This is a genomic window from Gottfriedia luciferensis, from assembly GCF_001712755.1.
GTDB classification, from domain to species: domain Bacteria; phylum Bacillota; class Bacilli; order Bacillales; family Bacillaceae_G; genus Gottfriedia; species Gottfriedia luciferensis_B.
This window is the reverse complement of the sequence record NZ_MDKC01000037.1, coordinates 173,015-230,685: the sequence shown is the minus strand read 5'-3', so window position 1 is coordinate 230,685 and position 57,671 is coordinate 173,015. Positions and strand designations below refer to the sequence as shown.

The following is a 57,671-nucleotide window of genomic DNA, read 5'->3' as shown; positions in this document are numbered from 1 at the left end:
ACTTTGTTGTATACTTGAGCGACTTTTCTGCTCTAAGTCAGCTATTTCTTGGTAACTGTATCCCTTTTCTCTTAATTCCACTCGCTTCTTCATTAAATCAGTTAACTTAGCCCAATTTGGATTATTCACATAATTCATGGTAAAAATCCCTCTTATTTTTTATTTTAGTACCGCTTATACATACCATACACCAATACAACCTTATTTACAATTTTGTATTAAAAAGAGCCGAAAGTTTAATCTTTCGGCCCTCTAATTTAGTTCTTCACATTCATTAAATATCTTTTACAACACTTGCACAACGTAAGCAAAGTGTTGGATGTGCTTCATCTTTACCAACTTCTTCTGTAACAACCCAGCATCGTTCACAAGTTTCCCCTGTTGCAGGTGTTACTTCGATACTTAATGTATCAAATTTTTGCGCTGTTTCAGGAGCTTGCTCATCGCTACTAGCAATTTCTACTTGAGAAACAATTAATAATTGTTTGAAGTCTTCATTAATCGAATTTAGTAGTTCTGCTACTTCTGCATTAGGATAGATTTTCACTGCTGCAGTTAGAGATTTACCGATTACTTTTTCATTACGTGCAACTTCAAGTGCTTTTAATACGTCATCACGTAAATCCATGAATTTTTCCCACTTAGCCTCTAAGCTTTGAGTATCGCCGAAATCTTTAACATCTGGCATTTCAGTTAAGAAAATACTATCAACAGTAGTTCCTGCCATATGTGACCAAACTTCTTCAGCTGTATGAGGTAAAATTGGAGCTACTAAACGAGTTAGAGCTTGTAATGACTCATGTAATACTGTTTGAATTGCTAAACGATCTTTATTCGTTTTTGGCTCGATATATAAAATATCTTTTGATAAATCAAAATAGAAAGAACTTAATTCAGTTGTACAGAAGTTTTGAATTGTGTGGTAAACATTTGCAAATTCATATTTCTCGTACGATTCACGAACTGTTTTAACCACATTGTTTAATTTAACTAGCATGTATTGATCTAATTCGCGTAGCTCTTCATATTTTAAAGCATCTTGTTCTGCGTTAAATCCGTCTAGGTTTCCTAGTAAGAAACGGAACGTATTACGGATTTTACGGTATACTTCAGCAACTTGTTTCATTAATGCGTCAGAGATACGAACATCTGATTGATAATCTACAGAAGCTACCCATAGACGTAAAATATCCGAACCATATTGATTCATAATTTTTGATGGTAGAACGATGTTTCCGATTGATTTACTCATCTTGCGACCTTCACCATCTAAAACGAAGCCATGGCTTACTACAGCTTTATAAGGAGCTTGACCAGTTACAGCAACGCTTGTACTTAATGAAGAGTTAAACCAACCACGGTATTGGTCAGAACCTTCTAAGTAAATATCAGCAGGGAAAGATAATTCCTCACGAGTGTTTAATACTGCTTGGTGTGATGAACCACTATCAAACCAAACATCCATGATATCTTTCTCTTTAGTGAAGTTACCATTTGGTGAACCAGGATGTGTAAATCCTTCAGGTAATAATTCTTTTGCTTCTTTTTCAAACCAAATATTTGAACCATGCTCTTTAAATAAGTTCGAAACATGTTCAATTGTTTCTTCTGTAATAATTGCTTCTCCGTCTTCAGCATAAAATACTGGAATTGGAACTCCCCAAACTCGTTGACGTGAGATACACCAATCTCCACGATCACGAACCATGTTAAATAGTCGAGTTTCCCCCCAAGCTGGGAACCACTTAGTATCTTGAACAGCTTGCATTAATTGCTCACGAATTGCTTCAATTGATGCAAACCATTGTGCAGTTGCTCGGAAGATAATTGGTTTTTTCGTTCTCCAGTCATGTGGATAAGAGTGTGTAATAAATTGTAATTTTAATAAAGCACCTTTTTCTTCTAATGCTTTTGTAATTTCTTTATTAGCTTCATCATAGAATAAACCTTCAAAACCAGGAGCTTCTTTTGTTAGAACACCTTTTTCATCTACTGGACAAAGCACTTCTAATCCATATTGTTGACCTACACGGAAGTCATCTTCACCATGACCTGGTGCAGTATGAACACAACCTGTTCCAGCGTCAGTCGTTACATGATCACCTAAAATAACAACTGACTGGCGATCATACAATGGATGCTTACAAATGATTCCTTCAAGTTCAGAACCATTAAAAGTCTTATCAACTACTGCACCTTCCCAACCTAGTTCATTTGCGACAGATTCTCTTAGCTCACTAGCAACTACGAACTTGTCACTATTTACAGATACTACATCATAGCTTAAGTCAGGATGTAAACATACAGCTAAGTTAGCCGGGATCGTCCATGGAGTTGTCGTCCAAATAATGAATTTCTCTCCACCGTTTAGAACGTCTTTCCCATTTTCAACTGCAAATGCAACATAGATTGATGCTGAACGCTTATCTTGGTACTCGATTTCCGCTTCAGCAAGCGCAGATTCACTAGATGGAGACCAATAGACTGGTTTAAGACCTTTATAGATTAATCCCTTAGTAGCCATTTTACCGAATACTTTAATTTGTTCAGCTTCATATTCTTTTTCAAGTGTGATATATGGTCGGTCCCAATCACCTAAAATTCCTAAACGTTTAAATTGTTCTTTTTGACGCTCTACTTGCTCGTAAGCATATTCTTCACATAGTTTACGGAATTCTGCTACTGACATTTCTTTACGATTTACTTTTTTATTTGCTAATGCTTGTTCAATCGGTAAACCGTGAGTATCCCAACCTGGAACGTAAGGAGAACGGTATCCATTCATATTATAAAAACGAACAATGAAATCCTTTAAAACTTTATTAAGTGCATGTCCCATATGAAGGTCACCATTTGCATAAGGTGGTCCATCATGTAATATAAATGACGGTTTTCCTTCGTTATGTTTTTGAACAGTTGCATAAATATCTTTTTTGTTCCACTCTTCTTGAATTTGTGGCTCACGTTGAGGTAAATTTCCTCTCATAGGAAATTCAGTTTTTGGCATAAGTAACGTATCTTTGTACTCCATTTGCTTTCCTCCATTTTAAACTTGATTGATCTAAAGTTAGCCTTTTAGGCAAGTCCAACTGCTCTATGGCAGCTTACTTTACATTTTTTAAATTCCACATTAACGCATTGTATCCATCTTACAAGCCTTTTATTAGTGGAGTTGTCTATTATGTATAATAAATCGTGTAAGACGCAAAAAACCTTCCTCATCCCAAAAAAGGGACGAGAAAGGTTCCCGTGGTACCACCCTAATTGACAATAAATTTCATAAATTTACTGTCCACTTAGCATTCTTAACGTGAATGAAACGTCTTTTCCTACTCATTTCAGAAAAGCACTCTAGGGTGATTTTCCTTCTATTTTCTATATCAAGCTTACACTATCCTTGACTCGCTACCTAGTTTTATAGAAGTACTCTTCCCTGTCACCGATTTACTATTAATATCTAATAAATTATATTTAAAACTTTACAAATCGTCAAGACTTATGGACTAGTTTGCGATTTCTTCTGTTTCTTTATCATCTAAAATATGATCCCAATCTTCATGCCCTAGCATTTCTAATTGAGTTTCGATTGCCATTCTTAAACGTGTTCGGAAAACTTTGGATTGTTTCTTAAGCTCTTCAAATTCCATTGTAACTTTTCTAGATTTAATTAAAGCTTCATTGATAATGCGATCAGCATTTTTCTCCGCTTCTTTAATAATCAATTTAGCTTCTTTTTGGGCACTACCTTTTACATCTTCAGCAGCTTCTTGCGCAATCAAAATTGACTTATTTAAAGTTTCTTCTATAGTAGAAAAATGCTTTAATCTTTCTTTCATATCAAGAATTTGCTCTTCTAATTGTTTCTTCTCACGAATAACTAATTCATAATCTTTAATGACTTGATCTAAAAACTCGTTAACGTCATCTTCGTCATAGCCACGAAAACTTTTACCAAATTCTTTATTATGAATATCAAGTGGTGTTAAAGGCAATTAAGCCACCTCCATGTATGTATGTTCTTTATTTATAGGTTATAATAAATTTTCGACAGTTTCTACGTTTTTCCTTCTACAATTTCTGACTATTTTTTAACACCGTAGTTTATCCGCCATTTTTCTTTTTTTGATAAGCCATCAATTGACATTAACATTCCTCTACCAAAACCTTTGACAGAGAATAAATCTCCTTCTTCACATAAAAATGAAGTAGAATCAATAACTCGCTGATTTATCTTAACGTGTTCAGTTTTAATTAAGCTTTGGGCTTTTTGTCTCGATATATTATAGAATTCACTTAATAAGACATCTAATCTTAGTGATGATACAGTCCCATTATTAGTTTGCCAAACATCATCTGATTCAATCAATTCTTTAAATGAAATTCTCTTTAATTTAATTGGCGATTTTCCTACAGAAATTAAGTTACTTTCTACAAAACTTGCTATTTCATCAGCAACAATTAGTTGGATCATATCATTTTTAATTAAAATATCACCAAATTTTGCTCTTGTGATTCCTAATGACATTAATGTTCCCAATACTTGTCGATGAGATAAGGTGTGAAATTTAGTTGCATAAACTAAATCAAATGCAACCAAAGAATAATCCTCTTCAACTGGTGTATAGAAACTCGGGTAAATAATTGCACGCTTTCGTTCACAATCCCCGCGACCACCAAAAAAAGCGACAAAACACTCCCCTTGATTACCGATAATTGATTGCATAATCATTTGTTCTCTTAAATCAAGAAAATCTGTCAACTTAATAGAATAGCGTTCAATTGCTTGTTCCTTCCAGCTGAGAACCTTGTCTACGAAAACATGCTCTTCTTTTCGAAAATGATCATAAATACTCATTAATGCAATCCTCTTTTTCATCAATCTTCAATATTAATTAAAAAAGAGAACCTGTTAGATTCTCTCTTTAAAAGAAACGAGAAATATTTAAAATACCAATTCCAGCAAATTCTAATGCAAATAATGCAATAATAGGTGAAAAATCAAACATACCAATTGACGGAACAATTCGACGGAACGGCTCTAAATATGGTTCTGATATCCTACCAATTAAGCGACCGAAGCCTGATTGCCTTATTTGAGGGAACCAAGATAAAATGATATGAATTACGATGACGATTCTATAGTATGAGATTAATTTGTATAAAATATAAAAAAGTAAATCCATTTAATTACCACCTTTTAATGGAATTGTCTTCCTCAAATAACATATCTGTAATCGTTCCAGAAATATCAATATTATCAGGTGTACAAATAAACGTATTTGTACCAATTTTTTTTATATCTCCACTTATTGCATAAACTGTACCACTTAAGAAGTCAACAAAGCGCTTAGCTTGATCGATTTGCATTTGTTGTAAATTGATCACAACTGCTTTTTTTGCTTTTAAATGGTCTGCAACATCCTGTGCTTCTGCATATTCACGCGGCTGCGCTAATACAACTTTTGACGACAAAGAAGCTCCTCCTGGTATACTTACTAATTTTTGCTTTGATGCATTTCTCTCTTGGTTAATTTCTTCATTTACATGTTTAGAAAATTGTTGTTGTTGATGCTGTTGTTGATATTGTTTTTGTTGCTGATGTTGTTGCTGATGTTGTTGCTCTTCGTATTCATAATCATCTTCATACTCATCTTCCATTGCAAAAAAGTTTCTAACTTTCCCAATAATACTCATCTTCTCTACCTTCCCTTTCCTACTAAATCAGTACCTATTCTTATGAATGTAGCACCTTCTTCTATTGCTATCTCAAAATCATTAGACATACCCATTGATAATTCAGAACATGGAATATTTGCAATCTGTAGCTCTTTTACTTTTTCTTGTAATTCCTTTAATCCTTTGAAGCTATTTCGAATGATCGTTACATCCTCCGTGAAGGGTGCCATAGTCATTAACCCAACAACTTGTACTTTATCAAATTCTGAAAGTTGTCTAGCAAATTCGATTACATCATTTGGATCTATGCCATGCTTTGAGTCTTCTCCAGATACATTGACCTGTAGGAAACATTTTAATGGTTCTGCTGCTCGTTTTTGTATCTCTTCTGCTAAGGATAGTCGATCTAAAGAATGTAAGTAATCTATTCTATGTATGACATCTTTTACTTTTCTAGTTTGAAGTGAACCAATAAAATGCCAGATAACATCACTTTTAATGTGATCTTGTTTTTCCTTTAGTCCTTCAAAACGGTTTTCACCTAATTGAAGTATACCTTCAGCTAAAACTTCTTTAGCCACTTCAGTGGATACTTGTTTCGTAACAGCTATTAGAGTGACATCATCATCTCGATTTGCTCTTACTTTGGCTCCATTAATTTGTTCACTAATACGTTCATAATTTTGTTTGACAGTCATGATGCTAATTCCTCCAACCAATATAACTCATCATTCTTCCTGTTTTCCCACCATCCCTACGGTGAGAAAAAAATAGGCTCGGGTTACAACTTGTACAATAATTTGTCATTATTATATTTTCTTCACTAATACCCGATCTAATGAGTAATTGTTTGTTTGCTTCTTTTAAATTCAATTTGAATTTCCCATTTTGTAAAGTGGTTAAAATATTATTAGGAATCTTGTGTTCAAAAGCATCATCTACCTTATTCATCACAAAATCATCCACTTCATAACAACAATCACCAATTGCTGGCCCGATTGCAACTTGGATATTTTTAAGTTGTACGTTTTCTTCTTTCACCAATTTTTCGATTAAACGTCCGCCAATGTTTTGAACAGTACCTTTCCAACCTGCATGAGCTAAACCAATAAATTTACTTGTTGGTTCAAGGAAATACAACGGAACACAATCTGCATAACAAGAAGTTAATAATATATTTTCCTCATTCGTATAAAAACCATCTGTTGTCTCGATGCTAGTTTCGTAATCAGTAACACCTTTGCCACAATCTTTTTTTGTTACTTTCACCACATTATTCCCATGAACTTGTTCTGAACAAACCCATTTCGTCTTTGAAAACTCTAATTTACTCGCAAGGAGTTCTCTATTTTCTACTACAATATCCTTCGAGTCATTTACATGTAATCCAAGATTAAAAGAAGTGAAACAACCTTGGCTAACTCCATCATTTTTTGTTGTAAATCCTGCAACTAAATGTTTGTATGAGTCTTCCCAAGGTTGAATCATAAAAGTACTTTCAGTCGATTGAATGAAGCTCTCTTTCATATTTATAAGACCTCACAGAAACTAATTTAGTAAATATATGTAAACCAGTTATGGTTTCCTATATTTTACCATAGATTTCACATTTTTGATTATTTTTGACAAAACACACTTATTTTTTTCACTTTCGAAAATAAAATTAGCTGCAAGGAATCGCATTCGACGTGGTATCAATTTTAGGAATAAAGTAAAATTGCAACTACGCCCCAATCTACTAGAAACTCATCAGTCAACAAGTTTTTTATGTGTATTTAACTGGACTAGCTTGGTTTTCATCTAAATCCACAGATGAACGATATTTTACCAATATAACATCTTCACCTATTTTCACAATATCATTCCAATAAATTGTCATTTCCTCTTCTTTACTAAAAAAATTTAATCCCTTCCCTGGCTTTGTTAAAATAATCGAAGTGATTTTACCATTTGATTGATCAATATCTAAATCAACAATATTGCCTAATTTCTTTCCATCGGCAACATTTACAACATCTTTAACTTGAAAATCTGAAATTCTGGCCATTTTACTTCACCATCCTTTTTATAAAATATATGAAGTAAGGGCCAAACATCATGATAAAATTCAAATAAAAATGTGTTAGACAAGGTTGTTCGATGCTCATCCATTGTCTAACACATTAATATCGTATTTTCATTCTTCCAGTTTAACTAACTTTTTAGTAGTTATTGGATTATTTAGTTATATAGTTGTTTGTCTTTTAAATTTCATTCATTATAATATGTAATTCATTATACAGGTATTGAAGTCAGGCTCTATATACGATTTCTAGCTCCTCGAGGTCATAAGCCAATTTCCGGTAAAGGTTAAAAAGCAAACCTTTACCAGAAATCGTCTTATGCTTGTCGGAGCTGGACAGTCGCCTCCGCTTTTCGTTAGCCCTGTATATTTTTATTCATTTGTTTTATTGCTGATTTTTCTAGCCTGGATACTTGCGCTTGGGAGATTCCGATTTCTTCGGCAACTTCCATTTGTGTTTTTCCTTGGAAGAATCTTTTGCTAATGATCATTTTTTCTCGATCGTTTAGTCGTTTCATTCCTTCGCGTAGTGCTAGTTCTTCAACCCATTGCTCGTCCTTATTTTTATCATCGCTTAGCTGATCCATTACAAAGATTGGATCTCCGCCATCGTTATATATCGGTTCAAATAACGAAACTGGGTCTTGAATTGCATCTAATGCAAAAACGATTTCTTCATGTGTTACGCCTAGTACTTCTGCGATTTGAACAGGAGTTGGTTCCTTTGAATTCTCTGCTAATAATCGCTCTCTAACTTGTAATGCTTTATAAGCGATGTCTCTTAATGATCTAGACACTCTTATCGGGTTATTATCCCTTAAATATCTTCTTATTTCACCAATAATCATAGGTACAGCATACGTCGAAAATTTTACATTTTGGCTTAAATCAAAATTATCAATAGACTTCATAAGGCCTATGCAGCCGACTTGAAATAAGTCATCCACAAATTCTCCGCGATTATTGAAACGCTGAATAACACTTAGAACAAGTCGTAAATTACCGTTTACGATTGTTTCTCTTGCGCTTCGATCACCGCTTTGCATTGCATGAAATAACTTACGCATCTCATCATTCTTTAAAACTGGAAGCTTTGATGTATCTACACCGCATATTTCTACTTTGTTTCGTGTCATGATGTTCCCTCCTACTTGGAGTTGCTGTACTATAGGTAAGTATCTCCTTCGGTGGAAAATTTATGCACAAAATAAAGTATACAAAAATAATAAATTCAGTAGTAAAAAAGCCTGGAAAATTGGAGGAAATCTAGGATTTTCTAGGCCAAATAAATAAAATTTAGGATCTAAGATTAATAAAAATATTTTTTAAAATCATTTGGATCCCCTTCAGACATAGAAAAAACCGATTAGTATTTGAAAAACTCAAATCTAATCGGTTCTTATAGTTTAAACCATTTTATTAAACTCTTTTCGAAGTCTTTTAATAATACGTTTTTCTAATCGGGATATATATGATTGCGATATTCCAAGCATATCAGCTACATCTTTTTGGGTTTTTTCTTCGGTTCCATCTAGTCCAAATCGTAGTTCCATTATTTGTTTTTCACGATCATTCAGTTGATCTAATGCCTTTGTTAATAATGATTTATCGACATTGGCTTCTAAATCCTTCGTTATGATATCGTCTTCTGTACCTAATACATCGGAAAGTAATAATTCATTGCCATCCCAATCAATATTTAATGGTTCATCGAATGATACTTCAGAACGATTTTTATTATTTCTACGTAAATGCATCAGAATTTCATTTTCGATACATCTCGATGCATAAGTAGCCAATTTAATTTTCTTTTCAGGATTAAAGGTATTAACAGCTTTTATCAATCCGATTGTACCAATGCTAATAAGATCTTCAATATTAATGCCGGTATTTTCAAACTTTCTAGCAATATAAACTACTAATCGTAGATTTCTCTCAATTAATAGTGATCTAGCACCTAAATCTCCATTCGGTAGTTTCTGTAAAAGCTTTTCTTCTTCTTCCCTTGTCAAAGGAGGTGGTAATGCTTCACTTCCCCCAATGTAGTATACTTCGTCGGCTTTCAATCCAAGCTTAACTAATAGCTTATACAAACCTAACTTAAGTTTTAAGAACAATCGATTCATTTTCTACCTCCTATGCAATTTCATTAATTGTTCCCTGCATCATTTTTGGATGAAGGATACATTCATATAAATTGTCTGAAGACAAAGTAACATGACTCAATCCAACTAAAACCGAACTCGATGAATACCATTTCCCATTAATTTTCAATTTAACAACAGTAGGTTTTATTGCGACGAGGAATTGATTACTTTGACCAATACTTTTATAAGGTATATAAGTTCCTTGAAAAAAACTTAAGACATCGAGTGCTTCTGTATTATGTAATGTATTTTCAGAATCTCTAACTAACTTTACTAGTTCTATTGGTAATCCATAATCACTAGTGGAACAATCTAAAATAATAACTGGTTTCCTTGAAAGCGGTTCATGTAGAGAGTTACCACTATCCATTAACCCTCTAATTTTAATCGAAGTGTTCCGCCATACAATTTCCATTTCATACATTTCATTCAATTTCCATTTCGTAAACGAGATCTGATTGATCGATTTTCTAGCGTAAAATATGACGATTGGTAGCATTCCAATTACAAAATACCAGCTTACAGGATCCCCATAAAAGGATGATTTGGTTAAATTTGATTCATTTGTAGCAAATAAATAATGTAAGCCTAATAATGCGCCACCTAAAATGAATGTGGAAAAATAGAAGATACTTAATAGCTGTAAAAAAGTGATAATCCGTTGACGTCCAAATGCAAAAAATACGATGAAAAACGATAATAATATTTTCATAAAGGGTGAGCCAACAACATATGCATAAGGAGTAAACGTCATTAAAACAACGATAGAACCTAACAATGCCCCTAACAATGACCGCAAAATAGATACATTTCTTTTTAGAATTAAGCCCGTCAACTGAATGATCAAGAAGTCCATTAATAAGTTTAATAACCAAACAAGATCACCATATATCACCAATTTTGTTCGCCATCCTCTATAGAATATTCATTTATATGTAAGTATAGGATGAGCACGGTAAGAAGTCTGTCAAAAAAAGGAAGCTTTATTGAAGAGTTTTTCGACAATACATTTTCGAAACATGGAATGGACAGGTCAATATTTTATAGAAATCTTTCACTTTATTTCTATTAAATTTGCCCAATAAGGAGTGAGGATTTGGACAGTTGGATATTTCATTCACCCATTTTTGAGTTTGACGGAACTAAACCATCTATAAGACAGCACTCTGCCTGGAAAGGTCACGCTAAATTTGCTTACGATTTAGTTCAATTCGTTAAACCAAAAAAAATTGTAGAATTAGGTACCCACTTTGGCTTTTCTTTTTTCTGTTTTTGTCAAAGTGTGAAAGATCATAATCTGTCATGTGAATGTTTTGCGGTTGATACTTGGCAAGGTGATCCGCATAGTGGATTGTATAGTAATGAAGTGTTTGATACAGTGCATGAAGTTGTTCAAAAACATTACCAGAAAGAGGCTAAAATGTTACGTAAGTCTTTTGACGAAGCAATTCAGAATTTTGAGGATAATACGATCGACATCCTTCATATTGACGGTTTTCATACTTTTGAAGCTGTGCTACATGATTACAATACTTGGCTACCAAAAGTATCTATAGAAGGAATTGTTTTAATCCATGATACAGAAGTACGAATACAAGATTTTGGGGTTTATAAATTTTGGGAAGGCATTAAACAACAACTCCCATCTTTTGAATTTATACACTCACATGGTTTAGGTGTTTTATTCCCTAAAGGCTGTAACGAAAAGTTCAAGAGTGTCTTTAGTGATCTAACAAATTTACAAAATCACTACTCGAACGAATGAAAAAAACCAAGATAAGAGATTCATCTTATCTTGGTTTTTTTACATTTATTAGCGTCTTTTACGATTACGTAAAAATGCCGGAATATCTAAGTCATCAAGACTAGTTACATTTTTAGTCGTTTCTACAACCGGAGCTTCTTCGCGAATTGGTTCGCGTTTAATAGTTGGTTGTGGAGTTTGAGTAGGTGTTGAAATTGTTTGTCTCGCCATTGGTTTAGGTGTAGGCGGTGCTGTAATGACACCTTCAAATCCAGTCGCAATAACCGTTACAATAATTTCATCCTTTAAGTTTTCATTGATTACAGAACCGAAAATCATATTTACTTCAGCATCACATGCAGTCGATACGATATCCGCTGCTTCTTGCACTTCATATAAGCTTAAGTTAGTTCCACCTGTGATATTCATAAGTACACCTTGTGCACCATTAATTGAAGTTTCTAATAATGGACTAGAAATAGCTTTTTTAGCTGCTTCTGCCGCACGGTTTTCTCCGCCAGCAACACCGATACCCATTAATGCAGAACCTTTATTAGACATAATTGTCTTAACATCTGCAAAGTCAAGGTTAATTAATCCCGGAACAGCGATTAAGTCAGAAATACCTTGAACCCCTTGACGAAGTACATTATCTGCTTCGCGGAATGCTTCTAGCATTGGGGTATTACGATCAACGATTTCTAATAATCGGTCATTAGGAATAACAATTAAAGTATCAACGCTTTCCTTCATTGCAGCGATTCCAGTTGCCGCTTGAGTTGAACGCTTTCTACCTTCAAATGTAAATGGACGAGTAACTACACCTACAGTTAATGCACCTAATTCTTTTGCTACTTGTGCAATTACTGGAGCTGCACCTGTTCCTGTACCTCCACCCATTCCAGCAGTTACGAATACCATGTCTGCGCCTTTAAGAGCTTCTTGTAATTGTTCTCTACTTTCTTCTGCTGCTTTTTTACCTACCTCTGGATTAGCTCCTGCCCCTAAACCGCGAGTAAGTTTGCCACCAATTTGCATTTTCACTTCAGCTTTTGATAGATTAAGAGCTTGTGCATCAGTATTCACAGCTATAAAATCTACCCCTTGTACTCCATGTTCAATCATTCGGTTAACGGCGTTATTTCCTCCGCCACCTACACCAATTACTTTTATCTTCGCTAAAGCATCTACATTTGTATCAAAATCTAACATGATTGATCCCCCTACTTTTCAAATTCATCACAAATTTAATCCCATAAATATTTAAAAATGCTTTTAACTTTACTCATGACGCGCTCTTCATCCTGCTGTTTTGGTTTTGTATTTGAATTTGAAACAGCTACAGGTTTTCGTTCATTTGATTCGAATGCAATATTAGAGCTAAGTTTTTTTCCACGCATTTTTGATTTATAAAAAGCATACTTGATTAGACCTACTCCAGTAATGTATTGAGGTTCTCTTACACCTATATAATCTGGTGTTGCAACCCTTACATTATTTTTAAATACCTTTTGAGCTAAATCGATTACACCAGTCATTGTTACTGTACCACCAGTTAAAACAAATCCACCTGGTAAATTGCTTCCCCTCATTCTAACAAGCTCATTTTGAACCATAATGAAGATTTCTTCTAATCTAGCTTCAATAATATCGGAAATTTCTTGCTGACTGAATTGTTGATGTTGTTCACTACCCATTATTGGTACACTCAATACTTCTTCAGATAATGCAGTATCGTAAAAAGCATGTCCAAATTTCACTTTAATTTTTTCTGCATCTTCTGTTGAAGTTTTCAGTCCAATTGATATGTCTTTTGTAATATGGTCTCCTCCAACAGGTAGGACAGAAGTTGCCATTAATACACCTTCTCTAAAAAGAGAAATTGTAGTAGAGCCTCCACCGATATCAACAAGTGCTACTCCTAAGTTTTTCTCATCCTGCTTTAGTCCTATCGTACTTGCAGCCATAGGTTGTAGACATATATCCGTTACTTCTAACCCCGCTCTCTCAACACAACGAAGTATATTATGTACTAGAGTTCTTGAACCAGTGATTAATGTACCTTCCATTTCCAAGCGTACACCAATCATTCCTCTTGGGTCTTTTACCTCAGAAAGGCCATCAACAATGTATTCATGTGGAACAACATCGATAATTTCTCTTTCCGGTGGTATCGAAATTACTTGAGCCTGATCCATTACTCTTAAAACATCTTCATTGTCAATTTCTTTATTTTCTTTAGAAACTGCTACTACGCCGTTAGTACTAATCAATTGCACTTGATTCGCACTAACCCCTACAATTACTTTGTCAATATGAATGCCAACCATTCTTTCTGCTTGATCAATTGCTTTTTTGATTGATTTGACTGTTTCATCTATATCAACTATTGACCCACGTTTTAAGCCTGAAGATTTAACATTACCAACACCGATAATGTTAAGTGTGTCGTTAACTAGTTCTCCTATGATTACTTTAATTGTTGAAGTTCCAACGTCAAGACTCACATAGATCTCATTGCTGTTCATGATGGCACCTCCTTTTTCTCTATCTATTATAATCGAGCATCAGTTCATTCTTAAATATCATATATGACATCTATTCAACATTTACGGGGTTTTTCCTCTTTTTTAAGTTTGATTTTTCATAATCTTTTTATTTTTTTTCATTATTTCTATTTAACTACTAGTCTACACTAACATGTAAAGTTAAAAAAGACTTGAAAGTACCGTTAACTAATGTTAAATCGACTATTTAGTATCAGTACTATAAGGAGAAAAATACGCACCAACTTCTAAATGGATAACCCCTTTTTGATCTTTAGGTATTGACTTTAAAATTAATGGGTAATTTGACATTTTATTCGAGAATTTTCGAATCGTTGTCCTTACTTCATACCCTTCATTCGTAAAAACTGTAATTAACAAAGGATCATCCTTACTTGGAGTATAATCAATTTCAGAAATTGAATGAAATATACTTTGTGGCATTTTTTCCAATTCCGCAGCCATTTCCTGCAACTCGTCTCCTTGTTTCCAACCAACTAAATCAGGTGCTGTAGTATTTCCTAGTGAATTTTTCTCTTTAATAAGGACTCCGCTTTCTAACAAAAGATACTTTTTCCCGCTGAATAAACCTTGTCCAACAGGCTGAAATTCTTTAACATCGATTTCTACTTTATTAGGAAATCTTTTATGTACGATTGCAGATTGAATTGTGTTTTGACTTTCAAGTTGTTCTACTACCCTTTTTGACCTAATTGTCAAAAAGCTATCATCAACGCTAACATCGGCTAATTTTTGAATTTCTTTATCAGAGTACAGTTGGTTTCCATTAATTACTAAGTGAATTTTTGAACCAATTGATGTTTGGAAATACAATACACATAAAAGCAAAGAAAAAAACACAAGAATTGTGACCAGTAATCGCATATTTGCTTTTTTACGTTTTTTATTACGTAAAACAGGTACACGGTCTTCTAAACTAATAATCTTATTTTCCTGCATAAATATGCCTCCATTATCAATGTTCAACTAAAAATACCTTTTTAATTTACTTTTGCTTAAGAAGTAATTTAAGAATAATAAAAAATAGAACAGCAAATGAATGCCATTCTATCTTGGTCATCATATGCTATGTAAATTATAGCATATAATATGGTTAGTTTAGAAGAAACTTACATTTTTTTCCCAACAATTTCAACTTCTGTTTCAAGTTGTACATTAAATTTTTCTAATATAGTTTTCTTAATAAATGCTATTAAGTCTAATACATCTTTTGAAGTGGCATTTCCAGCATTTACAATAAAGTTACCATGCATTTCAGAAACCTTCGCACCACCAATTTGATATCCTTTTAAATCAGCACGTTCAATTAAATTACCAGCATACTGTGGTAATGGATTACGGAAAATACTTCCAGCACATGGATAGTTCCATGGTTGTGTTTCTCTTCGATAATCTTTGTTTTTTTGCATTAAAGCAGTTGAAGCTTCTTTTGATCCCTCTTGGAGCTGAAGTTCTGCTTCTAGTACAAATCCTTTACGTTTATGTTGTAAAACTGAAGTTCGATAAGAAAAGTCTAATTCTTCATTTGATAGCCATTCCATTGTTCCATCAGGAAATAGAATATGTGCTCTGGAAGTAATATTTGAAAAATCGGATTGATGAGCCCCTGCATTCATATATACACCACCGCCAACACTACCAGGAATTCCACTTGCAAACTCTAGACCAGATAATCCTTTTCTACTTAGTTGAGTAGCTAAACGAATAACTGAATAGCCTGCACCTACAACTACTTTTGTACCTTCTACTTCAATATGGTCTAAGCAATCACTAATTTTAATTACGACACCTTCAATACCTTGATCAGATACAAGTAAATTTGATCCTCTACCAATTACTGTCACATTTACACCATATTCATTTGCAAGGTTAATAATCTCTTTAATTTCATTCACAGTTTTAGGAATGACCAAATACTCAGCTGGTCCTCCAATTTTCATTGTCGTATGATTTGCTAAAGGCTCATTTATTAGAAGACTCGAGTCATTTAATAGTTCCTTTAATTTTGATTCAAACATTCGATATTTTCCCCCTTTAGCTTATAGTATCCTCTATTATATCTTTATTTTATTTCAAACTCGTTCGTGCAAGTTCATTTACGTATTTTTTCTAATACATTTACTAGTTTTTTTGCAGCATCTGGTACACCCATTTTTAATGATGCATTTTTCATCTCTTCAAGTTTAATAGGATTTAGTAATACTTTTTCAATTTCAGTTACTAAATATTCACTATTGAAGTTTTTTTCCAATATAACAATTGCCGCACCATTTTTCTCGAGTGATCTAGCATTAACTTCTTGGTGATTATTTGTTACATATGGGCTTGGTATAAGAATACTAGGTTTTCCTAATGCAGTTAATTCTGCTAATGTAGTTGCCCCTGCTCTTGATACGACTAAATCCACCTCTCTTAAGATTTCAGGCATATTATGTAAAAATGGCTTAACCACTACATTTTCTGGGTTACCTACTTTATTTATTTCCTCAATGACAGAATCGTAATGTACTTCGCCAGTTACATAAATCATTTGGTAATCTTTTTCACCTAATTGATTAACACTTTTTAAAAATGCTTGATGAATTGGTCTTGCTCCCCTCGAACCACCAACAATTAGTACTGTGCGTTTACCTGATTTTAATCCTAATGATTCTAATATTGATGGATTTGATTCGCCAAGTACTTCAGAAGCCCTTGGGTTTCCAGTAAACACTACTTTCTCTTTATTAAAATAGTCAGCAACCTCTTCAAAACAAATTGCAACTTTTGTGACATAACGATTTAAGAACTTATTTGTTAGTCCAGGTATACTATTTTGTTCATGTATAACTGTCGGAATCCCTAGTTTTGCCGCTGCGTAAACAACAGGGCCACAAACATATCCACCTGTACCAATGACTACATCTGGCTTAAATTCACGAATTATTTTCTTACTATCTGATACACCCTTTAAGAATCGATAGACTGTTTTAAAATTCTCTAATGATATACTTCTCTTGAACCCTGTAATAACAATAGATTTAAAAGGTATGTTTGCTTTAGATACAATCCCTTTTTCTAATCCATTTTCTGTACCAACATATAAACATTCTACATTGGAATCTTGTTTTTTTAACTCTTTAATTAGCGCAAGTGCTGGATAAATATGACCACCAGTACCCCCACCACTAACTAAAATTTTCATAAAGATCCTCCTAAATTACAATACATAAATAACTTTAAACAGTTTAAGTAGTTATTATACCAATTTTATCACTATCATTCTAATTGTTTTTTCTATAAAAATAAAGAAAACGCACCAATTGGAAAGTAAATCGGTAAGGACCCATTGCGTTACTACATAAAAAGGACCGACTCATTTTTGAAAGATTCAAGTACAACATGTACTTGCTTCAATCCTGAGTCGGTCCTTTTATGTACGCGCATGTCTACTAATATTTAATAATACACCTACGGCTAAAAGCATTAATGTTAGAGATGAACCACCATAGCTTAAGAATGGTAATGTAATCCCTGTAACAGGCATTAAACCTATTACAACGCCTATATTAATCATTACTTGTATTGCAATCATTGAGACAATTCCTACTGCTAAAAAAGTACCAAATAAATCAGGAGCACTTAAAGCAATTCGGATTCCTCTCCAAAGTAATAAAGAGAATAATAAGATGACGAATGTTCCGCCAATAAATCCTAATTCTTCTGTGAGAATCGCAAAGATGAAATCAGTTTGTGGTTCAGGCAAATACATAAACTTTTGTCTACTTTGTCCCAATCCTAAACCAAATAATCCACCAGGTCCAATTGCATATAGTGATTGAATAATTTGGAATCCAGTTCCTAATGGATCAGACCATGGATCTAGAAATGATGTAATCCTTTTTATTCGATATGGAGCAGATGCTATTAGGGCAACAAATCCTGCAACCCCAACAATACCCAATCCCATAAAATGAGAAATTCTTGCTCCAGCTACGAATATGATGATTACACAAGTACCTACCATTACTGTACCTGTTCCTAAATCTGGTTGAAGCATAATTAATCCAAATGCCAAAAACACAAGACCTAATGTTGGTACAAGACCCTTTTTAAAAGACGTAATATTTTTCTGATTATCTGCTAAGTATTTTGATAGAAATACCATCATTCCAAGTTTCATAAACTCAGAGGGCTGGATCGAGAATGCACCGATACCAATCCAACTTCGTGCACCACCTCGTACTAGACCAACTCCTGGTACAAGTACAAGTACCAACAAGATAAAACAAGCGATTAATATTTTTTTTGCATGTGTTTTGAAAAGCCAGTAGTCAATATTTGAAACTACAAACATTCCAACTACTCCAACCCCAGCAAATAATAATTGCCGTTTAGCAAAAAAGAACGAATCATGAAACTTATAAGATGCCCATATTGCACTAGCACTGTAAACCATAATCATACCTACTGTTAATAATGATAGCGTAACGAGAACAAGAATCATGTCAGGACTATTTTTCTTTGTTGGCACTTAAATACACCTCAACTTTTGAATTAAACAAGCCTTACATTAACTTATGCACTGCTTGTATAAATTTATTACCACGTTCTTCAAAAGTCTTAAATTGATCCCAGCTTGCACAAGCAGGTGACAATAAAATAATATCTCCAACTTCTGAATGAGCGAATGCTTCATTTACAGCATCTTCAACATTATCTACCGATTTTACTGCTTTCATTCCTGCTTTTTCTGCTGATTCAATTAATTTTTCTGCTGTTTGACCATAAGTGACCATTTTTTTCACATTTTTGAAATAAGGAATTAAATCGTCAAAACCATTTCCTCGATCTAAACCACCAGCTATTAAAATGACTGGTTTTTGAAAAGAAGAAATTGCTTTTTGTGTTGCTAAAATATTAGTAGCTTTTGAATCATTATAAAACTTTCTCTTATTTATTTCTGTAACAAACTGTAGTCGGTGCTCTACACCAGTGAAAGTTGTTAATACCTTTTCAATCGCGTCATTTTCAACACCTAGAAGTTTAGAAATTGCTACTGCTGCTAATATATTTTCTAAATTATGTTTACCTGGTAAGACAATTTTTTCAACTTCAATCACTTTTTTCTCTTTAAAAAATACAAAGCCATTTTGAACATATGCACCATCTTGCATAATTTTAGTTGTAGAGAATGGAATAATTTTCGCTCTAATTTGAGAAGCCATTGCCATTACATTCTCATCATCAAAATTAACGACAGCAAAATCATTTTCTGTTTGATTTTTAAATATATTGGCTTTTGCCTTAATATACTCATCTTTAGTACCATGATAGTCTAAATGAGCTTCGAAAATATTTGTGATTAATGAAATTTTTGGTCGGAAACTTTCGATTCCCATCAATTGAAATGAAGAAAGTTCAGTTACAATAATATTATCTTCTTTTGCATTTTCAGCAACTTCACATGCAACAGTACCGATATTTCCTGCAACAAGTGGGTTTTTATTGCCTTCTTGTAACATATTTAATGCTAAAGTTGTCGTTGTCGTTTTCCCATTTGAGCCTGTAATTCCGATAAATGGTGCTTCACTTATTAAATATGCAAGCTCTATTTCCGTATAAATCGGAATATTACGCTTTACAGCTTCTATTAATAATGGATTCGTATAGGGAATCCCAGGATTTTTGACAATACAAAATGGTTGATCATCTATTAATGATAGTGGATGCTCACCACAAATTACGTTAAAGCCTTCACTTTTTAGCTTTTGTGCGATTTCATTTTGTTCAAAAGGTGTTCGGTCATTAACAGTTACAGTCGCACCTAATTTTTTTAATAATCTACTAGCTGCATAACCGCTCTTTGCCATTCCTAATACTAATACATTTTTATTTTGAAAGTTCGATATGTTATTCAATTACATCCACACCTCAATATAGATTCCTAATAATGCAAAAAGTAATCCTACAAACCAAAATGTTACTACTACACGCCATTCTGACCATCCAGATAATTCATAATGATGGTGCAGAGGACTCATTTTAAATACCCTTTTACCTGTTGCTTTAAAAGATGCAACTTGAATCATTACTGAAAGAGTTTCAATAACAAAAATACCACCAATAATGACAAGTAAAATTTCTAAGTGTGTAACGATTGCAATTGCAGCCAGCGCCCCACCTAATGCTAATGAGCCTGTATCTCCCATAAAGACCTTTGCAGGGTGTGCATTAAATACTAAGAAACCTAATACAGCTCCTACAACTGCTATTGAAAATATTGCCACATCAAGTTGGTGTTGGTTATAAGCAAGTACTGCATATGCACCAAATGCGATTGCTGCTGTACCTGACACAAGTCCATCTAATCCATCTGTTAAATTTACAGCGTTTGAAGTACCAACTAGCATAAAGATAATTAATAATACATAGATAAAGCCTAAATCAAATGAATAATGTGTCCCTGGTATCGAAATAGATGTAGAGATACCCATAGCACGGATTGCGAAAAAGACTATGATTGACACAATAACTTGGCAAATGAATTTTTGTTTAGATGTTAGTCCTAGGTTTCTCTTTTTAACAACCTTAATATAGTCATCTAAAAATCCAATTACTCCAAAACAAATTGTGACAAATAATAATACATATGTACGTGTTGATAAAACATCAAAATACATAGAAATTAAAAGTGCAGATAAACTTAAAGCAATTAATATGATAATCCCACCCATAGTTGGGGTTCCTGATTTCTTTTTATGAGATTGTGGACCTTCGTCTCGAATACTCTGTCCAAATTTAAGTTTTCTTAAGTACGGTATAAAAATAGGCGATAAAATGACTGCAATGATAAATGCTGAAATCATAGCAACTAAAATTGACGGTTCTAGCATTATACGCCCTCCTTTCTAAGTTCTCTTCTTTGTTGTTGTTTACTTCATAGTTTAATTCTTTTATAAAGAATTATGAAATCAATTTTTCACATTACAAAGAAGAGGATACTATCCTCTTCTTTGCAAAATAGCTTCTTTAGCTTCTTCAACATCATCAAAATGTGAAACATTTGTTCCTACAATCTGATATGTCTCATGACCTTTACCTGCAATAACAATAATATCATGTTTTTTTGCATTTTGAATCGCAAATGTTATAGCTTTTTTACGATCTTCTATTACCGTAATATTATTATGCACTAATCCGCGTTTCATGTCTTCTAAAATTAAAGTTGGGTCTTCTGTTCTTGGGTTATCAGATGTAAAGATTGCATTTGTTGAAAGATCCGCTGCAATCTTACCCATTAGTGGTCGTTTTGTTCGGTCACGATCTCCACCACAGCCAACAACAGTAAAAATATCATTTTTTGCAAATTGCTTAACAGTATTTAATACATTTTCTAGACTATCTGGTGTATGTGCATAGTCTACAATAACCGTAAAATCTTGCCCAGCATTAACGGCTTGGAAACGTCCCGGTACTCCTTCGATCGTTGCGACTGCGTCTAGGATTGTCTCCATTTCTATATTTAATGCGATTCCTGCTCCAATTGCCGCTAATACATTATATACATTAAATGTTCCAATAAGATTCATTTCTACAACATATTGTTTATTTAAAAAGTGTAATGTGAATCTAGTACCAGCATTCGTTAATTCAATTGCATCAGCAAACAAGTCAGCATCTTTACTTAAACCATAAGTTATTAGATTTGCTTGTGTAAACTTCATATATTCTTCAGAAGCAGAATCATCAATGTTTAGGATTGCAAATTTAGGTTTTTGAGTAGAGAAGCTATTACCTAATTGAGAGAATAATAAACCTTTAGCTTTTTTATATTCTTCCATCGTTCCATGATAGTCTAAGTGATCTTGGGAAAGATTTGTAAAAACAGCTATATCATATTCACAGCCATGAACACGCCCTAAATGTAATGCGTGTGAAGAAACTTCCATCACTGCAGTATCCACATTTGCGTCAACCATTTTTGCAAACATTGATTGTAATGTTAAGCTATCAGGAGTTGTATTTTTTGTTTCAAAAATCTCTTCTCCTATTTTCATACCAATTGTGCCGATGACACCTGTTTTTTTCTTATTGTGTTTAACAATCTCTTCAATAATATATGAAGTAGTGGTCTTACCATTCGTACCAGTAATACCAACTAGATTTAGTTTTTGTGTTGGGTTTTCATAAAAGGTATTACCAACAACAGCCATCGAACGATTAGTGTCTTTCACATAAGCTACTGGTACATTCGATTCAATTGGTTTTTGTGCAAGTATCGCTACTGCACCTTTTTCAATCGCTTGATCTACGTACTTGTGGCCATCTACTGTATACCCTTCTATACAGATGAATAAATAACCTGGTTTAACATTTCTTGAATCCATTTCAACCCCAGTGATTTCCGGATTTTCAGATGGAAGATTCACTAAAGGCTTTAATCTTGATAGTAAAGTATGAAGTTTCATAGTAATTCCTTTCGTATTCACTAAATCATTTTTTATCTTTAGTTTTAGATTTAGTTTCTTCTTTCGTTCCTAAATAAATTCTTATTTTAGAACCTTCTTTTAGTTTAACACCTGCTTTTGGTGCTTGGTCAACGACAATATTTCCACTGCCACTATATTCAATAGTAAAAGTATCTAGCAAAGGTTGCAAATCTTTTTTCTCCAAACCTATTAAATTTGGCACTTCATATGTTGGTGTATCACCGTATACGAATTTTTTGGGGATTTGATTTTTTCTAGGTGGTACGCCTAAAACTTGCATACTATCACGAATAATATTCCCTACGATCGGAGCAGCTACAACTCCCCCAAATTGAACAGTCCCTTTTGGATTATCAACTGCAATATAAACCACTATTTGTGGATCGTCAGCCGGTGCAAAGCCTACGAATGAAACGATAAAACTACTATCATCGTATCGTCCATCTTTTACTTTTTGCGCTGTTCCAGTTTTACCGCCAACTCGATACCCTTCCACAAAAGCACCTTTACCAGTACCTTGTGCAACAACACTCTCTAGAGCTAATCGTACCTTTTTAGATGTATCAGGAGAAATAACTCGTCTTTTTGAAATTGGCGTTTTTCGACTAACTACTTCGTTTGTAACCGGATCTACAAACTCTTTAGCTATATAAGGTTGGTAAAGAATTCCTCCATTAATAGCAGCTGATACTGCTGCAACTTGCTGAATTGGTGTAACTGATACACCTTGACCAAAAGCAGTTGTTGCTGCTTCAACTGGACCGACTCGATCCATGCTGAATAAAATCCCAGATGCTTCACCTTGTAAATCAATTCCTGTTTTTTTGCCGAAACCAAAATTACGAATATAGTTAAATAAACGATCTTCTCCTAAGCGATTACCTAATTCTACAAAGCCTGGGTTACATGAATTTTGAACTACCTCTAAGAAAGTCTGAGAGCCATGTCCACCTCTTTTATGACAACGCAAACGAGCTCCAGCTACTTCAGCAGCCCCATCATCATAAAAATGATCTTTATTCAAATCTACTAAGCCTTCATTTAATGCGGCTGCTAGTGTAATAATCTTAAACGTTGAACCTGGCTCATAATTTGACCAAACAGGTAAATTTCGATTATATACTTCAGGCGGAACATTTTTAAAATTAGTAGGATCAAAGCTTGGACGACTGCTCATTGCTAGTATTTCTCCCGTATTTGGATTCATCGCAATTCCAATCATTGAATCAGGATTATATTGAGCAGTTGCATTATTCATTTCTCGTTCAAGAATTGTTTGTATTCGCGAATCTACAGTTAATTTTAAATTTAAACCATTAATTGGCGGAATATAGTCGTCTGCAATATTAGGCATTCTTTGACCTTTAGCATCAGAATAAAATTGAACACTACCTTTTTCACCACTTAATTGCTTATCGTAATATAGTTCTAATCCGTTTAAGCCCTGATTATCGATTCCTGCAAAACCTAAAACATGAGAAAGATAGTTACCAAATGGATAATATCTTTTCGAATCCTCTGCAATGTATACTCCAGCTATGTTCAGATCTCGGATTTGTTTAGCTTTCTCATTTGTAATTTTTATACCTTCTGTTCGAATGTGCTCCATACTAGATCTTTTCGTTAATATTCTATAAAGTTTTACTTCGGAGATTTTTAAAATTGGGGCAAGTTTTTCAGTCGCCTCCTTAGGATCTTTTATTTGCCTAGGAACGACTAATACAGATGGAGCACTTTTATTAGTAGCAAGAGCAACACCATTACGATCTAAAATTTCACCGCGCTTTGGTTCAAAAGGAATATCTCGACTCCACGAATTTTTCGCTCGTTCAGTTAAAAGATCACCCATAGCAAATTGTACATAACCAAGCCTTGTTGCAATAATAGAAAAAATCAATAAACCACCAATGAATACAAAAAATAATCGTTTTCGAACTGTTACATTAGATACTCGCATCGAAACGAACACTCCTCTACATTATGTTCGTTTCAATATATGCTTGTACCAAATACAATAGACCTTCTAGCTTTTTATTGTCCTAGAATGGTCTATTGTCATTTTTATTTAATTAAACATATTTCCTGTCATATTACTCTTGTACATCTACTTTTACATCTTTTTCTTCGTCTGTCGCTCCATTTGGTTTATTTAATTCAATCGTTAAATAGTCGTGATCCCGTAGCTCTGAATCTTCTTTAATACTCTGACTTGTAACAAATCCAGATCCCTTTGATGAGATATTTAGCTTAAATAATTTACCTAAACGGTTAACATCCGATTTTGACCATCCAATAATAGATGGCATTGTATTTGTTCCATTTGTCTTAAGATAAATAGTAGTACCTCTGACAACTTGGGTTTTTGACTTAATTGATTGACCAGTAACTTCTAAACCATTTCCTAATAATACAGGTTTCAATCCTTCAGATGTAGCTAAAGATTTAGCTTCATCTAAATTTAAACCTTTCAAATTCGGAATTTCTATACTTTCTTTATCAATTAATTTGTCTACTTTGGCATTTTTAACAGGCTCAACCTTCATATACTCTAAAGCGCCCTTTGTAACTGTTCTAAATATTTCAGAAACACCATCTGAACCGATTTCAGTTGCTTCAAGTTTTGGACGAAGCATCGCTACATAAACGACTAATTTTGGATTATCTGCAGGTGCCATACCGATAAATGAAAACAGGTTTTGACCGCGTCCTTTAAGATATTTCCCGTGTTCGTCAACAACTTGGGCAGTACCAGTTTTACCAGCAACAGTATAACCTTCAATCGCATAGTTATGCCCAGTACCATGCGGCGCAGTAATAACCGTTTCTAATAACGCTCTCTCTCTTTTTGCTGTTTCTTCTGAAATTGGACTACCAACAACCTGAGATTTATAGTCTTTAATAACTTTATTCGTATCATGATCGACAATTTTATCGACAATATAAGGCTTCATCATTTTTCCATTGTTAGCAATAGCACTTGCAGCTTGGATAATTTGAATTCCTGTTACTGTAGATCCTTGTCCAAAAGCAGTTGTTGTTTTTTCAAGTGGATAATTAAATACTAATTTACCACTTGATTCCCCTGGAAGATTAATATTCGTTTTTTGTGTAAATCCAAAGTTTTTATAGTATTGTAAAAAGCGATCTGCACCTAATTTTTCATTAAGAAGAATCGAAATACCTACGTTTGAAGACCTTTGAATCCCTTCGTCAAAAGTAATTGAACCCCATCCATTTCGATTTACGTCATGGACAGTTCCTCCACCTGGTACTTTATATCGACCTGATTGGAAATATTCATTTCCATTATAAACGCCTTCATTCATTGCAGCACCTAAAGTGAATATTTTCATTGTAGAACCTGCTTCAATTGCATATGAAATCGGGTCATTCGTATAGTTTGTAATGTCATGAAGATTCGGATTGAAGCTAGGACGGTTACTCATTGCAACAATTTTACCGGTTTTTGGATCAGAAACGATTGCCATAATCTTTTCTGGCTCATATTTTTTTTCAACGCTAGTCATTGCGTCTTCTAGTAAACTCTGAATCTTTGTATCTATTGTTAAATACACATCATCACCATTATGTGGAGGAGTAACCTTCTCATTTTCATATGGTAGAATATTTCCTTTTCGATCACGTAAAAAGCTTCTTTTTCCATCTTTTTCAGTTAATTCATTATTCAATGATTTTTCTAATCCCATTTCTCCAATTAGGTCTCCATTATCATTTACATTCGTATATCCTAACGTATGAGAAGCAAATACACCATTTGGATAATATCGCTGCTGAGATGGGGTAAAAACAATACCAGGTAGCTTTAATTTCTCAATTTGTTCTTTTGTGCTTTGAGAAATATTTCTTCCACCTGGTCCTAATTCAACTTGATATTTTGGTTTACCTAATTTCGCTAAAAGATCCGATTCATCAATACCTAAAATTGGTGCTAATTCACTTGCAGTTTTTTCTTTGTCCACGACATGTCTTTTCACTTTAGAGTTTTTTGATGCACTTGGATCTAGAACGGCCGATACAGTGTAAGCTGTCACTTCTTCCGCTAGTGGAACACCATTTGAGTCATATATTGTTCCTCTTTTAGCAGGAATTTTTTGGGATGTATTGTAATTCTCATCCGCATAAACTTTTAAATTTTTACCTTCTACTGTGCTTGATAATTGAATATAAGAAAGTCTAGCAACAAGGGAGAAAAAAAGGATTAAAGTACCAATAAAAAACCAACGAATACCATAATTTGTGTATTTATTCTTTTTCTTACTCATATCTCAATCTCCTACTTGCTAGTGTCGGTAAACTTTACATTGTTACTATCAATATTTAAACCTAACTCTTTTGCTTTTTGCCATATGCGCTCATATGTGCTTAATTCATCAATCTTCATTTTAAGCTCAGAATTATGTTGTTTTCCATTCGCTATTTCATTTTTCACATGTTGAATTTTTAAATTTGTATCATATATTGCCGCTTGAGTTTTAATGATTTTTGTACCCATAAAGAAGCATGCAAAAATAAATACTAAATAAAGTATTTTCTCAAAAGGTGTAATTTTTGATACTTTCTTTTGTTTTTTCTTGTTAGAAGGTCTTTGTTGTAAATCAGTAACTTGTTTTTGTTGTAGCTTTCTAGCCAAATTACTCATTATTTTCCCTCCTTATAATTTTTCTGCAACCCTTAACTTTGCAGATCTTGCTCGCTTATTAAATTCGACTTCTTCATCTGTTGGTAAAAGTGGCTTTCTTGTCACTAATTTTAACTTCGGCTTAAACTCATCTGGAATAATTGGTAAACCTGGTGGTAACGGCGGAAGTGAACTAGCTTCTTTAAAAATCGTTTTACAAATACGATCCTCTAATGAATGGAATGTTATGACACTTATTCTGCCTTTTGGTTTTATTAGGGTAATTGCATCCTTTAAAGCTTCTTCAAATACTCCTAATTCATCATTTACTGCTATACGAATTGCTTGAAAAATCCTTTTAGCAGGATGTCCACCTGTTCTTCTTGCAGGTGCAGGTATTGCATCTTTAATGATTTCAACTAACTCAAAAGTTGTTTCAATCGGCTTCTTAGCTCTTAATTCTTCGATCCTTCTTGCAACTTGTTTAGAGAATTTCTCTTCTCCGTATCGGAAAAATATTTTCACAAGCTGCTCATAAGGCCAGTCGTTTACAACTTCATATGCTGATAATGTTTGTTCTTGATTCATACGCATATCTAGTGGTGCGTCTTGATGAAAACTAAATCCACGTTCAGCAACATCTAGTTGTGGCGAAGAAACACCTAAGTCAAATAAGATTCCATCTACTTCATAAATACCTAAATTATGGAGTTCTTCTTTTATATGTTTAAAATTACTTTTTACAATTGTTAATTGATTTTCATATTTATTCAATCGCTCTTTTGCATGTCTAATTGCTGTTTCATCTTGGTCAAAAGCGATTAATCTACCCTTTGATGAAAGCTGAGATAGTAAGTATTCACTATGACCTCCACCGCCAAGAGTACAATCTACATAAATGCCGTCTTCCTTAATATCTAAAGAATCCACAGTTTCTTTTAATAAAACCGTAATATGTTCAAACATGATGCTTTCACTACTTTCAATTTGTTAATTTTTTACAAGTCAAAACCGATTAAGTTTTCTGCTAACTCACCAAATGACTCTTCTGATTCATTCATATATGTATTCCAAGTTGATAAATCCCAAATCTCAATACGATTTGTAACACCAACTACTACACATTCTTTTTCTAATTTTGCATAACTGCGTAAATTAGGTGTTATATTAATTCTCCCCATCTTATCCATCTCACATTCCATTGCTCCTGAGAAGAAAAAACGGGTAAATGCTCTCGCATCTTTTTTAGTTAGTGGTAGTGTGCGCAGTTTATCTTCAATTACACTCCATTCGGCCAATGAATAACCAAATAAGCATTGATCCAAACCTCTTGTAACAATGAAGTTTTCACCAAGCTTGTCTCGAAATTTAGAAGGTATAATAAGACGTCCTTTTACATCGATATTATGTTGATATTCACCGATAAACATCCTATTCCCCCACTTTCTAACACAAACTTACCACATTCCCCCACTTCTTACCACCTTTTCTAAAAAATTCTTTAAAAAACGAAAAAATCCTGCTAGCAGTGCAGCAGGATTTCATTTTTATTATAAAATTCAGCTTATTTCAATGTTTGTTTCCTATAAAAAACAACTATTCATATTAATAAAAGCGATATTTTTGATTAAAGGCTTAAATTTTTACGATTTGATGAGCGTAATCCCATGATAGTTCTAAATCACAAAGTTCATGAACAAAATCAAAACCATATTTATTAATATAGTAGAGAATATTTAGTGTTCTCTCTTGAGGTCTCCCATTTGGAGAAATTGAACAGATGATTCGATTCCACTTTTCAATTTGCTCTTCATTTTGCTTTAAAATTGATTCTTCTATTTTTCGTTCTAAAAGAAGAATTTGTTCTTCAATCTTTAAAAAATTCTTTATAGAAAAATCCTTTAAGTTAGGTGTTACTTTTTTCGTTACATCTTGAAGAGGTTTATGCAATTCTTCTAAAGATTTTTTAGCATGACTAAACACTTCTTTATAGTCTAGTTTCACTTGATCTTTAATCCATTCGGCTTTCTTCTCTTCTAATGATGTTTTCAGCACCTCATTAGTATCTAATGAAAAATCTTCTAATGCTGATACGATATTTCGTTCAAAAATAGTAAACATATGTCTTAAAAACACAGGTGGCATTTGAAGGTTAAATAGACCAAAAATGTCCTTTAACTCAGCCCAATAAGCAATTTCACCAGGACCACCAACAAATGCTAATGTAGGAAATAAATACTCCTGCATGACTGGTCTAGTAACCACATTATTACTTAATAAGGCTGGCTGTTCATTTGCGATTTTGATCAACTCAAGTTTAGAGAATTGATAATTTTTATTTTTTGTTTGAAAAACATCTTCATCTTCAGACACTTCAAGCAACTGTCTACCTTCATTACTATGGTAAAAGAGGTGAATACTCTGTTCAGAAATTTGAAGTGTTTCGTGGTATCCAGATTTTATTAATCTGCTTTTCGTATCCTTTAAAACGCCTCTTACGTTCTCTTGCTTTTGAATCATTTCATTAAATAAAGATGACTCCAACTCACGGACATTAGGATCGTCAGCATCAATTAAGACAAGTCCCTCTTTTTTGAACAATTTAAAAATAATTTTCGCAAAAAAATCTACGTAAGTAGTAGATTGCTCAATCATCGAATATAGTTCTTCAAGTAAAGCTTTCGAATAATTTGTTTCATCAAAAGTTTTAACGATTTTATCAATCCACTTTTTCATTTCCTGTTGATCTAATTCTGTTCTAGAAGCAGCATGGGAATAAGTCGTTTTTTGATAAAAGGTTTGTTTTTTTACTGTATTGTTCTCAATTGTATGAATATGGTTAATTTCATCTATATCATGGTCTTCACCAGCAATCCAAAATACTGGGACGACTGTTAGCCCATGTTCTTTTTCATATTTCTTGGCCAATTGAATAATTGAAATAATTTTATGTATAGAATACAAAGGGCCAGTTAATAAGCCAGCTTGTTGTCCACCAATTACAACAAATGAATTATTATTCAATAATTTTTTCACATTTTCTAATGATTCATTACTTGCATGATGCTTATGATGAAACTTCTCTAGTGCATTAACTAATCCTGTGCGATTATAAGAACGCTCCATTACATTTTTAATTCTATATTCCATTTCTTCCTTTACTAATGGATTTTCACCAAAGAAAGAAGAAATTACTTCATTTCCATTTACAAAATCATTCAGCAATTTATTTTGCCCGTCTAAATGGACTTTACTAATTTGCATTACGAACTTCCTCTCTCGATCTTCAATTAAGCATTATACTCAGCTATTTTTAAAACTAAACCAGTCAACACGGTTATACAGTGAAGAATTATAAATAGAATACATGACATTCTCCAAAAACCTTTTAGTAGCTTAGTAAACCGAATATCTCTTTTTGCTTTCCATTGAAGAATAATACTAATAAATAAGATAACCAATAATAAATTAATTAATATCCAACCTGTTGCAGTCGGAAAAATCATATTTAAAACAAAATAAGATGAACTAATATATAGAATTGTAGATAAATCTAACGTAAAAAGCAAAAGTTTACGCTTGTTATTTTTAAAAAATAATTTTAAAAACATATAGATAAATATTGTTGAAAAAATCGGAAATTCAATTAATAGTGAAATAAAGAAAATGAAAAATTTTTCCAAAAAGAATTACCCCTTTTTCTTCTCAAGTCCTTTTATACTATTGTACACAAGTTCAATTGTTGGTACATTTATTTTTTTATTAATTGCCAATTTTTTAACAAATCCTAGCATACTTTCAATTTCTGTTTGTCTACCGTGAAATAAATCGCGATTCATTGATGAGTAGTTTTCTTTCGTTTTCTCACATATTTCTACTAATTTATTCCACTCTTTTTGGTTATTTAAATCTAGGATCGTTGCAACCTCATTAAATAATAAATTACAAATTGGTTTAAAATACTCATTAGTGATTAATTCACCATTTCGAACGTTCAATATAGACGTTAAAGGGTTAATAACACAATTTATTAAACACTTTTGTTTAAGTATATATTCCCAATCATCTTGGCTTTTAAATGGAAACTCAGCTGTATGTAAACTTGATAATCGATTTAAAGCATCTATTTTCCCTTTTATTTGTCCAATTCGAATTATACCTTTACCAGTATGCGTGATTTCATTCGGAGAAGTTTTTAATGCACCGTGTTCAACTATACCTATAAAGCAATTTGGGATAGGTAAATTTTTAACGATTTCAATATGAGACATTCCATTCTGGAGAAATAATATATTCTCACCCTCATATTGACTTAACGTGCTAACGATTTGATTTAAATGATATTGCTTTACACAAACAATTAATAGATCGAACGTATTTATTTTAGGTAATAATTTATCTGCTGTTATACACATTTGTTTCGTTTTTTCATCTACTGAAAGTATAACACCTAAGTTATTTATAAGATTTGCCTGCTCTTCTGTTCTCGTAAACAATGTAACATTATGTTTATTTTGATACAAATACGATGCTGTAAGAAGACCGACTGCACCACCACCAATTATGCCTATTTTCATTGATTTCTCCATTCGAAAAATTATTTTTCCACTATTATCTTCTTGATAATAAATTTACACCGAATCTATCTTTTTTTAAATTTAATTGTACGATATAATTATATTTAAAATATTAAAAATTTACATTCTTTTTAAGGGGGAGCTTTTTTGAACATCAAGATAGAACGTTTACAAATAAATTTTAAAACACTTGAACAATTTCAGCAATTTTCCGGTTACGGTTTACAAGAGCTATCAATGCTTGAAGATCTGGAATCAAATTTAATTGATAACGAATTTCAATCTCCTTTCTATGGTATTTACTTAGGCAAGGCACTTATTGCCCGAATGAGTTTATATACCCATAGTGAAAATAATGAAGAATTAATTGAAATTAATAAAATGGAAGTTCTACCTTATTATCAAAAGAATGGGTACGGAAAAGAATTAGTAAATTTCGCTAAATCCTTTAAGAAAACAATTAAAACGATACCAAGAGCAAATTCAAATGAATTTTGGAAAAAACAAGGTTTCATTGAGGCAGATTCTGAATTTGTCATTTGGAAACCTGAAAATAAATAAAATGAAAAAACTCAACACTTCTTTAGAAGATGTTGAGTTTTTTCATTTTATTTTACCTTCGTGTCATTTTTAGAACTAATATTTACTATTTTTCGTTTTTGATCTAAAAAATCAAATAAATGTTCATACTCACTTTGAAGCTCATTTAGTTTTTCAACTAATTGTTGCTTTTCAATTTTCAATTGTTCATTTTCTTGTTTATATTTTAATAGCTTTTTTTCTAAAGATTGTATATCTTTAATTCGTCCACTGGCATCAACTTTTAATCTCAAATATTCAAGGAATTTATAGACTGACTCAAAGGTTATTTCTGGATGGCCTTTTTCTGTTGTAGCGTCTTCGTGAATCTCATTCGTAATTATTTCCGAATCGTGCGTTGGTTCTACCTCATTTGTGGGAACAGCTTGTTTTTTACTACTATTTTTTGCTTTTTCAATCTCTTCTTTGTAGAACTTTCTAACAAAAGAATTCCATCGGTAACCGCAAGCAGCAGCTGTCCTTGATAAGCTCTTTGCTACAACTTTAAAAGCCATTAATTGAGTTGACCCTTCATTTATCGTTTTTAAAACTACTTCAGCTAAGTAGTTATCTTCATCTTTAGTCCATGCATCCTGGCGATTTGCAACCATTTGCAATCCCCTCCAATTTCTTATGCAATAAGCAGATTTTACTAATTCATATGCACAAAAAAATGAAGGTAGAAGATTACTTTTCCAATTTTTTTGTAAATTGTTCGATATTTTTTATATGTTCATCTGAAAACCAAAGTGGCATAGCAGAAATAACTTCTTCTTCCATTCTTCTCTTAAGATTTTGCTCGGTCCATTTACGAATAAGTATTTTTTTATTTTGATGATGAATTTGTGCAGGAATACTTTTAGCTAAACTAATAAAGCTTTCATTATGTAAACTTGTTAAATCTTTTGATAGTTCATGTATAAAGCCGATTTTCTTAGCTTGAAATGCGGTGTAAATATTTGAGGATGATAGTAATGTAATCCAGTCTTGATGACTCATTTTTTCTTGAAGTACAGTACCTCCACCCCAAGAGGTTGGAATTCCCATTCTTCCTTGAATAAACCCTATTTTCGCATTGTGACTCGCGTATCTAAAATCGAATGCACTTGCCAGTTCGCAGCCGCCACCTAAAGCATAACCATTAATAAAACAAATTGTAATTTGAGGTAACATAGCTATTTGATAGATTACATCACACATTTTTAGATTAAAAGATTCCAATCCACTTAAATTATTTTTAAACTTTAAAATTGTGTTTAAATCTCCACCGGTACAAAAATATTTCATACCTTCCCCAGTTAATACAACTAGTTTACTTTGGGATTTCATTCGGATTTCTCGGATAATTTCAGAAAGTTTTTCTGCAGTATTTTCATCAATGCAATTCCCGTAATTAGGCCTATTTAAAAATATATAATCTATTTCATCTCTTTGATAAGTAATTACTTCAGACATTGGAATCCCTCTCTCTTTTCCTAGTTTCCTATTAGTTTTTATTATACTATACAGAAATTGAAATGGGCAGAGGTAAGAGGAAGCATGATTTTAGAGGAATCAACCTTGGACAACCTACGTTTAAAGGCAAAAGGAAAAGCACATAGTTTCCTATGTGCTCATTCAAAGACTAGCTTATTTGCTAAGTACTTGTTTTCCTTTGTAGTGTCCGCATGATTTACATACGCGGTGTGCTAATGTTAATTCACTACAGTTTGGGCATTCAACCATTCCAGGTACCGCTAATTTAAAATGCGTACGACGCTTTCTTTTTACAGTTTTGGACGTTCTTCTTGCAGGTACTGCCATTGATCCCACCTCCTTAAAGTCAGTGTTTGTTATGAAGCCGGTTATCCGGTACTTCTCAATTATCTTGTTTGTCAAAAAATTTTGCTAAACCAGCAAGTCGAGGGTCAATTTTTTGCTCTACTTCGACATGTTCCCTAACTTCCCAATCTGTTCCTGACGTTGGAGCTGTTTCTTTCCCCTCAACATCCTCTGCATAAACCTGCATTGGAATCTCGGCTAAGATACATTCCTCAATCACTGGGGTTAAGTCTAACACGTCACCCTCTAGGATGTGAAAATTCTCATCTTCACTTTTCCATTCAGATGTTGTAAAAAATGTTTCTGTTGTGGTAATCGACAAAGGATATTTTACATCAACTAATGTTCTTACACAAGGTAAAATTAAATATCCAGTTATTGTTAAATGAAACGTATAACGGTTCGTTCCAAAATCAACTCGTCCAGTAACTCGAATTGGAGAAACCTCTCGAATATCAGTATTACGTTCCTTTATTTGACTTACATCAATTGTCTCATCTAAATTTAAACCTTTATGTCTTAATTTCTGCAACTGGTGCACTGACCATTTCATAAATAAACCACCTCAAGGCAACAATGAAAATTATATATTCTTTATAATCACTTGTCAATATTTTTTCTTTACACTTCAGAAAAGCGGAGGCGACTGTTCAGCTCCGACAAGCATAAGACGGTTTTTGGCTAAGATTTGAACTTTAATCTTAGACGGAAATTGACTTATGACCTCGAGGAGCTAGGAGCCGGAGCTAGACATCTTTTCACTTCTTTGACTGAATTCCCGACAAGCATAAGACGGTTTTTAGCTAAGATTTGCTCTTTAATCTTAGATGAAAATTGGCTTATGACTCGAGGAGTTAGGAGCCGGAGCTAGACATCTTTTTTACTTCTTTTTTGAATATCTCCATCCAAAAGAAGTGGCATTCTTTCCACTTCAAAGATTAATGGAATATTTCCAATGAGCTAGCTTGTGGAACTAGACATCTTTTCTACTTCTTGACTGAATTCCCGACAAGCTTAAGACGAAAAATTCACTAAAAGTTTTAGACTTGGTTACTAGCTTTCCCCTTTAATCCTTGACCTTGCTTCTTATATGTAACCTATCTAATATATTATTTTCCACAATAAAATTCAATACAATTCACACTAGGTTGCGAATTATTTCTCAAAACTGGTATTCTTAATGTATAAATTCGTGAAATTAGTAAATATTGGAGGTGCATTTCTCTGCGTTCAGTTGGTTTAATAGTAGAGTATAACCCATTACATAATGGACATGTTTTTCACTTAACTAGTTCTAAAAAAAGTACAAATGCTGATGTTGTTATTGCGGTAATGAGTGGTCAATTTTTACAAAGGGGCGAGCCAGCAGTCGTTCCAAAGCATGTACGAACAAAGTTGGCTTTACAAGCAGGTGCAGATCTTGTTATTGAATTACCTTATATCTATTCGACTCAACACGCTAGCATCTTTGCCAAAGGAGCTATTTCAATTCTTGATTCTTTAAAATGTGATTATGTTTGCTTTGGAAGTGAAGAGGGTAAAATTGAGACATTTTATGAGTTAATTAAACAAAAGAAGCAGCTTACTTCTTCAATCAATACAAGTATACGTACTTTTCTTGATGAAGGACTAAGTTATCCTGCTGCATATAGTACAGCATTACAAAAAAATCTTGAATCATCAAAGCTAGATGTTTCACTTCCAAATAATATTTTAGGAATTCATTATTTAGAAGCTATTGAACACTTTGATAGTCGAATGGAAGGTAGAACGATTCAGCGAATAGCTGCAAATTATCATGATGAAGAAACAAATCATCATAGCATCGCTAGCGCTACTGCAATTAGAAAAATTCTAAAAGGTGACAATCAATCGATTTCTGACTTTGTTCCAAGCTTTACTAAAGATTCCATTGAAGAATACATAAATGAGTATGGTGCGCTTCATTTTTGGAATGAATATTTACCATTTTTGAAATATAAATTAATGACTTCAACTAAAGAAGAACTTGAAAATATTTACGAAGCTGTCGAAGGTTTAGAAAGAAGAGTATTACATTCTGTATTAAACTGTCTTAATTTTGAAGAGTTAATGACCTCAATAAAAACAAAGCGATATACTTGGACTCGAATTCAAAGGTTGTTAACACATATCTTAACAAATACATCAAAAAAGGAAATAGCATCAATATTAGAGAGAGATCGCGTTCCTTATATTCGTTTACTTGGTATGAGTTCAATGGGAAAAACTTATTTAAATACCAAAAAAAAATTAATCGACTTACCTATTTACACGACGATTAATCAGCAAAATCAAAAAGAACTAAGTACGGATTTGAAAGCAACCCATACTTATGCTTCGATGCTTTCATTAGACAATCAACAAAAATTAATAAAAACCGAATATTCACTGTATCCAATTATTTATGATGAAAAAAGTAATCAATTTAGTAGATCTTAAGTAGTTACAACTACATATTATAAGCTCAAAAATGGCAGGTTTAGGGATATCCCCCTTAAATCCTGCCATTTTTTATCATGCACTTATTTCAATTCAAATTATTGTTTTGTCTTTAACTTTTCAAGATAATTGATTGCTTGGTCATATGTATCAATTGGTATTATTTTCATTTTCAAGTCATGTTTTTTCGCACTTTTTACAGCTTCATTATAATTAGAATTCTTTTTACCGTTCTCATTTGGTGCAAAGAAAATCTCTGCCCCCGAATCAGACGCTGCGATTATTTTTTGAGATATACCACCAATCGGGCCAACGACTCCATTTTTATCAATTGTTCCAGTTCCAGCTATTTCATGACCTTTTGCTAAACTTTCGTCTTTTAATTGATCATAAATTTCTAGAGCAAACATTAGTCCCGCTGAAGGTCCACCGATCTCTTCTGAATTTATTTTAACTTTTGGATTTGTAGTTAAATTTAAATTTTCTGCTATAGAAACACCAATTCCAGCACGATTCGGTTCGTCTTTAAAAGCTTTTGTTTTAATATTAAAGTATTTAATTTTTCCTTTTCTACTTACTTCTAAATTAAAATTTGTACCAGGTTTTCTACTTTTTACAGTATTGGTAAAGTCATTGATCGTACTAATTTCTTGCCCATCGATTTTAGTAATAATGTCACCTAGCATTAATACGTTATGGGCTGGCATATCCTTTAAAACAGATACGACTACTATTCCGTTTTCCGTCACTTTATAAGATTTTTTAGCCTGCTTATATGCATTTAAAATCGCAGCTTGCTTTGATTCTTCCATATACCTTAATTGGCGGAACTGATAATCTTCATCACTTTCACCTTTTACTTTTATTTCATCTATCTTGTATAAATGGTAACTGTCATTAATTTTCGTACCGATATATGAATAGACATTTGCCTTACCCATTGCTACGGTTGTTAGCATAAATTCACCTTTATCTTTTTTTGCACCATCAACTTTTACATATGGCCTTAAAGGCTCTGCTAAGCCTGGTTTTGTAACATAGTATGGTAATGGAATGAAATATAAAAGAATTAGCGTTATACCAAGTACTAATAGTACATTAAGAATTCTGATCCTTTTTATCACTATTTTTCTCCTTCCATTGCTCAATCTTTTCAAGAATCTCTGGTATTAATTTTTCTGTAGCTTCTTCACCTATTTTGATAACATTTTCAAGGTTAGTAAAGTTTCTAGAATTAACATGGTCTAATTTAGGTCTAATCATAACATTAGAAGCAATTTCTCTATTTCTAACGAGCTCATGCTGCATTATTTCAATACTTTGCATAATCACGTCATAGATCGTCGAAACTTCTCCACTAACTTGAATCGGTGAAGCATCTACTCCAATAATAAAATCCGCTCCCATCTCTTTTACAACTGAAACGGGGATACGATCGATGACTCCACCATCAACTAACAGTCTTCCATTCCACGTTTCTGGTACAAAAATTCCCGGTATTGAAATACTCGCTCGGACTGCAGTAGCAATATCTCCCTCTTGAAATACAATTTTTTCTCCTGTTAACAAATCTGTAGCGATTACTGACACTGGTAAATCTAATTCTTCAAGCTTTCTTCCAAATGATAGTACTTTTATCAACTCTTTCACTCTGTTCCCAGAAATCAAACCCATTTTTGGAACGACATAGTCAATATAGTATTTAGATTGAAATACTTTTGCAATTTTATATAGTCGATCTACATCCGCACCAGCACCGTATAAAACAGCAACTAAAGCACCTATACTACTGCCTGCAATCAGATCTATAGGAATATTATGCTTTTTTAAAACGGAAATTACACCAACATGTGCAAATCCTCGTGCACCTCCTGAACCTAATGCTAAACCAATTTTCGGTTCCAAGTTGTTTCCCCTCCAATTAAACTCTTTGGTCTAAAATTGAATTCCAGCTACGTATATTTAATTGTACAAGTTTTTTTTATACATATATTACTATCTTATTTCCTACTCATTGGTCTTACTACAATTAGACAAATATCTATATGTTTTTTAAGTTTATCTTTGGAGGTTTATATGTGAAAAAAAATTATTTCATTACCTTACTAATTTTTTTATTACTCATATTTCTGACATCAACAATTATTTTGCATCCAGAGGTAGCATTTAAAGGATCAATTAGAGGGTTAAATATGTGGTGGGGAATCGTATTTCCTTCGCTCCTTCCTTTTTTCATTTTAAGTGAACTTCTAATATGCTTTGGAATTGTTCAATTTATTGGTGTATTTTTAGAGCCAATTATGAGACCTTTATTTAGAGTTCCGGGTGTTGGGGCGTTCGTTTGGGCTATGGGGATGGCATCAGGATTTCCTTCAGGTGCAAAACTTTCTGCAAAATTATATAAAGATGGGGAATTAACAAAATTAGAAGCCGAACGACTTAATTCATTTACAAATTCATCTAATCCTTTGTTTATTTTTGTTGCAGTATCTGTTGGTTTTTTTCACAATCCAAAAGTTGGGCTCGTACTTGCACTCAGTCATTATTTATCTAACGCTATTGTAGGCCTCATTATGAGGTTTTATGGAAGAAACCAACCTAACTACTCTCGTAAAGAAAGAATTCATTCTAACCGCTTTAAATACGCTTTTAAAGTTATGCATGAAAAAAGATTAAGTGAAAGAAGACCGATTGGAAAAATACTAGGGGATGCAATAGCTTCTTCCGTACAGACATTATTAATGATTGGTGGATTTATTATCGTTTTTTCTGTTCTTAATATGCTTTTAATTGAAATTGGATTTATATCGAATGTTGGTAAGATAATTGCATATTGCTTTTCAAATTTAAAGGTTAATGGCAATTTATCTACGCCTTTTTTATCTGGGTTATTTGAAATTACGTTAGGATCTAAATTAGTCAGTGAGCTAGGCAATAGTACATTATTGCAGCAAGTGGCATTAACTAGCTTTATTTTAGGTTTTGGCGGTTTTTCAATACAAGCCCAAGTAGCAAGTATTATTTCTGAAGTGAAATTAAGTATTAAGCCTTATTTAATCGGTCGTTTATTACAATCTGGAATTGCACCTATTTTAGCAATTATTTTTTGGAAGCCACTATATGTTAATCGGTTAACTTCTAATGCTATTAATAATACTTTACCTGTTATAAAGATTTTTACAGAGAAACAGTTAAACTTCGAAACATTGATTTCAGCAGGTTCATTTATAACATTAATTTCGCTTTACATTTATGTAATTATTTTAATTTATAAACTGTATATTAAAAAGTTATCTTCTTAAACCTTTTCATTTAAAAAAGAAACCTCAGTTTAAATTAAACTTGAGGTTTCTCGCGCTGTTGAAATTCAACCTTGTCAATTAAATTACCAAATATCCGTAAAGGAGTTTAATGCGATTGATTTCCACTACGGGATGCTCGCTTTCCATGGGGCGAGACCTGAGCCTCCTCGGCGAGCCTGTGGGGTCTCAGCCTTCCCGCATATCCCATAGGAGTCGAGCATCCCTTCGTTCCAATCAATTTATTCAACAAAAGTATGGTTACACTAAAAAACTTAATTTAATATCCTTTACTTAGATTAACGTAACTGATTGTTAATTAGTTTGTAGTTCAATTAAGATCGAACAAAACTTATTATAATATACATTTGAACTTATTTTTCTATATAATTAACTCTTAAATAACTTCTCAAGAATAAAAATTACTAGCGTTTTTAAATAATATAAAAATGCTCAAATAATACGACAATATAAAAGAAACCTCAGTTTTAAATAAACTTGAGGTTTCTTTTATGTTGTCTACTCATTTATAAATTATATATAAATACTTAAGCTTATATTAAACTTGAGGTTTCAAAAATTTTTCTGTTAATGCGCTATTTACACAATCTGGTACTAAATCTTTTACATTTCCACCGTATTTTGCGACTTCTTTTACTATTGAAGAACTTAGGAATGAATATTGATTATTTGTCATTACAAAAAACGTGTCAATTTCATCAACTAATTTTTTGTTCATTGCTGTAATTTGCATTTCATATTCAAAGTCTGATACTGCTCTTAGGCCTCTTAATATTGCAGAAGCGTTTATTTTTTTCGCATAATCCATTAATAGCCCACTAAATGAATCAACGCGTACATTTGGAATTGCACTCGTAGCTTCCGTAATTAATTCTTTTCTTTCTTCTAAAGTAAATAAAGAATTTTTGGCCGAGTTATTTAATACGACAACTATTACTTCATCAAACACTCTTGCTCCACGTTTAATAATATCTAAATGTCCTAATGTAATTGGATCAAAACTACCAGGACAAACAGCAATACGTTTCATCTTGTACCCCCTAAAAATTACTCCATACAAATATGATACACTGATACGCCACAAATTCCATATTTTTCTGCTTTTGTTCGTACAAATTTCCCTATTTTTTCAGGTAATTCGACATCTGTAGCATGTTCTACTAAAATTGTTCCATCTGATGAAAGTAGATTTTTTTCATCAAAAGTTTCAATTAATGATACGATTTGTTGCTTTTTATAAGGAGGATCTAAAATAATTAAATCAAATTGGATCTCTCTTTTAATAATCGCTTTAACAGCTCTTTCAGCGTCATTTCGATATACTTCAGCACAATCAGTTAGGTTACAAGTTGCTAAGTTTTCTTTAATCGTCTTAATCGCCTTCATTTCACGATCTACAATAATCGCTTTTTCAATCCCTCTACTTAAAGCCTCAATTGATAGTCCACCACTACCACCGAATAAATCTAATACAATACCACCTTCAAAGTAAGGTCCAATTATATTAAACATTGCTTCTTTTACTTTATCGGTTGTCGGTCTAGTACTCATACCAGGCACTGCCTTTAAACTTAATCCTTTATTTTTTCCTGACACTACTCTCATAATTTACACCTACTATATATTTCAATTTACGAAAATATCCTATCATAATTTCACTAAAACAAAAACATTTTTCCATATTCTTCTACTAATGTATAAAATCATCCACTTTGGAAATAATTAATTTTAACAACATCTCAGTTGATGTTGTTGCCAACCGCGGAGAAGACTTACGTTTCCCCATAAGTTCTTCCTCCGGTTTCTCCTCTCCCTTTGCCTTCTTTTAAGTGATTACACTTTAATAAGAGGGGCCCTGCAATTGCGGGGTTTTTTTTTATGCTTTTATCCTGTAGAATAAATGTTGCATTTATTACCATACTTTGTTTGAAATACTCATAAAGTATTTACGTTTTAAGGGGGAACACTCATGATCCAACGCATGATTGAAATTGGAGAAGGATACTCAGATTTATATGAACTATTTGAAATTGCTAAATCGCAAAAAGATAGAGTTAAATTTTTACTTAAATTAACAGCTGAAAATAAAGGCTCAAAATGCTGTTCTTTTGCAGTTATCTTAAGCCCTACTTCTATTGGCGAATTCCAACCAATATATTATTGTAGAGAAGGAATCACATTAAAAGACGACTCAGTTACAAAACGTGAAGTCTTGTTTGAAGAATTAGCTACAACTTTAAACAAAGAAATCATCACATTACAAATTAGACACTCAAGCTCATTTCATGAAAACGATTTATTCCATCAATATATTATCGGAATTTTACGCTTAAATCACTTAATTCCACCAATGAAATAATTAGACCAAATAATAGAATTTATTATTTTCTAATCTTTCTCATATAGTACAAAGAATATTAGGGATAGTTTTTTACCTATCCCTTACCTCTCAAACCATACCACAAGAAAAACGATTGAACGGTTTTTAATTCAGATAGGTTAACCTTCTAAATTAATTATCCATTCAATCGTTTTTAATCTACTTGATAATCATATTCCTTTGCTTCGTCTGGTTTTGCATTTTCGTACTCAGTCTTAATAAAAGGTTTATATGACAATTCAATTCGTTTCACAAAATGAAATTTTTTCAATCTCTCTATTGTTCGATCTATATCATCCATATTGCAATATAGGACTACGTATTTCAAACGTTTAGAGACAAAGTGAATATTTCCAAATTTACGTAACATTTTTGCTTGTTTTAATGATTGTAAATAAATAATAATACCTTGTCTTTGCACGAACATAGCTTTCTCCTTTAAAAATCCGTTAGAAATAGAATATCATATCCCAAATTTCTTTTGCAACGAAACTTTCATAAATAGTTTTTAGAAAGGATTGAAAATTATGTTAGATGATGTTTGGGAGCAATTTTTTAACTGCATTTCAAATTATAAACAAATTAATCACTTTTCAAACAAACAAATTTGTGGTGTCAATTTTCTATATATTCAGACAGACCGTCAACAGACTGAAGAAGCGATTAAAAAACTACTGATTGATTGCGCTAAAACCATTACTGAACACTTTAAACTAATTTACCGAATTGAATTTATTCGTAAAGAAAATAATAATAATTTCGTATTTAAACATCGATTTTACGTTCCAAATAAAAAAATGTTTTGTTGTGGAAATAATTGCGCTAACTGTACTAGGTTCAGAAAATGAATTTTATAAAAAAAAGACTCATTATTAAATAATGAGCCTTTCAGTATGATTGATTACTTCGTTTTACATCCGCACTTTCCACCTGTGCCACATCCACCAGTACTACATCCTCCACCTGTATTTACGAAGAATGGATTACCCGCTGGAACTTTTACAGAAGGCGAAACAGCTTGAGCAATTAAATAGCTAGTCTCATCTAAAAGTAATTGGATTTGATCTTCCGCATGCTTAAAAGCAGCGATTGTATCGTTTAATTGAAGTTCTCTTTTAACTTCACTCATTTTTTTACGAATTTCTTTATAATCTGGATGATATTTTCCAAATCGTTGAACATCCTCATATAAATCCTTCGTCTTCATAAAACGGCTAATAATTTCTTGCGCAGTTTTATCATTATTTAATGCAATATATGAAGTTCGATACTGATCTGCAACATCCGATTGCACGATCATTGAAGCAAGTTCTTCTGAGACTGATATAAGTTGCAAGGTTTCCATTGTTGCATACATTTCCTTACACCTCCAAGAATAAACTATATCACATTTAATTCCGTAAATAAAAGAACTTGTCCTAAGCTTTTATGTGATCAGAAATATTAAATTCATTTATCTTCCATTTACCATCTTTAAATTCAATAAAATTTGCACAAGCATTTTTTAATTTTGTCCTAAAATTAACTTTCTCAGGATCAATCGCATGTAGAATCGCCTTAATCGTATGGGAATGTGCAACAATTACAATTCGTTTACCTTCATAATTTTGGGCAATGTCTTTTAATGCACTAAAGGCTCGATCAATTAATTCTTCATTTGTTTCCATACCTTCTACATTATTATTATAAATGTTTTCATGAACATCGGAAATAGGTTTTCCACTAGCTTCACCAAATTCTCTTTCTAGAAATCGTTCATCCTCTATAATCTCATCAATTTTCGAAAACTCTGCAATTGCCTGTGCTGTTTGTTTCGCCCTAACTAAAGGACTTGTAATAATCCGATCCCACTTTTGATCACTTAAAAACAATGCACTATCATTTGCCTGTTGTTTACCTACCGTATTTAAAGGAATATCTTCTCTTCCTTGAATTATATTGTTAAAATTCCAATCTGTTTGTCCATGCCTTACTAAACAAATTTCTGTCATAACTACTACTCCTTTTTAAAACTTGCTTTCTTCATTGTAGCAAAAAGCTATGACAGATTGAATTATTATCCTTTTTAATCTTCATTTGATTCAGTATCAGAGGATTCACTACTAGTACTTTGTTGATCCTTTAATACATGAAACATGTCAATCATAAATGATGCCATTTGAACTTGATTTGACAATTTATCAACTCGTTGTGGAATAGTTTTACCAAAAAACTCAAGGGAAGCCAGTCTAAACTCATCAGTAAGCTCAGGATTTCTAGAAAGTTTACGATACCATTTAGGTTGTTGTCTCAAAAACTTCAAATAATCTTCCTCACTCTGAAGAAATTCTAATACATCTTTTCTCACTTAGATCTCCTCAATCCTGTCTAAAATTAAATTGTTGTGACGCTGGCTTTTCTTCTCTTTGATTAGTTGAAGCAGCAGGAGATTTAAATTGTGATATAAGCTGTTGAATATTAGTTAAAGTAGAATTTACATTTGTTAAGTGGCCTTGAATTTGATCTGGATCTAAATTTTTCACAAAAGAAATTACTTTTCCAACATATCCTTCTTCTGATTGTTCCGTTTTGGCAGTTTTCTTTTGAGATTTTGTATTAGTATCATTTCTATATTCATCCCACATTTCATGGTCTTCACCTTTGTAATACCAATCTTCAAAATATTGTTGCCATGTTTTTTTACCCGTTTTTACTTCCTCACGAAGTTTTGGGTGTTCCATAACGAATTGCCTAAATTGTTCGATAGATGGACGATTATTTTCATTTACCATTCATATCACTCCAATTAAAAGCATTTACTACAAAATTATGTCTTTCGAATAATTTTGTGCTTGTATGGAAATAAAAAAATCAAGCACAAACTTTCGCTTTTGCTTGATTTCGCTATTATTTTATAAAATTTTGGGTGTAATATTTATTAAAGGCCCCAACTCCTAGTGTAGTATATTCTTTTTTATACATATTTACACGATGACCTTTACTATTAATCCATCCATATACAGATGCTATACCATCTACATAATTAGCAGAAATATTTTCGCCAGCAATTCTGTAAGGAACATTTCCATCATTTAAACGATCAGCTAGACTACCATATAAATTAGAATAGTGATCAAAATATTTATTTTGAACCATATCTTTACTATGTCCTAAAGCTACTTTGGCAGCATCAGCATTCCAAGTTAAAGTGCTTAAATTCATTCTTTTACGAAAAACATTCGTTAAGTTAAATATCTGTCTCTCTTCTTCACGATCAACAATTGCTTCTTGCAATGTATTTAATTTTTTTGCATTTATTAGATTTCCACTATAAATTAGCTCGTACGGTTTTTGCTTAACTAAAGTTTCTGGAGATAAATATCGAACACCTAATAAACTTCCAGTAAAACGGTCAAAATAAAGTTGAGCAAAACAATTATTTAATGAAACAAGTGGACGTTCATGTAAATCGGTTGTCGATAATTTAAATGTGTATTGATTACTTAATATCGAGAAAGAGACTTTTTCATGTAATGCCACATTATCCATTGTTTCTTCATAGTGGCTCCCCATCACAAATGGGGTTATATCAACTTTATTACCAGCAACAAAAATTGTTACAACTTTGCCATTTAGTACACCAAATTGAGTATACTTCGTAGCATCTTTATCATAAACAAGCCAATCGTAGTCATATTGAGAAGGAACCTTTCTTGACGGTTTACCAAAGGTTTTTAAAATTTCTTGTTCACTTTTACCAATATACTGAGAAACGGAGTATGTAATTTTTTCAGTACTTGCATTTTCGATCATTGGCATATTCACTTCTTCTACTTTTTGATATTGTTTAAATGATGAAATATTGGTGATCCAATCTTTAATTAGTGGACTGAACATAAAAACTGTTATAAAACTTATTGTAAAAAAGAAAAGTTTTATAAGCTTTTCCATTTAGATCTTCCCTTCCCAATTGTTAACTCTATGTGTATATATCCATTGTAGCCAAATTATTCAAAAAAATATATAAATTAGTTAAAATACATTTATCAGCTTTTCATTGCTAATTATTGTCATAGATAATATTATATTAATAGGGATTTTTTCTAAGTAATTTAGGGGGTAATAACATGAAATTTGAGAATACAAATTTAGAAAACCATGTATTAAATGTAAATTTATTAACTGAAATCATGGAAGAATTAGGCTTTGTCCTTGCTGGTCAATGGGATTACGAAAGAGTAACTTACGATTATAAATTTGAACAACGTAATGAAATCTACTACTTACGCGTTCAAGGTTTCGCAGTAGAAGGACATGTAGAGTCAAGTAAAGGTAAAATCCAATTACTTACTCCACTTTTAGGTAAATACTATTATCCTCACGGTGTAGAGTATGGAGAAGGCGAAAACTTCCCTGAAAGTATTGTTGATAAAAGTAAAGAATTACTTAAAAAAGCTGAAGAGCAAATTTCTCTAGTAAGCAAGTTCATTATTCTATAATTATTAAAAAGAGTGAGTAAAAAGAAGTACAACTTCTTTTACTCACTCTTTTATTTTTTAATTAAAATCCTAAAACAGCTTTAATAACTGAAGTAGTGTCTCCACCTTTGTAGAAAACGTATAATAAACAATAGACGAATACACCTGTAATTGCAGTAAAAAACCAAATAATACTAGTAATCGGTCCAATTTTTTTGTGTAGTTTTAATTTGTTTTTATATCCTGAAATGATTGACACTAGACCAAATACTCCTCCAGTTGTTGCTAAGAATATATGGAAAAACAAAAATATATGATAATACAGTTTTAAACTTTTTGGTCCCCCAAAAGAAGTATTTCCGATAAAGATTGTTCTCGTTGCGTATACAATGAAAAACGAAAGTGCAAAGACTCCAGCAAAGAACATAACTTTCTTATGTCCCTCGATATTTCTTTTTGCAATAAGATACCAGCCGATTGCAACTAATATTGCACTAATTACAATAAAGCTTGTACTTATTGTTGGTAAAATTGGTAACGAATTCAAAATTTCCACCCCTACGATTTTTTAAGCAATAACGGATTACTACTGATTGGATCAATTTTATTTCCATTTTGTTCTCTTTTAGCCCATTTGAAAAAATTATAACCAATAACAGATCCATAAACTATTTCCTGGATAATTTTCATGATAACTCCGCCAACCTGCTGATCTTCCCTTGCTGACATAAAGTTAAATACTTCTGGGCCTGAAATATTTAGCGATTTTAATAAATCTGGCGATACACAAAGTTCCATCGCTTTACTCCATAATACTGGATCATTATAAGTCGCGTAAAATGGATGTCCTGCAAAAATAATAAGTGCACATGCTGGTGTTAATAAAATACCATTTCCAAACATATAACCGATTTTTTGGATATCAGAAAGTGTTTGTCTCTCAGGTAAGTTATTAATAACAGGAAACCACATAAATACTGCCATGAAAAATAATATATTTGTAAATAAGAAATGATAGACATTATTCGTTTTTACAGTATCAAATACTAATGGATAATGGTAAATCGAAAATACTACATTAAAAATAAGTAAAGCAATTAATGGTTTTGTAGCAAAAGTAAAAAACGAATTAACGAATTTTGGTTTAAGTATGTTTCTCCATAACCAATCTGGAATACCATTAATAAGAAAGATCGGTGCAACTAAGTATAATACTGCCATTTCAGTCATATGTGCACTAAAAATGATATGACCAATTAAATCGATTGGACTGCCTTGTGCGGTGTAAACTAACAATATTCCAATTACGAAATACACCTTTTGTTTAGTCTCAGTAACATGGTTTTTATCTTTAAATTTATTAATTATGTAAAAATAAGCTAAAATCACTAAAACTAAAAACACAAATAAATATGGACTCCAAAGTGCTTTAAACCCGAACATCCCTAAGCTAATCATGAATGCACACCCTTTAATTATTCTATTCACACTTATTATTTTTACCTAATGTTTAAATAATATTGGACGATGTAAATATAAAGTAGATTTAGAACTTTAACCAAAAACTTCACAAAGACAAAAAAAATTTAAACATTACTTCTATCATATAATATTTAATGAAATTATCCAAACTATTATACTACTAAATTATATAACAGTAATAACGGTTTATTCAAATTAAAATACGATTTGAAAACGTTATTCATTCTTAAATGATTGGTATTTATAGTGAATGAAAATCTAGGATGCACACTTTCTGTGGGGGCATATGGCATCCTGCTTTTCCAAAATGAGTTAAACCTTTAAAATTCAAATCTACATCTCTATTATTCATAATTCATTTTACTCCACGTTTTGATACTAAAAAAGCCAATGCAGCAGCCAAAAAACCAGCGGTCAGTTTACCGACAATCATTGGAATAACAAAGTTCTTCTCCACACCCGCTACAAATCCTAAGTGACTTCCGAAAACAAATGCGCCGCTTACGGCAAATGCAGTATTTATGACTTTCCCACGATCATCCATCTCATGCATTGTCGCAAACATAGGAATGTGATGGGCGAAGGAAGCAATGAATCCACCTAATGCCTGTTGATTCATACCTAGCTTATTTCCAAGTAATGCAAATGGCTTCTGTAATACTTTTACAAGCACAAAAACAAATGGAAAGGCACCGGCAAGTATGATCGTTATTTTTCCAACTGTTACAAAGCCTTCCGAAAGCGGCATCATACCTGGAATAATAACGATACCTGTTAAAGTTTGAATGATCATCGAAACAAGACCAATGATAATAACAATTTCAATTCCTTTTCCAAACCATTTAAACCCACGAATCATCACCGATTGAGCCAAAAGCATGCCAATGCCAATCATGACAGAAATCAAAATAGAAGGAATCAAATTTTTCAGCATCCATATAAAACCAAATCCTGCAACAAATCCACCCGCTAAGCAGCCAAATGGAATGGTCATAAGCCCAATTAAAATTCCTTTAGCAAAAAAGGGATGATCATTTTTATGGACGATGCTTAAAGCAACTGGAATGGTAAAAACAATAGTTGGCCCCATCATTGTTCCTAAAAACACCCAAGAAAAAAGAGCTGCATCACTTGATTGAGCCATTTCATTTGCTAATGAGTAACCGCCCATGTCAAGTGCTAAAAACGTGGATGAGAACATTGATGGATCTGCTCCAAGAAATTGGTAGACAGGGGATACAATCGGTGTTAACCATTTTGCTAATACAGGTGATAGTGAGATCATACCAACCATTGAAAGGGCAAGGGGTCCCATGGATTGGAAGGCTTCCTTAAATTTTTGCCCGAGTCCATACCGATTACCCATCAAATAATCGATTGCCCCTAAGACCATAAATCCGGTCATGATATATAAAATGATTTCATTCATATCGAATACTCCCCCATTCAAAAGAAAGGTCATCTTTTTTAAAATGCATTAGATGACCAGTTCAATATTTTTTTTATAATATTATTAAGTGCTTAGGAGAATGAGTAATAATTTCATAACCATTCTCTAATACTACAATATCGTCTTCAATTCGGCAGCCACCCCATCCTGGAATATAAATTCCTGGTTCAACGGTAACAACCATACCAGTTTGAAGAATTTCTACACTTTTATCAGAAAGTCGGATTGGTTCGTGAACTTCCATACCTAAACCATGACCTGTTGAATGTCCGAAACGATTTCCGAAGCCTTTTTCTAAAATATAGTCTCTCGTTAAATCGTCAATCGTTTTCGCTTTTTCACCAGATCGAATCCCTTCTGTTCCACGTTTTAGAGCTTCTAATACAATGTGATAAATTTTACGGAACTCATCCGAGCAACTTCCGACGGCGATTGTTCTCGTAATATCAGAGCAATAGCCATTATACAATGCCCCAAAATCAAGGGTAACCATGTCTCCATGCTCGATCAATTTTTCGGAAGCTACTCCATGCGGTAGGGCAGCCCTCTTTCCAGAAGCAATAATAGTATTAAAAGATGATGAGGTTGCACCTTGTTTACGCATGTAGAATTCCAGCTCATCACGTAATTCTAATTCCGAAATCCCTGGTTTAATGACATTCAAAATATATTCAAACGCTTTATCTGCGATGCTGGCTGCCGTTCTCATTAATTCTAATTCTAACGACTCTTTAATTTCTCTAACCTTTTCAACGATATTTTCCAATTGGGTCCATTGTACATTTCCATACTCTTGAAGTGTGGAGTACGTTTTTAATGTCATGGAATTTGCCTCAACAGCTACCCTTTTAAGACCTTGACAGTCGATTTCATTGGCAACTTCTTTTTCTATATTACCGTTATGGACAATAATCTTAGCGTTTTTCACTTCATTTTGTGCCTGTTGAGCATAGCGGAAGTCAGTGATAAAAGTAGCAGCATTTTTTGAAATTAGCACCATACCTGCAGATCCTGTAAAACCTGTCGTATATCTGCGATTTTCACTCTTTGTAATTAATATTGCATCGACATTGTTATCTAATAGCTGTTTCTGTATTTTCTCAATTCTGTTCATCATCGCTCACTCCTACAATCATTAATTCTTTTGGAAATTTCGTTAAAACTTCACAACCGTAATCTGAAATGACAACATCGTCTTCGATACGAACACCACCAAGACTATTAAGATAAATGCCAGGTTCAATAGTGATGACCATTCCTGATTTCAATAAGCCTTCATTTACTTCATTTATAGATGGTGCCTCGTGAATTTCAATACCTAGACCATGACCGATTCGATGTGGAAAAAAATCACCGTAGCCAGCTGCTTGAATGACACGTCTTCCTGAAAGATCAACATCACCAATTCTTGTTCCAGGTTGAGAAGCTTCCACCCCAGCAAGATTGGCCTGTAAAACTGTATTGTAGATTTTAACGAGTTCGCTACCAGGATTACCATACATGATTGTTCTTGTGATATCAGAGCAATATCCCTTATATTTCACACCTAAATCAAATAGCGCAGTATCTCCTTTTTTTAACTTATTGTCACCTGAAGCTCCATGTGGATTACTTGCATTTTGCCCAAACAAAACAATGGGAGGGAATGACATTTCTTTAATCCCTTTTTTCTTTAATTCAAATTCAATTTTCCCTAGCACTTCAAGTTCTGTGATTCCTTCTTTTAATGCATCAATACCCACTTGTACCCCGTAATCAGCAAAAGCGGCGGCTTCACGTAATATTTCAATTTCATCAGCATCTTTTACTAATCGCATTTCAGTAAGTATCGAATCTAGTGATGCAAACTCTACTTCACCAAAGATCTGTTGCAGTTTTTCAATGTAAGAATAGGAGATATCATCTTTCTCAACCGCAAATTGATTCATTTTGTTTCTGCTTTCTATCAAGTGACCAACAAGTGCCCACGGTTGATCGGAATCTGTGTAACTTAGGATTTGATGTTTCCAGCCTGCTTCCTTTATCATTTGAACTTCCATTGCTGGTGTAATAAAAATGGGTTCATCATTTGGGAAGACAAAAATACCTACAAATCGTTCGTGCGGATTGTAATCAAAATTCGATAAATAAAAAATATTTTGGCGTGATGTGACCAAGCCACCTGGAATACTTTGTTTTTGTAAAAATGTTTGTAATTCTTGCATTCGATAATTCATGATCATTTCCCCTTTAATGGTTTTAATTAGACATGAAGTATTAATGCAAGTTCTGTGCCATTTTTATATTCTATTATTTCAGAGGATTGTTTAGGAAAAAGTGTAAAGATTTTTAGACACTGTTAAACGTTTTGTGTCTAAATGTATAGACAGTAGTGATTTGACAGAACGGTGGAATATGACATATGTAGTATGATTATTTAAAAGTTGCTACTTATGGATTGAGGAGAAATAATGGGAGATAACTGCTTAAACATTTGATTTCTATGTTCTAAATCAGCCCAGGAGTTTTTTCGCTCGTCTGGACTAATTTAGTCGAAAAGGCTTTTTGTTTTAAAGCTCAATCTTTAATTTTTTCATTTTATTATATAAAGTAGCTCGAGATATTCCTAGTTTTTTTGCTGCTGCTTGCTTGTTCCCTTCCTCTGTTTGAATGGCTTCAATGATTTTATTTTTTTCAAAATCATTTAGATCATCTTGCAAGGAGTCATCATTGACAGTAGGTAACAATGTAGATTGTAGCAACTTTGGAGGTAAAGCTCCTATAGTGATGGTTCCTTCTACTGACAGTAATACTAATCGTTCAATAACATTTCTCATCTCTCTTACATTTCCAGGCCAATCGTATTGTAATAAGGCGGAAGTTACCTGAGGGTCAACTATTTTAATCGTTCGATGATATAGTAAAGAAAACTCATAGATAAATTGATGAAGGAGCTCCATTACGTCTTCTTTTCGTTCCCTTAACGGGGGAATCGTAATGGATAAAATGTTAAGACGATAATAAAGATCTTCACGAAATGTATTAGCTTCAACCATTGCTTCTAAATCCTTATTTGTAGCAGCAATGATTCGACACCCCGCTGTTAGCTGCTTTGTACCACCAACGCGGTAATACGTTTTATCTTGCAAAACTCTAAGTAACTTCACTTGCATATCCAACGGTAAGTCCCCAATTTCATCCAGAAAAAGTGTTCCTCCGTTCGCCAACTCTAGTTTTCCTTTTTTACCTTTTACATCTGCACCAGAAAATGCTCCTTTTTCATAGCCAAAAAATTCACTCTCAAACAATGATGGTGTTATCGCACCACAGTTTACAGCAATAAATGGAGAAGATGATCCACGATAAAAATGGATAGCTTTTGCAAAGACTTCCTTCCCAACCCCCGTTTCACCAAGTAATAAAATATTTGCACTCGTTTCAGACATTTTCTTTGATAACGAAATTGTTTCTTTCATCAATTGACTGGAACCTTTAATTTGTTGAAAAGAATCGTGTGACAATTGCAGTCTTGAAACCTCCTTCTGCAATTGTAGGATTTTGGAGGAAGCATTCATAAGTTCTTGATTCATTATCACTTGGCTCGTAATGTCGGTTTCAGCCGCAACTGCACCAACAATTCGATCATTTATGAAGATTGGGCTGCTATTAATCATGACAAAGAGATCCTCACGTGGTTTATGCTGCTTATGACGAAAGGATTGACCTGTATCCATTGTAACTTTATTCAATAACATATCTTTCGGAAAAAATTCCTCCATTTTATTCCCTATAATTTCTTCTTTAGGAATTGAAAAAATCCTTTCAGCACCATGAGTCCAAACAACTGTTTTTCCAGCTTCATCTACAATCGAGACCGAACCATCCATTGTATCAATCATCGTTCGAAAATAGGCCTCTAAATATTGATAAGATTCAAAAACTTTGGAAACTAAAACAGCAGAATTGATATAGCCCTTAATTTTTTCCTCTCCATCTATAATGACTACAACATCTGATGTTTGCAATTCTTGAATCACATCTTGAATAACAGCTTTTTCATTGAATACGCTGGCTTTTTTCCAATCAAATTCTTTTATATTCCTACTCTTAAAATGAAGATACTCATTGATCGTTAACATCCAGACTTCATTATGATGCTGTTTAAATATATACGCTGCTTCTTTATTGAACTCCATATCAGAGTACAAAGAAAAATTTCTTTGCAACAAATCTTCTATTCTAGGAAGAAGATGCTTCATAAAAATGCCACCACCTATTTGTATCTTTTTTCATATTACTCTATCATTACGATGAGTTTATGTCATGATTATGATCTGTGAGTTCTAACGCTCCATATTGCTACAGTTAAGCAACTTTCAACTGAAAGATGTTTTGTGTTTTACTTTAAAGGAGTTCTGGAATTTTTAGTTTTTTGTAAGCTAATGGTGTCAAGTTCATTGACTTTCGGAATTTATCAATAAAGTAACTTGTGCTGTTAAATCCAACTTGAAAGGCAACTTCAGTTACATTCGATTCTGGTTGTTGTAGTAATATTAAACTTTTTTGTATTCGATAATCGGTTACATAGTTTAAAGGAGTTGTTTTTAAAATACGATTGAAATATCGACAACACTCAGATCGGCTTAATTGACCCGCTCTTGCAATGTCGTCTAATAGTATTTTCTCAGAAAAATGTAGGTGTATCCAATTTAACATTTGCTTCATTCGGTTACTCTTTACCACTACCGACTGCTCATACTCTAATTCAATCCCATTCATAATTAAATTCTTCCAAATTAATGTGAGATGTAAGCTGACATCGATTTCATAGAATGGTGAATTTTGTTTGATCATCTCATTGATTTTCAAAATATAGCATAAAATGCTATTGGCCCATAGCTCCTTTGGATCTAGGAATAAAAATGGGATATTAGTCGCCTGATAATAAGGCTTTACAAAGGTTGTATAAAGTTCTTGAGACAAAACGAAACTTGGAGAAACATTTAAGCAAATATAGGTACAATCTGAATCGTTCCGATCTTTTGCCATATGCAGGCAACCACTATTTATAAAAAGCCCTTCCCCTTCTTGAACAAAAATATTTTCTTCATTTATTTGAAAAATTGCTTCTCCTTTAACAACGTGAACAAACTGAAATTCATCATGCCAATGAAGTGGTATATAACTATTAATGTTTTGCTTAATCGTTGTTTCATAACATGCAAATGGCAAAACAACAGTATGATGTTTAGTTAATTCTTTCAAACTTTTATCAACCATAAAGTTTTTAATTTGCATTTCCCGATATCCACCTCAATATCCTTACATTTTTCCATTCGATTTGAGTATTATTTTAGCATTTTTCCACTTATCATTTAGCTTATTATAACACTATTTTTATATTTGAAGGTGGAGACTAAAATCATGAATAGACGTAAGGGAATAGTTCTTGTTATCATAGGAGCAGTATTTTGGGGGATTGGTGGTACAGTCGCAAAAAAACTTTTTCAACAGTATCAAATCGATGTAGATTGGCTAGTAACTACCCGTTTGCTTATAGCTGGGTTATTACTCCTAGCCATTCAATATTTTAAAAAAGACCGTTCTCAGATCCTTGGGGTTTGGAAAAATGGAAAGATCGCAATTCAACTAATTATCTTCGGGGTATTAGGGATGCTAGCCGTTCAATACACATATATGGCTTCTATTAAACATGGAAACGCTGCTGTTGCAACACTATTACAGTATTTAGCACCTGTAATGATTATCCTTTATTTAATTGTACGCAAACAAACCACTCTAACAAGTAGAGATTTGTTAACTGTTTCTCTAGCATTAATTGGAAGTTTTCTCTTATTAACAAACGGCTCAATTTCGCAATTATCTGTGCCAGTACTTGCAATCGCTTGGGGTGTATTATCTGGAGTAGCTTTAGCATTTTATACTTTATTTGCCATACCGTTGCTTAAGCAATACGACTCACTTGTCATTGTCGGATGGGCTATGATTATCGGTGGATTTTTATTGAGTTTTGTCCATCCACCTTGGCAAATGGACTATAAAAACTTAACGCTTGAAGCAATTTTATATTTAGTCTTCATTATCATATTCGGTTCAATGATAGCATTTTGGTTCTATATCGAAAGTTTACAAAGCCTTCCACCTAAGGAATCAAGTCTGCTTGGAAGTATCGAACCTCTAGCTGCTGTCTTAACTACAATCTTTTGGTTAAAAGAACCTTTTGGTTTTTTCCAATGGCTTGGTACAGCTTGTATTATTGGAATGATATTATTATTGGCTTTGAATAAAGAGTCTTCCTCAAAAACTAGCCAACCTCCTGATAATAAAGAGCCGCTTAGAGTTAGTTGAATTGCTTTTTTGAACTGTGAAATAGGAGCTGATTAATCAATCAGCTCCTAAATTATGAATGATCGTATCGTAATGCGCTAATTGCATAAAGAGTAATATGAACTTCAATAACGCATGTGCTTGTTATGTATCAATATTTATTCATGAAATCTAATGGAAATAATACAGAGTATTATCACTTGACTGTCTTTGAACTTACACGTCTTTTTCACGGTCAACGATTTCTTGATTTATTGATATCGGTTTCCTAAATATTTTTTTCTGTACGTTTTACCTTGATCAGGAATATCCATGAAACCTTGTGCACCCCAAATTACATGCTCTGTTAATTTATCAATACTACCACTTAGCTCAACCTTTTCTTCCATTTCAATATCTTCATCATTAGGAATTTCCATATCCATCTTTGAATCATCCCTTCCATTTTACTGTTCAACCATAACCGAATTAGTACTCATTCTAAAATTATTTCGGCTTTATAGTTTTCTTCCACTGAACTTTCTTATACCATTGAACTACTCACCACTTAACGCCCTTACAGGTTGTTTGAAGTGGGAGATTCTTGGGAACCTTTCTTTTACTTAAGACTGAGCAGATCATTGAGATATGAAGCAGACAGCAAAAAAGCCTTTAGACTTATCACGCCTAACCGACATTCACCTCCCACCTATTACTGGTGTTATCACACCTTCACGTAATTCTGGAAGGAGTCTTCTGTCGGATAATGATAAAAATCTCCATAGTTGAGTTGGCTCATTGATTGACCCCAAAGAGAACATCAATGAAAATATATTATTCTCGTTAAGTATTTCTTTAGTAGTTTTGGGGATAATTTATAAGTCTAAAAAATTTTACTAGGAGGAAATATGATTGATTTACTACAATAGGTTTGGTACAAAAAGAGACTTAACAGTAAGTGAAGGCGATCGTGTAGAAATTATTAAAAGAAGTGACATTTATTGTATTAATGAGGAAGAACCTATTTATCATTCTGGAACGATAACGAAAATTGATTATGAAGATTTAAATAGAGCGCCAGAAAAAGAAGCTGTTGGTATTTGGGTAAAATTTGATAAGGATAACGTATTTAATGATGGCGAAGAAGATCTTGTTGCATTAGCTGAGATAGAGGAATTGTTTAAGAAAAAATATGACATTGTTGGTTATGCTATGGTAAATGAAGGTGTTACATTAAGCATTACAGGAGAAGGTTTAGGAAAAATCATTAACTTCGATTACCAAGATGGAAGTTTACTTCCTGTATCAATACAAGATGCTAATGGAGTAGAAAAAGGAACTATTACTCAAGCTGATGAAGAATTAATTCAAGAACTCAAGCGTTATGGTACACCACAAAAATACTTTCATTATGTGCTTTCTCAATCTAAATAAGTTCTCCATACTGGCAACATTAAAAATCTTCAATTGTAGTTACTAATGGCAAATTTACAAAAAAACTATACGATTTATACAATCAATTAATATCATTTG

General features: G+C 33.0%; 60 protein-coding genes and 1 other annotated feature (1 of these 61 cut by a window edge). Of the genes, 9 read left to right on the top strand and 51 right to left on the bottom strand.

All coding sequences use genetic code 11. The annotated features are described in order from the left end of the window. The 12 genes from BED47_RS22915 to spoIIGA form a co-directional block, all read right to left on the bottom strand. On the bottom strand, nt 1-138 hold the 5' end (the start) of the coding sequence (locus BED47_RS22915) for a hypothetical protein (RefSeq protein WP_069035611.1). 228 nt of this gene lie to the left of the window's left edge; 138 of the gene's 366 nt are visible here — the first part of the coding sequence; the start codon lies at nt 136-138; its stop codon lies off the left edge, out of view. A 136-nt stretch (nt 139-274) separates the two neighbouring features. Next, entirely contained in the window at nt 275-3,031 is a 2,757-nt protein-coding gene (gene ileS, locus BED47_RS22910; protein ID WP_069035610.1) for an isoleucine--tRNA ligase, read from the bottom strand. A gap of 196 nt (nt 3,032-3,227) precedes the next feature. After that, nucleotides 3,228-3,449 (bottom strand) — a binding site (T-box leader). A gap of 54 nt (nt 3,450-3,503) precedes the next feature. Continuing rightward, on the bottom strand, nt 3,504-3,992 hold the full coding sequence (locus BED47_RS22905; protein WP_069035609.1) for a DivIVA domain-containing protein: 489 nt from the start codon (nt 3,990-3,992) through the stop codon (nt 3,504-3,506). An 89-nt stretch (nt 3,993-4,081) separates the two neighbouring features. Next, nucleotides 4,082-4,855: an RNA-binding protein gene (locus BED47_RS22900; RefSeq protein ID WP_069035608.1), complete on the bottom strand. Its 774-nt coding sequence runs from the start codon at nt 4,853-4,855 to the stop codon at nt 4,082-4,084. 67 nt (nt 4,856-4,922) lie between these two features. After that, complete coding sequence (locus BED47_RS22895; protein WP_069035607.1) at nt 4,923-5,183, bottom strand: YggT family protein; 261 nt, start codon at nt 5,181-5,183, stop codon at nt 4,923-4,925. Between the two features lie 4 nt (nt 5,184-5,187). Beyond that, nucleotides 5,188-5,694: a cell division protein SepF gene (locus BED47_RS22890; RefSeq protein ID WP_069035606.1), complete on the bottom strand. Its 507-nt coding sequence runs from the start codon at nt 5,692-5,694 to the stop codon at nt 5,188-5,190. 5 nt (nt 5,695-5,699) lie between these two features. Next, nucleotides 5,700-6,374 carry a YggS family pyridoxal phosphate-dependent enzyme gene (locus tag BED47_RS22885; RefSeq protein WP_069035605.1) on the bottom strand — a complete coding sequence of 225 codons (675 nt, stop codon included), beginning with the start codon at nt 6,372-6,374 and terminating at the stop codon, nt 5,700-5,702. Between the two features lie 4 nt (nt 6,375-6,378). Next, nucleotides 6,379-7,203, bottom strand: a complete 825-nt coding sequence (gene pgeF / locus BED47_RS22880; protein ID WP_069035604.1) for a peptidoglycan editing factor PgeF — start codon at nt 7,201-7,203, stop codon at nt 6,379-6,381. 238 nt (nt 7,204-7,441) lie between these two features. Further along, nucleotides 7,442-7,723, bottom strand: a complete 282-nt coding sequence (locus BED47_RS22875; RefSeq protein ID WP_069035603.1) for a YlmC/YmxH family sporulation protein — start codon at nt 7,721-7,723, stop codon at nt 7,442-7,444. 371 nt (nt 7,724-8,094) lie between these two features. Then, the gene (gene sigG / locus BED47_RS22870; protein WP_056471070.1) at nt 8,095-8,874 is read right to left on the bottom strand and encodes an RNA polymerase sporulation sigma factor SigG; all 780 of its coding nucleotides are present in this window, start codon (nt 8,872-8,874) and stop codon (nt 8,095-8,097) included. Between the two features lie 270 nt (nt 8,875-9,144). Beyond that, nucleotides 9,145-9,864, bottom strand: coding sequence for an RNA polymerase sporulation sigma factor SigE (gene sigE, locus BED47_RS22865; RefSeq protein ID WP_069035602.1), 720 nt, complete (start codon nt 9,862-9,864; stop codon nt 9,145-9,147). 10 nt (nt 9,865-9,874) lie between these two features. Further along, on the bottom strand, nt 9,875-10,780 hold the full coding sequence (spoIIGA, locus tag BED47_RS22860) for a sigma-E processing peptidase SpoIIGA (RefSeq protein WP_254664651.1): 906 nt from the start codon (nt 10,778-10,780) through the stop codon (nt 9,875-9,877). Nucleotides 10,781-10,981: 201 nt separating this feature from the next. Here spoIIGA and BED47_RS22855 point away from each other — a divergent pair, with 201 nt between their 5' ends. After that, nucleotides 10,982-11,650: a class I SAM-dependent methyltransferase gene (locus tag BED47_RS22855; RefSeq protein WP_069035600.1), complete on the top strand. Its 669-nt coding sequence runs from the start codon at nt 10,982-10,984 to the stop codon at nt 11,648-11,650. Nucleotides 11,651-11,698: 48 nt separating this feature from the next. On the opposite strand, the gene ftsZ is transcribed toward BED47_RS22855, so the two are convergent. From ftsZ to BED47_RS22770, 17 genes are all read right to left on the bottom strand, one after another. Beyond that, entirely contained in the window at nt 11,699-12,841 is a 1,143-nt protein-coding gene (gene ftsZ / locus BED47_RS22850; protein WP_069035599.1) for a cell division protein FtsZ, read from the bottom strand. Nucleotides 12,842-12,876: 35 nt separating this feature from the next. Next, nucleotides 12,877-14,157, bottom strand: coding sequence for a cell division protein FtsA (ftsA, locus tag BED47_RS22845; RefSeq protein WP_025569267.1), 1,281 nt, complete (start codon nt 14,155-14,157; stop codon nt 12,877-12,879). A gap of 222 nt (nt 14,158-14,379) precedes the next feature. Beyond that, nucleotides 14,380-15,135, bottom strand: a complete 756-nt coding sequence (locus tag BED47_RS22840) for a cell division protein FtsQ/DivIB (RefSeq protein WP_069035598.1) — start codon at nt 15,133-15,135, stop codon at nt 14,380-14,382. Nucleotides 15,136-15,305: 170 nt separating this feature from the next. Further along, on the bottom strand, nt 15,306-16,214 hold the full coding sequence (gene murB / locus BED47_RS22835) for a UDP-N-acetylmuramate dehydrogenase (protein ID WP_069035597.1): 909 nt from the start codon (nt 16,212-16,214) through the stop codon (nt 15,306-15,308). Nucleotides 16,215-16,288: 74 nt separating this feature from the next. Then, a complete protein-coding gene (gene murG / locus BED47_RS22830) occupies nt 16,289-17,380 on the bottom strand; it encodes an undecaprenyldiphospho-muramoylpentapeptide beta-N-acetylglucosaminyltransferase (protein WP_069035596.1) in 1,092 nt (363 codons plus the stop codon). A gap of 228 nt (nt 17,381-17,608) precedes the next feature. Continuing rightward, nucleotides 17,609-18,682 carry a stage V sporulation protein E gene (gene spoVE, locus BED47_RS22825; protein WP_084007053.1) on the bottom strand — a complete coding sequence of 358 codons (1,074 nt, stop codon included), beginning with the start codon at nt 18,680-18,682 and terminating at the stop codon, nt 17,609-17,611. A gap of 61 nt (nt 18,683-18,743) precedes the next feature. Continuing rightward, nucleotides 18,744-20,096, bottom strand: a complete 1,353-nt coding sequence (murD, locus tag BED47_RS22820) for a UDP-N-acetylmuramoyl-L-alanine--D-glutamate ligase (RefSeq protein WP_084007046.1) — start codon at nt 20,094-20,096, stop codon at nt 18,744-18,746. Beyond that, nucleotides 20,097-21,071 (bottom strand): phospho-N-acetylmuramoyl-pentapeptide-transferase, encoded by a 975-nt coding sequence (mraY, locus tag BED47_RS22815; protein ID WP_025569060.1) that lies wholly within the window; start codon nt 21,069-21,071, stop codon nt 20,097-20,099. 108 nt (nt 21,072-21,179) lie between these two features. Then, nucleotides 21,180-22,646, bottom strand: a complete 1,467-nt coding sequence (locus BED47_RS22810; RefSeq protein ID WP_025569059.1) for a UDP-N-acetylmuramoyl-L-alanyl-D-glutamate--2,6-diaminopimelate ligase — start codon at nt 22,644-22,646, stop codon at nt 21,180-21,182. A 25-nt stretch (nt 22,647-22,671) separates the two neighbouring features. Next, the gene (locus BED47_RS22805; protein ID WP_069035595.1) at nt 22,672-24,624 is read right to left on the bottom strand and encodes a stage V sporulation protein D; all 1,953 of its coding nucleotides are present in this window, start codon (nt 24,622-24,624) and stop codon (nt 22,672-22,674) included. A gap of 133 nt (nt 24,625-24,757) precedes the next feature. After that, nucleotides 24,758-26,950: a penicillin-binding protein gene (locus BED47_RS22800; protein ID WP_069035594.1), complete on the bottom strand. Its 2,193-nt coding sequence runs from the start codon at nt 26,948-26,950 to the stop codon at nt 24,758-24,760. An 11-nt stretch (nt 26,951-26,961) separates the two neighbouring features. Beyond that, nucleotides 26,962-27,327, bottom strand: coding sequence for a cell division protein FtsL (gene ftsL, locus BED47_RS22795; RefSeq protein ID WP_069035593.1), 366 nt, complete (start codon nt 27,325-27,327; stop codon nt 26,962-26,964). 12 nt (nt 27,328-27,339) lie between these two features. Further along, a complete protein-coding gene (rsmH, locus tag BED47_RS22790; RefSeq protein ID WP_056471111.1) occupies nt 27,340-28,272 on the bottom strand; it encodes a 16S rRNA (cytosine(1402)-N(4))-methyltransferase RsmH in 933 nt (310 codons plus the stop codon). 32 nt (nt 28,273-28,304) lie between these two features. Further along, complete coding sequence (gene mraZ, locus BED47_RS22785; protein WP_025672272.1) at nt 28,305-28,736, bottom strand: division/cell wall cluster transcriptional repressor MraZ; 432 nt, start codon at nt 28,734-28,736, stop codon at nt 28,305-28,307. Between the two features lie 205 nt (nt 28,737-28,941). Then, nucleotides 28,942-30,570, bottom strand: coding sequence for a bacillithiol biosynthesis cysteine-adding enzyme BshC (bshC, locus tag BED47_RS22780; RefSeq protein WP_069035592.1), 1,629 nt, complete (start codon nt 30,568-30,570; stop codon nt 28,942-28,944). A gap of 26 nt (nt 30,571-30,596) precedes the next feature. Beyond that, nucleotides 30,597-30,989 carry a DUF3397 family protein gene (locus BED47_RS22775; protein ID WP_069035591.1) on the bottom strand — a complete coding sequence of 131 codons (393 nt, stop codon included), beginning with the start codon at nt 30,987-30,989 and terminating at the stop codon, nt 30,597-30,599. 6 nt (nt 30,990-30,995) lie between these two features. After that, nucleotides 30,996-31,883, bottom strand: coding sequence for a 2-dehydropantoate 2-reductase (locus tag BED47_RS22770; RefSeq protein ID WP_069035590.1), 888 nt, complete (start codon nt 31,881-31,883; stop codon nt 30,996-30,998). A gap of 147 nt (nt 31,884-32,030) precedes the next feature. Between BED47_RS22770 and BED47_RS22765 the strand changes: the two genes are divergently transcribed. After that, a complete protein-coding gene (locus BED47_RS22765; protein WP_254664648.1) occupies nt 32,031-32,444 on the top strand; it encodes a GNAT family N-acetyltransferase in 414 nt (137 codons plus the stop codon). 47 nt (nt 32,445-32,491) lie between these two features. Here BED47_RS22765 and BED47_RS22760 read toward each other — a convergent pair whose 3' ends face one another. The 4 genes from BED47_RS22760 to BED47_RS22745 form a co-directional block, all read right to left on the bottom strand. After that, a complete protein-coding gene (locus BED47_RS22760; RefSeq protein ID WP_069035589.1) occupies nt 32,492-33,073 on the bottom strand; it encodes a hypothetical protein in 582 nt (193 codons plus the stop codon). 76 nt (nt 33,074-33,149) lie between these two features. Then, complete coding sequence (locus tag BED47_RS22755) at nt 33,150-33,917, bottom strand: enoyl-CoA hydratase/isomerase family protein (protein WP_069035588.1); 768 nt, start codon at nt 33,915-33,917, stop codon at nt 33,150-33,152. A 174-nt stretch (nt 33,918-34,091) separates the two neighbouring features. Continuing rightward, nucleotides 34,092-34,265, bottom strand: a complete 174-nt coding sequence (rpmF, locus tag BED47_RS22750) for a 50S ribosomal protein L32 (protein WP_025672195.1) — start codon at nt 34,263-34,265, stop codon at nt 34,092-34,094. A gap of 55 nt (nt 34,266-34,320) precedes the next feature. Continuing rightward, on the bottom strand, nt 34,321-34,836 hold the full coding sequence (locus BED47_RS22745; protein WP_025672196.1) for a YceD family protein: 516 nt from the start codon (nt 34,834-34,836) through the stop codon (nt 34,321-34,323). Between the two features lie 635 nt (nt 34,837-35,471). On the opposite strand from BED47_RS22745, the gene BED47_RS22740 reads away from it, so the two are divergent. Continuing rightward, entirely contained in the window at nt 35,472-36,743 is a 1,272-nt protein-coding gene (locus BED47_RS22740; protein ID WP_139116387.1) for a nucleotidyltransferase, read from the top strand. A 98-nt stretch (nt 36,744-36,841) separates the two neighbouring features. On the opposite strand, the gene BED47_RS22735 is transcribed toward BED47_RS22740, so the two are convergent. Continuing rightward, nucleotides 36,842-37,867 carry a SepM family pheromone-processing serine protease gene (locus BED47_RS22735; RefSeq protein WP_069035586.1) on the bottom strand — a complete coding sequence of 342 codons (1,026 nt, stop codon included), beginning with the start codon at nt 37,865-37,867 and terminating at the stop codon, nt 36,842-36,844. Continuing rightward, entirely contained in the window at nt 37,842-38,648 is an 807-nt protein-coding gene (locus BED47_RS22730; protein WP_069035585.1) for a patatin-like phospholipase family protein, read from the bottom strand. Before BED47_RS22730 ends, BED47_RS22735 begins: the two co-directional genes overlap by 26 nt. 140 nt (nt 38,649-38,788) lie before the next feature. On the opposite strand from BED47_RS22730, the gene ylbJ reads away from it, so the two are divergent. After that, nucleotides 38,789-40,045, top strand: a complete 1,257-nt coding sequence (gene ylbJ, locus BED47_RS22725) for a sporulation integral membrane protein YlbJ (RefSeq protein WP_069035584.1) — start codon at nt 38,789-38,791, stop codon at nt 40,043-40,045. A 556-nt stretch (nt 40,046-40,601) separates the two neighbouring features. Here the strand turns inward: ylbJ and coaD are convergent. Next, the gene (gene coaD, locus BED47_RS22720) at nt 40,602-41,093 is read right to left on the bottom strand and encodes a pantetheine-phosphate adenylyltransferase (RefSeq protein ID WP_056468441.1); all 492 of its coding nucleotides are present in this window, start codon (nt 41,091-41,093) and stop codon (nt 40,602-40,604) included. Nucleotides 41,094-41,110: 17 nt separating this feature from the next. Continuing rightward, entirely contained in the window at nt 41,111-41,668 is a 558-nt protein-coding gene (gene rsmD / locus BED47_RS22715) for a 16S rRNA (guanine(966)-N(2))-methyltransferase RsmD (RefSeq protein WP_069035583.1), read from the bottom strand. Nucleotides 41,669-42,032: 364 nt separating this feature from the next. Here rsmD and BED47_RS22710 point away from each other — a divergent pair, with 364 nt between their 5' ends. Beyond that, entirely contained in the window at nt 42,033-42,422 is a 390-nt protein-coding gene (locus BED47_RS22710) for a DUF7147 family protein (RefSeq protein WP_069035582.1), read from the top strand. A gap of 175 nt (nt 42,423-42,597) precedes the next feature. Here the strand turns inward: BED47_RS22710 and BED47_RS22705 are convergent, their stop codons facing one another. Beyond that, entirely contained in the window at nt 42,598-42,870 is a 273-nt protein-coding gene (locus tag BED47_RS22705) for a YlbG family protein (protein WP_056468449.1), read from the bottom strand. A 100-nt stretch (nt 42,871-42,970) separates the two neighbouring features. Here BED47_RS22705 and BED47_RS22700 point away from each other — a divergent pair, with 100 nt between their 5' ends. Next, nucleotides 42,971-43,291, top strand: a complete 321-nt coding sequence (locus tag BED47_RS22700; protein WP_069035581.1) for a hypothetical protein — start codon at nt 42,971-42,973, stop codon at nt 43,289-43,291. Nucleotides 43,292-43,344: 53 nt separating this feature from the next. Here BED47_RS22700 and BED47_RS22695 read toward each other — a convergent pair whose 3' ends face one another. The 5 genes from BED47_RS22695 to BED47_RS22675 all read right to left on the bottom strand — a co-directional run bounded on the left by BED47_RS22695 (nt 43,345) and on the right by BED47_RS22675 (nt 46,373). Continuing rightward, nucleotides 43,345-43,800, bottom strand: coding sequence for a YlbF family regulator (locus tag BED47_RS22695; RefSeq protein WP_069035580.1), 456 nt, complete (start codon nt 43,798-43,800; stop codon nt 43,345-43,347). Nucleotides 43,801-43,861: 61 nt separating this feature from the next. Then, nucleotides 43,862-44,434, bottom strand: a complete 573-nt coding sequence (locus BED47_RS22690; RefSeq protein ID WP_069035579.1) for a histidine phosphatase family protein — start codon at nt 44,432-44,434, stop codon at nt 43,862-43,864. Between the two features lie 74 nt (nt 44,435-44,508). Continuing rightward, complete coding sequence (locus BED47_RS22685; RefSeq protein ID WP_069035578.1) at nt 44,509-44,790, bottom strand: YlbE-like family protein; 282 nt, start codon at nt 44,788-44,790, stop codon at nt 44,509-44,511. A 10-nt stretch (nt 44,791-44,800) separates the two neighbouring features. After that, nucleotides 44,801-45,214, bottom strand: a complete 414-nt coding sequence (locus BED47_RS22680) for a YlbD family protein (RefSeq protein WP_069035577.1) — start codon at nt 45,212-45,214, stop codon at nt 44,801-44,803. A gap of 115 nt (nt 45,215-45,329) precedes the next feature. Then, nucleotides 45,330-46,373 carry a CAP domain-containing protein gene (locus tag BED47_RS22675; RefSeq protein WP_069035576.1) on the bottom strand — a complete coding sequence of 348 codons (1,044 nt, stop codon included), beginning with the start codon at nt 46,371-46,373 and terminating at the stop codon, nt 45,330-45,332. Between the two features lie 176 nt (nt 46,374-46,549). Here BED47_RS22675 and BED47_RS22670 point away from each other — a divergent pair, with 176 nt between their 5' ends. Beyond that, nucleotides 46,550-46,921 carry a YugN family protein gene (locus BED47_RS22670; RefSeq protein ID WP_069035575.1) on the top strand — a complete coding sequence of 124 codons (372 nt, stop codon included), beginning with the start codon at nt 46,550-46,552 and terminating at the stop codon, nt 46,919-46,921. A 61-nt stretch (nt 46,922-46,982) separates the two neighbouring features. Here the strand turns inward: BED47_RS22670 and BED47_RS22665 are convergent, their stop codons facing one another. From BED47_RS22665 to BED47_RS22635, 7 genes are all read right to left on the bottom strand, one after another. Beyond that, nucleotides 46,983-47,447: a DUF420 domain-containing protein gene (locus tag BED47_RS22665; RefSeq protein ID WP_056468470.1), complete on the bottom strand. Its 465-nt coding sequence runs from the start codon at nt 47,445-47,447 to the stop codon at nt 46,983-46,985. Nucleotides 47,448-47,458: 11 nt separating this feature from the next. Continuing rightward, on the bottom strand, nt 47,459-48,358 hold the full coding sequence (gene ctaG / locus BED47_RS22660) for a cytochrome c oxidase assembly factor CtaG (RefSeq protein WP_069035574.1): 900 nt from the start codon (nt 48,356-48,358) through the stop codon (nt 47,459-47,461). A 379-nt stretch (nt 48,359-48,737) separates the two neighbouring features. Beyond that, the gene (gene eutH, locus BED47_RS22655; RefSeq protein WP_069035573.1) at nt 48,738-49,811 is read right to left on the bottom strand and encodes an ethanolamine utilization protein EutH; all 1,074 of its coding nucleotides are present in this window, start codon (nt 49,809-49,811) and stop codon (nt 48,738-48,740) included. Nucleotides 49,812-49,884: 73 nt separating this feature from the next. After that, nucleotides 49,885-50,949 (bottom strand): M24 family metallopeptidase, encoded by a 1,065-nt coding sequence (locus BED47_RS22650; protein ID WP_069035572.1) that lies wholly within the window; start codon nt 50,947-50,949, stop codon nt 49,885-49,887. Further along, the gene (locus BED47_RS22645) at nt 50,933-52,048 is read right to left on the bottom strand and encodes a M24 family metallopeptidase (RefSeq protein WP_069035571.1); all 1,116 of its coding nucleotides are present in this window, start codon (nt 52,046-52,048) and stop codon (nt 50,933-50,935) included. The genes BED47_RS22650 and BED47_RS22645 overlap by 17 nt, the downstream gene beginning before the upstream one ends. Before the next feature lie 333 nt (nt 52,049-52,381). After that, nucleotides 52,382-54,070: a sigma-54 interaction domain-containing protein gene (locus BED47_RS22640; protein ID WP_069035570.1), complete on the bottom strand. Its 1,689-nt coding sequence runs from the start codon at nt 54,068-54,070 to the stop codon at nt 52,382-52,384. 145 nt (nt 54,071-54,215) lie between these two features. Next, nucleotides 54,216-55,109: an AraC family transcriptional regulator gene (locus BED47_RS22635; RefSeq protein WP_069035569.1), complete on the bottom strand. Its 894-nt coding sequence runs from the start codon at nt 55,107-55,109 to the stop codon at nt 54,216-54,218. Nucleotides 55,110-55,235: 126 nt separating this feature from the next. On the opposite strand from BED47_RS22635, the gene BED47_RS22630 reads away from it, so the two are divergent. Next, on the top strand, nt 55,236-56,180 hold the full coding sequence (locus BED47_RS22630) for an EamA family transporter (protein ID WP_069035568.1): 945 nt from the start codon (nt 55,236-55,238) through the stop codon (nt 56,178-56,180). 230 nt (nt 56,181-56,410) lie between these two features. Here BED47_RS22630 and BED47_RS23865 read toward each other — a convergent pair whose 3' ends face one another. After that, on the bottom strand, nt 56,411-56,584 hold the full coding sequence (locus tag BED47_RS23865; RefSeq protein WP_175403541.1) for a hypothetical protein: 174 nt from the start codon (nt 56,582-56,584) through the stop codon (nt 56,411-56,413). Between the two features lie 466 nt (nt 56,585-57,050). Here BED47_RS23865 and BED47_RS22625 point away from each other — a divergent pair, with 466 nt between their 5' ends. Next, on the top strand, nt 57,051-57,572 hold the full coding sequence (locus BED47_RS22625) for a hypothetical protein (RefSeq protein ID WP_069035567.1): 522 nt from the start codon (nt 57,051-57,053) through the stop codon (nt 57,570-57,572). Nucleotides 57,573-57,671: the final 99 nt, after the last annotated feature.

What these genes read in the sequence shown, in the direction of transcription:
- ileS (WP_069035610.1), bottom strand. Translation starts at nt 3,031, where the DNA reads ATGGAGTACAAAGATACGTTACTTATGCCAAAAACTGAATTTCCTATG.
- BED47_RS22900 (WP_069035608.1), bottom strand. Translation starts at nt 4,855, where the DNA reads ATGAGTATTTATGATCATTTTCGAAAAGAAGAGCATGTTTTCGTAGAC.
- BED47_RS22895 (WP_069035607.1), bottom strand. Translation starts at nt 5,183, where the DNA reads ATGGATTTACTTTTTTATATTTTATACAAATTAATCTCATACTATAGA.
- BED47_RS22890 (WP_069035606.1), bottom strand. Translation starts at nt 5,694, where the DNA reads ATGAGTATTATTGGGAAAGTTAGAAACTTTTTTGCAATGGAAGATGAG.
- BED47_RS22885 (WP_069035605.1), bottom strand. Translation starts at nt 6,374, where the DNA reads ATGACTGTCAAACAAAATTATGAACGTATTAGTGAACAAATTAATGGA.
- pgeF (WP_069035604.1), bottom strand. Translation starts at nt 7,203, where the DNA reads ATGAAAGAGAGCTTCATTCAATCGACTGAAAGTACTTTTATGATTCAA.
- BED47_RS22875 (WP_069035603.1), bottom strand. Translation starts at nt 7,723, where the DNA reads ATGGCCAGAATTTCAGATTTTCAAGTTAAAGATGTTGTAAATGTTGCC.
- sigG (WP_056471070.1), bottom strand. Translation starts at nt 8,874, where the DNA reads ATGACACGAAACAAAGTAGAAATATGCGGTGTAGATACATCAAAGCTT.
- sigE (WP_069035602.1), bottom strand. Translation starts at nt 9,864, where the DNA reads ATGAATCGATTGTTCTTAAAACTTAAGTTAGGTTTGTATAAGCTATTA.
- ftsZ (WP_069035599.1), bottom strand. Translation starts at nt 12,841, where the DNA reads ATGTTAGATTTTGATACAAATGTAGATGCTTTAGCGAAGATAAAAGTA.
- ftsA (WP_025569267.1), bottom strand. Translation starts at nt 14,157, where the DNA reads ATGAACAGCAATGAGATCTATGTGAGTCTTGACGTTGGAACTTCAACA.
- BED47_RS22840 (WP_069035598.1), bottom strand. Translation starts at nt 15,135, where the DNA reads ATGCAGGAAAATAAGATTATTAGTTTAGAAGACCGTGTACCTGTTTTA.
- murB (WP_069035597.1), bottom strand. Translation starts at nt 16,214, where the DNA reads ATGTTTGAATCAAAATTAAAGGAACTATTAAATGACTCGAGTCTTCTA.
- murG (WP_069035596.1), bottom strand. Translation starts at nt 17,380, where the DNA reads ATGAAAATTTTAGTTAGTGGTGGGGGTACTGGTGGTCATATTTATCCA.
- spoVE (WP_084007053.1), bottom strand. Translation starts at nt 18,682, where the DNA reads ATGATTCTTGTTCTCGTTACGCTATCATTATTAACAGTAGGTATGATT.
- mraY (WP_025569060.1), bottom strand. Translation starts at nt 21,071, where the DNA reads ATGCTAGAACCGTCAATTTTAGTTGCTATGATTTCAGCATTTATCATT.
- BED47_RS22810 (WP_025569059.1), bottom strand. Translation starts at nt 22,646, where the DNA reads ATGAAACTTCATACTTTACTATCAAGATTAAAGCCTTTAGTGAATCTT.
- BED47_RS22805 (WP_069035595.1), bottom strand. Translation starts at nt 24,624, where the DNA reads ATGCGAGTATCTAATGTAACAGTTCGAAAACGATTATTTTTTGTATTC.
- BED47_RS22800 (WP_069035594.1), bottom strand. Translation starts at nt 26,950, where the DNA reads ATGAGTAAGAAAAAGAATAAATACACAAATTATGGTATTCGTTGGTTT.
- ftsL (WP_069035593.1), bottom strand. Translation starts at nt 27,327, where the DNA reads ATGAGTAATTTGGCTAGAAAGCTACAACAAAAACAAGTTACTGATTTA.
- rsmH (WP_056471111.1), bottom strand. Translation starts at nt 28,272, where the DNA reads ATGTTTGAACATATTACGGTTTTATTAAAAGAAACTGTGGATTCTTTA.
- mraZ (WP_025672272.1), bottom strand. Translation starts at nt 28,736, where the DNA reads ATGTTTATCGGTGAATATCAACATAATATCGATGTAAAAGGACGTCTT.
- bshC (WP_069035592.1), bottom strand. Translation starts at nt 30,570, where the DNA reads ATGCAAATTAGTAAAGTCCATTTAGACGGGCAAAATAAATTGCTGAAT.
- BED47_RS22770 (WP_069035590.1), bottom strand. Translation starts at nt 31,883, where the DNA reads ATGAAAATAGGCATAATTGGTGGTGGTGCAGTCGGTCTTCTTACAGCA.
- BED47_RS22760 (WP_069035589.1), bottom strand. Translation starts at nt 33,073, where the DNA reads ATGGTTGCAAATCGCCAGGATGCATGGACTAAAGATGAAGATAACTAC.
- BED47_RS22755 (WP_069035588.1), bottom strand. Translation starts at nt 33,917, where the DNA reads ATGTCTGAAGTAATTACTTATCAAAGAGATGAAATAGATTATATATTT.
- rpmF (WP_025672195.1), bottom strand. Translation starts at nt 34,265, where the DNA reads ATGGCAGTACCTGCAAGAAGAACGTCCAAAACTGTAAAAAGAAAGCGT.
- BED47_RS22745 (WP_025672196.1), bottom strand. Translation starts at nt 34,836, where the DNA reads ATGAAATGGTCAGTGCACCAGTTGCAGAAATTAAGACATAAAGGTTTA.
- ylbJ (WP_069035584.1), top strand. Translation starts at nt 38,789, where the DNA reads ATGTTTTTTAAGTTTATCTTTGGAGGTTTATATGTGAAAAAAAATTAT.
- coaD (WP_056468441.1), bottom strand. Translation starts at nt 41,093, where the DNA reads ATGAAACGTATTGCTGTTTGTCCTGGTAGTTTTGATCCAATTACATTA.
- rsmD (WP_069035583.1), bottom strand. Translation starts at nt 41,668, where the DNA reads ATGAGAGTAGTGTCAGGAAAAAATAAAGGATTAAGTTTAAAGGCAGTG.
- BED47_RS22710 (WP_069035582.1), top strand. Translation starts at nt 42,033, where the DNA reads ATGATCCAACGCATGATTGAAATTGGAGAAGGATACTCAGATTTATAT.
- BED47_RS22705 (WP_056468449.1), bottom strand. Translation starts at nt 42,870, where the DNA reads ATGTTCGTGCAAAGACAAGGTATTATTATTTATTTACAATCATTAAAA.
- BED47_RS22700 (WP_069035581.1), top strand. Translation starts at nt 42,971, where the DNA reads ATGTTAGATGATGTTTGGGAGCAATTTTTTAACTGCATTTCAAATTAT.
- BED47_RS22695 (WP_069035580.1), bottom strand. Translation starts at nt 43,800, where the DNA reads ATGTATGCAACAATGGAAACCTTGCAACTTATATCAGTCTCAGAAGAA.
- BED47_RS22690 (WP_069035579.1), bottom strand. Translation starts at nt 44,434, where the DNA reads ATGACAGAAATTTGTTTAGTAAGGCATGGACAAACAGATTGGAATTTT.
- BED47_RS22680 (WP_069035577.1), bottom strand. Translation starts at nt 45,214, where the DNA reads ATGGTAAATGAAAATAATCGTCCATCTATCGAACAATTTAGGCAATTC.
- BED47_RS22675 (WP_069035576.1), bottom strand. Translation starts at nt 46,373, where the DNA reads ATGGAAAAGCTTATAAAACTTTTCTTTTTTACAATAAGTTTTATAACA.
- BED47_RS22670 (WP_069035575.1), top strand. Translation starts at nt 46,550, where the DNA reads ATGAAATTTGAGAATACAAATTTAGAAAACCATGTATTAAATGTAAAT.
- ctaG (WP_069035574.1), bottom strand. Translation starts at nt 48,358, where the DNA reads ATGATTAGCTTAGGGATGTTCGGGTTTAAAGCACTTTGGAGTCCATAT.
- eutH (WP_069035573.1), bottom strand. Translation starts at nt 49,811, where the DNA reads ATGAATGAAATCATTTTATATATCATGACCGGATTTATGGTCTTAGGG.
- BED47_RS22650 (WP_069035572.1), bottom strand. Translation starts at nt 50,949, where the DNA reads ATGATGAACAGAATTGAGAAAATACAGAAACAGCTATTAGATAACAAT.
- BED47_RS22645 (WP_069035571.1), bottom strand. Translation starts at nt 52,048, where the DNA reads ATGAATTATCGAATGCAAGAATTACAAACATTTTTACAAAAACAAAGT.
- BED47_RS22640 (WP_069035570.1), bottom strand. Translation starts at nt 54,070, where the DNA reads ATGAAGCATCTTCTTCCTAGAATAGAAGATTTGTTGCAAAGAAATTTT.
- BED47_RS22635 (WP_069035569.1), bottom strand. Translation starts at nt 55,109, where the DNA reads ATGCAAATTAAAAACTTTATGGTTGATAAAAGTTTGAAAGAATTAACT.
- BED47_RS22630 (WP_069035568.1), top strand. Translation starts at nt 55,236, where the DNA reads ATGAATAGACGTAAGGGAATAGTTCTTGTTATCATAGGAGCAGTATTT.
- BED47_RS23865 (WP_175403541.1), bottom strand. Translation starts at nt 56,584, where the DNA reads ATGGATATGGAAATTCCTAATGATGAAGATATTGAAATGGAAGAAAAG.